The following is a 57,671-nucleotide window of genomic DNA, read 5'->3' on the forward strand; positions in this document are numbered from 1 at the left end:
TTACATTTCCCTTCCAGACCCTTCACACGAGGTTTGCTCTAAATCTTGCCACTTATATATCATTTTATATGAGGATTAGTCAGCCACTACAAAATGGTTCGACTATTTTTTGTATTATTAAAAAACTTCAACCCTAATTCTAAAACAAATCGGGTCTTCTTTGTGAAAAGTAATACGGATGCTTTTTTATAAAATCTAACGCTTCCGAATCACTTAATACTTCCGTTGTCCTGTCTTCAAATCGTTCGTTTTCCTTGCCATCAAAGAATTTACCTGTCGTAATTTTCGTTACCTCAATACTCCCGCAAGATACACTGATTTCTGTCTGATGACTATTATTTCCATATCCACTGTAAGGTTGATACGTATGACTTATTCCATCAAATTCTCCCGCCTTAAGGGCCGTTAATACTTCTTCTCTTTTCATTTGAGCCATCCTTTCTGCCGCCAATACGGCTAAAAACAATGATGAACACACCACTTTCTTCAGCGCTTTTTACAGTATATGAACGCTACCAGAATAGTAGGCCATTAAAAAACCTCCTCTGCCCAGATCCCCTTCCTGCTAATCTTTGCTCGTATCTGTGCATGTATACACCGTTGATAATGTTTATATGGCGGATGATAGGCATAGGCTACATAGGCGAATCCTTCTTCCAACAACAACTCATTTAACATGACACCATCCACCCATAAATAAGCTAGCAATCTACAAAATGATCATACCGTGGGTCATATTCCAACTGCACCTGTTTACCGATCAGTATCTGTCTCGATCTAGCAACCGCCTCTGCACCAAGGGGCTCGTCTGAAATATCCGGGTGCACGGTTTCTGGTGCATTAATTAACAGTAACCGTACATCAACAATGTTTCCGTTTAGAAACACTTTGTATAGGTGCCTGTCACTTCCCGAATAAGTTATTCTTTTGGTCAGGCTAGTAAACGGAGGATGGATCAATAAGAAAAATGCCAGGCACCACGTGTGGACATATGTCCACACACGGTACCTGACACTGAAATGGTTTATATTTTTAATGTTGGCGTCTGAACCAGTAATTTTAACTTCTTCATTACGAACAGCAATACAAAAATAAGAACCAGAGTCTATCGGGATTCTATAATTCCCTTTAAAATTTCTATCCCTTGCTGCATTTGTTTATATGTTGGATAAGCAAAGGAGAGGCGAATACTTTGACTTGTGATATCTTGATAGATTGAAGTTGGATTAATTAAAACCTTTTTCTTAAAAGACTCTGAAAATAAATGCTTCGTGTTAATCGGGTGTTTAAAATGAACCAAAATGAAGAATCCGCCTTTTGGAACTTCCCAATAAGCATCGTCTTGAAAATACCTATTTAAAAGTTGAATTAAATAATTCCTCTTCTTTAACAGTTCTTTTCGGGTTTGCTGCAAATGTAGTTCATACAAACCCGACGTTAACATATATTCAGCAACCGCTTGAGATACCATACTAGTACCATAATCTATTTGCATTCGTATATCGGCAAGTCGTCCTATTACTTTTTCCGGTCCTACCATCCATCCAATACGTAATCCGGGATCGATCGTCTTAGAAAAACTTCCCGTATAAAGTACATGCCCTTGCGTGTCTAAAGATTTAAGAGTTGAGGGTGGTTCTTCTTCAAGCCAAAGATCCCGATAGATATCATCTTCAATCAGAGGTAACTGATATTCTTCACATACACGCAGAAGCTCCTTCCTTCTTTCTAATGGCATTGTATTTCCGGTTGGATTGTGAAAAGTAGGGTTTGTATATACAATAGATTTATTTTTTACAATTGATTGTCTCCTAAAATAGGCAGTATCTAAGCCTTTATCATTAACTGGTATGCCTTTAAGTTTCATTCCCATAGAACGAAATACGTGAGTTGAGTATAAATAAGAAGGCTTCTCTAAAAAAACAGTTGATTCTGATTGAAGTACTCCTAAAGAAATCAATTGCAAAGCTTGTAGTGAACCAGAAACGATAAGAATGGATTCAGGATCCGCAAGCACACCTCTAGAAGCTAAGTGATGACTCAGTGCCCTCCTCAGTGAAAGACTTCCTTTCCCATCACCATAACCGTAATAGGATATGTTTTCACCTACCTTCTTAAAGGTTTGAGAAAGTTCTTTTCTTGGATATAAATCTGATCCAAGCTCTCCCTTACTTAAATGAATAAACCCTCTATCTATCTCTGTTTGGTTAATTTTTCGCACGATAGGATCATTCGGTGGGTGTAATGACCATTGTACAAAATCATTCCAATGTGGCGTACTGTTTGTTAATTGCTGCCATAAATTTTGTACGACTTTCGTTGAACTTCCCATTTTACCTTCTATTAATCCTTGTGCCTTTAATTCATCTAATGCAGCTATTATTGTGCTACGATTCACACCTAAAGTGGAGGCCAGTTCCCGTTGAGAAGGAAGGTTACTACCGGCTGGCCATTCACCATTTTTAATCTTTCTTTTTATATAATCCTGAATCATTATGTGTTTTGGTATAGCTGTATTTTTGTTTATCTCGCTCACCTCTAATTGGTTGGATCTGAAATTGTAGAATTGGTTGAAGTTAATTTAGTGCTGTTATTTTAACATAAAAGGACAAAAATTAGATGTTCTAGTTTTCAGGAGGGGTGTAGGTAAGTATGAATATGAAAGTATTTATTTCTTATATCTTAACAATTTTTCTGTGGGGGTCCGCATTTCCAGCGATTCGTGTCGCACTTGAATCTTACAATTCTTTTCATCTGGCTTTTTTACGAATGTTTATTGCATCATTAGCTTTGCTTGTTTTTGCTTTTATTATGAAAATGCGGATTCCGGACAAGAAAGATATCCCGATTATTTTATTGTTAGGCTTTCTCGGTTTCTCTGTATACCATACATTTTTAAATTTAGGTGAAAGGACCGTTGATGCAGGAACAGCAAGTTTATTGGTGTCTACTACTCCTATACTCTCTGCTTTACTTGCAGCAGTATTTTTGAAAGACAGATTCAATCGTTATGGTTGGGTCGGTTCTTCCATTGCTTTCTTCGGCGTAATCCTTATTACATTAGGAACTGGTGGAGGATTTAGTATCGAATGGGGGGTTTTTTTGATTTTGATTAGTGCTTTTGGAGAAAGTTTTTATTTTGTATTTCAATCTTTCTATTTAAAAAAGTATGGATTTTTACCTTTCACTACCTATACTATCTTAGCCGGTACTTTATTTATGTTTCCATTCTCAGGAGGATTATGGACAACAATCCAACAAGCTTCTGTAGAAAGTACACTTGTTGTAACTTATTTAGGGTTATTCCCAACGTTAATTCCTTATTTTGCTATTGCTTATGTGACAGCTAAACAGGGGGCTTCAGAAGCAACAAGTTCTCTGTATTTAACACCAGTTGTGGCTATTCTCATTTCTTGGTTATGGCTTGAAGAAATACCTACATTATTATCAATTTTTGGAGGCACTTTAGCACTTATTGGCGTATCACTTACTACAATTCATCCAAAAAAGAAAGAAAAAGAGATTTTTAAGCAAAGACAAAATTATGTGTAAATATTACTAGTCAGGTACTATGAACTGATCTCATATTAAAAATGTAACCAATTAAAGGGACGCCTTTCATATCAAGAATGGCGCCCGATTAAGGGAAATCAAACTTATCTTTTACAGTGTTAAAGCACCCCTTAATGCAATAAGAACAGTAAACATCTAAGAGAAGAACAACCAACACAACCATGAAGGAGTTTCTTTCGTGTTAATGAGAATTAGGTGTTGTTCATTTCATAGCCATTTACAAAAAGATTTATTGTTTCTAATTCTTCTTCATTTAACGGTCTATCTATAGCTTGCCTAAAAGCATCCTTAATTTTTCCAGCATCCCCTTTATACTTTTCGGTTAGGTTCCCTACTACTTTTTGTAATTCAATTTCTTTTAAAAATTCCATTCTATTCATATTCTCCGAATGTGAAAGGATGTATGTTTCTGCATCGAATGTTTCAAGCTCTTTTATTAAGTTAAATGCATGTTTCGATGTGTAGTTCTTTTTAGAGGAAAAGATATCTGGATAGATACTATCACCTAAAAAAAGTACCTTTTCTTCTTTTATGTAAACAACAACAGAGTCTTTTGAATGATCACCACCCACATGTTTTATCACACAAGTAACTCCTCCAAGGTCTATTTCAAGCTGATGTTCAAACGTTAATGTAGGTAGTACAATTTGAATGTTTCTTTCATGACCAAACTCTTTTTTAATACAATCAGCACAAAATTTAATTTCAGTTCCTTTTTGAACTCGTTCATCTAAAGCCTTATCTGTCCATTCATAAGCTATCAGTTTATTCATCTCTTTCTTCGTATCTGCAGATGAAATAGTCATTACATCCTTTAGTACCGACATACCAAAAATATGATCCCAATGCCAATGAGTTAATACAACAACATCAGGCTTGGAGATATTTTGCTTAGTTAATTTTTCTAAAAACAAACGTGCATGGGCTTCTGAATTGCCTGCATCAATCATCAAATTCCTATTATCCCCAACGACCATTCCTAATGTCGGTCTGTCAGTTTCTGAAACTGGTGTCATAAACCAAAACGATTTTCCAATTCTTTTTAATTCTTGCATGATTGTCACCTCCACATAAAATGATATATACATGACTTTTTCAAGCTCTTCTCACTCACTTTTGTTTATTATGAAATGATGAACTAAATATAAGTAAAACATAATTTGGCGGTGCAAATTAACCAAGTATTGTCGATAATAGTAATACTTCTATAATTAACAAGTAGTGCAATTCCTTATTCAACTCCTGCTACCCGTTAACGCAATAAGCACCACTGAAAGATTTATTATTATTTGGTACTCCTTATAACTTTGAAACACAAACTTGATAAAATAAATGAAGATGCTATTAGTAGTGGTGCTACTACAAAAATTCCTAATAGGTCAGTTTTATAATTCCAAGGGACAAAAGCGTCCCAAAATTTGCTCATTACTTTCCATAAAACAATAAAAATAATAAGCGTAAAAACAAAATATATTATTTTTTGTAATATTACTTTCACCATCATAATCTCCCCTATATTGTGTAAACATTTGTTATTGAAATAAAGTTCTTCTATTACAGAAAAGGAACAGCAGCCTGATCCCAAACCCTTGTTGCACATACGCACCCGTTAGCGAAATAAGGTGAACCTGATATAACTAGGTTTCTCTACTTACTTCAACTAAGAGGTTAACTATGATTCTATATTTAATATCTCAATTTCACCTTTGCCTTTTACAAGTTTATTCCAACTGTATCTAATATGATAACGTTTATCGGTTTCAACTTTTTTAAATTGTTCTTCTGTAATCCCAATTTTATGACCTTCTAAAAAGAGATAATAATTTTCGTTTTCCTCTAAAATGTTATTATCTTGGATTTTATAAGACCCTTCGGTCACAGCAAAATTTAGATAATAATAGCCAATTCCCAAACCGAAGAGTATCATTATTATTCCTATCAAACCTACTATCTTTTTCATTTATCCACCCCCAATAGTTATTTAACCAACGCTCCCGTTTGTTTAATTACTAGAAAAATAATAAATATGATATTACAAATAACAAAATTATGGAGATGATACCTCTAATCCACGTCATCTTTTTGCTTATTCCAGCTTTTTCTTCAAGGTAATTAACATAGTTCATAGTAAATATAAAACCAAATAATACTATTAGATATCCACCACTATTGAGTCCTTCTGCAATATGTCTCATTGCCGCTAAAGCAACCAATAACAATCCAACCGAACCAAAAATCATATTGAGGTATAATCTCCATTTCCTTTCCCTCATTTAACCCCTCCATTACACAATGTTGTTCAACATTCGCTACCCGTTAATTGAACAATTTCTGTACCTAAAAACTTATCTCTAACTTCTGTTTCATTTCATTTAATAAATCTTTATTCTTCTCCGTTGTAATAAGGGGAGTACCTGGATTGTCAACTCTATCGTAATTCAAAAGGATAGTTCCATCTTCTAAAATATTAAAAGCATATTTTCCCTTTTCAGTATTCTTTCCATCGCCTTGAAAGAAACCAAACATATAAGCACTTTGTGACTGCAGTTTTTCCATAAAGGTGTCTGTATTGATTTTTTCAACCTTTAGACCTTCTACCATAGATAATACTTCATTTATTTTATCTTTATCTGTAACCATTTTGTTCATTTCTTCAGATGAAGAATTGTTTTCCACTTTTTGTATATATAGTGTATTGGCAAAACTCTTATCTTCAAAATTTATAGTCTCTGCATTACTCGAACAAGCACTTAACAATAAGGCTATAAGTGCAAGGGGCATAATAAAATTTTTCATAATAATCCTCCTGTTCTTGTTCTACTAACCTGCCTCTTTAGTTTAGGTATGATTATTCACAAACTCTACATTTATTTTAACATAAAATAACAATTACCTATTTATTTTATTATAATAAGTAAGGCAAACAGCATACTAATTAACATAGATATTATTACGTTGACAGCTATTATCAAAATACTAGTTGAGATGAAATTTTCTATGTTACTTAAGATGAATATTTAAGTTGAAAGTTGATGTAACAATAAAAAATAGAGTGCTAAAACTATTGCGATTATGCACTCTACTTTGCTTGTTTAATTTTATTATGCTATCCAACTATTCTTCCATTTCATAATATCCGCGGTCTTCCCCATAATACTTGTTATATCGTTTCTTAAACTTATAGAAAATATAGGAGCCAATTACTTTTACGATCGCATAGCCTGGAATACCAAGAATCACACCGATAACGCCAAATAAATTACCTGCAATCAATAATACAAGAATAATTGTTAATGGGTGAATTTTCATCGTCTTCCCCATGATGTTTGGAGAGACAAAATTCCCCTCTAAAAATTGCACTGCAACCCATACAATTGCTAGCTTTAACAACATAAATGGGGAGCTAACAATTGCAATAATAGCAGCTGGAATAATGGCAATAGCTGGTCCTAAATAAGGAATAACACTTGTCACTGCTGCGACAATAGCTAATATGAATGCATAATCAAGTCCTATGATTAGGTAACCAATGAATAATAGAACACCAATTACGGATGCGACAATAATCTGACCTTGGATATAAGAACCAACTTGCGTATCGATATTAGTTAAGATTTGCTTGGTGTCATCTCTAAATTTTGGTGGAAATAATTTAATCGTATAATGTTGAAATCTTTTACCATCCTTTAGTAAGAAAAATAAAATAAATGGAAAGGTCACAATAGATACAATCGTACTTGTAATTGTACTAGCAATACTTTGTATCCCTTGAAAACCATTAGAAATATAAGTTCCAATTAATTGTGGTAATTCACCTAATCTCTCCATTATCCAGTTATAACCCTCATCATAATATGGACCTAAAAAAGAATTCTGCACCCAATTTGTCATGTTATCTCTAAGCTGTTTTAAGTAGTTTGGAAACGTTTGAACTAAATCTTTTATCTGCGCTTCGATAGCTGGAGCAGTTAACAAGATAATTCCAGTTAAGGCACCACTAATAACGAGAATAAGAATGATAACTCCCCAAATTCTTTTAATCTTCAATTTCTCAAGCAAGTCTACAATTGGGTTTAATAAATAGTAAGCTATAAATGCTAAAATTACTGGTGGTGCTATGGTAGATAATATGACCTTAAGTGGATAAAAGATAAAAGAAATTTGAGTATAAATATATATGGTAATGCCAACCAAAATGAGAAAAGCTAATATGTAAAAATATTCTTTCCACCAATTAATCTTAAAAATTTATTTTGTTCCTCCATTTAACATACCCCCTTTAAAGGTAATATACCATTTCTTTTTATGTACCCCTATTGTTGAATAAAAAAACCTGACATAAGGGATACGCTTATAGACCCTGGTTATGGAGGTCAGAATGGTAAATCTTCATCTTCTATCTCAATTACAGGTTTATTGTTGTTTGAAAAAGGACCCCTTTATTTCAAAAATTGTCCATTAGACTTGCTGTGAGCTAATTAATTCATATTCTTCTTTCAACTAAAAAAAGAAACCTAGTACTTTGAAAAGACAGTTGTCTATTTCACTACTAAGTTCCTGATCATTGATTCCGTACTTTTTAGAACGGACCAAAAGTTCTTCGTCTAAAACCTCGACGAAAGCCACGTGCATACCCTGGTATAAATCCAGTTCCAAATCCACGTCTAAATCCGCGTCGATACACTGGTGTTGGACGAACAAAACGGGGTCCAAAAAACGGCATTCCTATCCCCCCTTCCTTACTTGTCATAGTTTATGAGCTAAAAAATGATCGGTATAGGTTGGGGGCTAGGTTTTACGATATTTTATTTAAATGGTGTAACCACTAGTACATTCGTTCAAATTTTTACAAGCGCTCAGCCTAATATCTAATTGACTCGCTAGGCGATTACGCAAACACATCCAAAAGTTCATCAAACCGATCAATCACATGATCATACCTAGATACTTCACCAAACCCATATCGTGCATAAACGAACGGAATGCCGGCATATTCTGCTGCTTTTTGATCACCATTTGTGTCTCCAACATAAACTGGATGGTTCAGCTGATTTCTTTCTATGATTAATTTAATGTTGTCTCCTTTTGAAAGACCTGTTCTACCCGGGTTCTCATAATCAGAGAAATACTTCCCTAAATCATGATACTGATAAAAGGCTTCTATGTAACCATCTTGGCAATTACTTACGATGTAAAGCTTATACTTTTTTGCTAAAGCCTTCAAAACGTTCTCCACGCCATCATATAATTGCCCGCCTTGTTTACTTAAATAACTGTTTTCAACTTCACAACTTTCATTGAGTACTTTCTCCGCTACTTCCTTACCTATACTTGGTAATAATCTTTTGCCTAATTCTTGAAATGGTAACCCCATCGTCTGCTTTAAATCATCTTTTGTTATTTCTTTGTCAATTTCATATTGATTGAGTACGTGATTCCACGCAAAAACGACAGTATCTCTTGAGTCCCATAAGGTACCATCCAAGTCAAAAATTATACTATCCATTAACATTCTCCTTTATCCACATCCATTGGCTTTTTACCCGTGATAAGCATATTCATTTGGCTTAACAACGTTTATCCAACTATAGTTTACTATACAATGGCCAATTAAAGTGAACAAAAACGAAAAAAGGCCCCCTAATACTCCAACAAACCTTAGTCGATTGGAAGTACCGGGCACCTTATTTTTGGTTGATTTCATCATCTAATTTAAATATACTGTCCCTTTAAATTGAATATCTACCTCTGATGAATGGGTTTTCATTGTTTTTTTTAGAAATTCTTTTGCTTGTGTCAATGCATCAAGCATTCCTTCTGCTTCAAATTTAACCTCTATTGGATTAAGAGGCGTTTGTAATAAGAAGATGTATTGTTTCATGTTGTGATCCACCTAGCATTTATAATTTATGAATATATAATATCACAAAAGGAAAACGCTTTCAACAATAAAATAGTATCTCTTTTAAGATAACTGTCTGTTTTTAGCTAAAAAAGGAGACTGCCTATCAGCAACAAACAAAAAAAGCACCTGATATCGTCAAATGACCATTTAGTCTTATTGACGTACCAGATACCTTTTGACATCACGTTGTCTTACTGGGGATTACTGTTATAAGGCTTTTTGCCTTGCTCTATTAACTTCTCTTCCAAATAATTACGTAAGCGTGTTACGGCTTCTTCATCAGAGGTTGGACCTAATTTTATTGTCTCTTCGTACTGCTCATGACTGAAGGCTAGATCAGCCTGAATGACTTCTGGGGTTAGTCCAGCATGTTTAAAGTTCTCTCTTAGTTCTTTCGCCACATGCTTTTGTTGCGCGGGATCTACACTCATTTTTTCACCTCCAAATTAAGTTATTCTCATTTTTCCCAACTATTTATTTTTTACTAATGCGATCTAACATGATGAAAAGGATATTTATTCGGCGAGTCGAGCGTTTTTCGGCGATATGTTCAATTATTCGGCGAACTGGAGCACTTTTCCGGCGATATGTTCAATTATTCGGCGAACTGGAGCGCTTTTTCGGCGATATGTTCAATTATTCGGCGAACTGGAGCACTTTTCCGGCGATACGCTCAATTAATTCGGCGAACTGGAGCACTTTTTCGGCGATACGCTCAATTATTCGGCGAACTGGAGCTCTGTTCCGGCGATACGCTCATTTATTCGGCGAACTCAACAATTATTCAGCGAACGCCGAATTAATTTCCGATCCGATTATTCAAAGTTTGTTAATAAATTGTTTTACTAAATGATTGAATGCTACAGGATTTTTACTAGGAACTTGATGAAATGCATCTTCGACAAATGCGATATCCATATTAGCTTGCCTCTGATAAAATAATTTGTGATGATGAATCCAAGAGGTGCGTTCGCCGTATATTAGTAAGGTTGGGCACTGGATCGATGGAAGTTGGCTCACTTGATTATAATGATGCGTATCTAAGTAAAAACGCAGCCATATGACAGGATCCGTCTGAAGCATGTGTTCATATAACTTTTGCTCATCTTCTAGATTGTTTGCATTGCTAAACGCTAAAATTTCGGCTAATTTGTTTGGATTCTTAACTACGATTCCCTCAGCAATCCGGTACATCCACTCTAGTCCAACGGTATCGACCTTTGGATAAGCACCAGAAATAATTAAAGCTTTTACCATATTAGGATATTGCACGGTAAATGACTGTGCAATCACGCCACCTGCTGAATAGGCACACAGTATGACATCATCCAAATTTTCCTCTTCGATAATATGCTTAATCTCTTGCACATATTGCTCAATCATCGTACACGGATGATTCATTTTTGCATTCGATTGTCCATGTCCACTAAGATCTGGAATAATCAATTGATAATGGTTTGCTAAGTCTCTTTGGTATTGAAAAACAAGTCTTCCTAAACCAGGTGGATGAATAAATAAAATCGCTTCCCCGCTGCCAAATTTATCATAACATACATTCGTATTTTCAAAATGGACACATGGCATATTAATGATCCTCTAATTCCGAAGTATCATATTGTTCTAAAGGCTTGGTGGCAGGGCCTTCTAACACTTCTCCAACGATAGAAAAACGCGAACCATGACAAGGGCAATCCCATGTTTGTTCATTTTGATTCCATTTCACTTCACAGCCCATATGCGTACAGGTTGTATCAACCGCATGTAATTCTTTGTTTTCATCACGATATACGCCTACTTTGTTCATGCCTGCTAGTATAGTCGTAGCCTGTTCTTCACTTAGTTCTTCTACTTTGTTCATTGGTATAGCTAATTTACCACCAATCAGATGTTTTGCAGTTGTAGCATTCATCGCAATAAGCTTCTTGATGTCAGGATCACTATGGAAGCGTTGGGGTGAAAACAGATCCGTAAATGGATTTTGTTTATTTAAAATCGTATCCGTCATTACTTGTGCTGCAATAGTACCGTTTGTCATTCCCCATTTTCGATAACCAGTAGCAACATAGATATTCGGGGTTGATTTACATAGTTTACCGATAAAAGGGACTTTATCTGTTGTTGTAAGGTCTTGTGCTGCCCATTGATTGATAAATGTATCTATCGTAACGTGTTGATTTGCAAATGTCTCTAATTTTTGAAATGCTTCTTTTTGTTTACTTGCATGACCTGTACGATATCTCTCCCCACCAAAAAGCCAAAACTCTTGATCATTACTTTTAGTAACTCTAACGGATCGAATAGGTTGTTCTGCGCTAATATACATACCACCTGGATACTTTTGTTTCGCTTTTGCAGCGATTAAATGGGAACGTTCCGCATACATCCTAGCAAAATATAATCCATTAGTATCAAAGAAAGGAAAATGGGAAGCAATAACAACGTGCTTGGACTCAATCACGTGTCCTTGTTTTGTTACTACAGTTGGCTCACCTGAATTACTGTTTTTAATATCAACAGCAGGGCTTTGTTCAAATATGCGTATGTTGGTATTGTTAGATAATTCATGAATAAGCGCTGCTAGATACTTTATTGGATGGAATTGTGCTTGCTTGTCCATTTTTAATGCGATCTTCATGGGGATATCTAAAGGCATTTTCGTAACGATGGAACCAGGTATTCCTAATAGCTGATAAGCATCTCCCTCTTTTTTAACTTTGTTTACATACCCCTCATCATTTGTGTAGACATAGGCATCCTCTTCAGAAAAATCACAGGCAATCTGCTGTTCCGTTATGATTTCTTTTATGTGGTTTAATGCCTTATTTTGTGCGTTGTAATAGTCTTTTGCTTTGTCTTTTCCAAGATGTTGGATCAGTTCATCATAAATAAGTCCGTGTTGTGCGGTAATCTTTGCTGTTGTATGTCCTGTTGTGCCACTGATTAACTGATCAGCTTCCAGTAGTACCACATTGATATTTTCTTTTGCTAGCAGGTAGGCAGTCGTTATTCCAGTGATACCACCTCCAACAATCGTAACATCGGTTTCGATATCTTTTGATATAGGTGGAAATGATGCTACATTCGTGTTGTACCAATAGGACTCTTTTTTTATCGTCATGTTATAAAAACCTCCATCCTTTTTATTTATTATGAACGTACGGATACATAGGCATACAAAAAAACTCTTTTTACACGGTGGTATAAAAAGAGTTTTGATTAGTAACTATTTGCGTTTTCGCATCATATCATAATATTTTAATGGTTGATCGACTTTCACTTTCGTAATCATCATGGCATGTTTTGCTCGGTCAATGGACTCCCCGTTTTCATCCCAAATTTCCTCAATTGTCTGTTTGAAATGATAGAAATTAGGACCGAAAAATTCTACTTCATCTCCGACACCAAAACTGTTTCGTTGTTGGATCGTGGCAATCTGAGTCGTCTCATCATACTCTAATACAAGGCCTGAAAAATCATATTTAGGAATACGAGCTGGTTTACCGAATAATTGATCCTTTTCAGTAGGTTCATTATAGTAAAATGCAGTCGTCAATGAACGTTGTGCCGCTTTCCATATTTCATCCACCCATTCCGGATTTAACTCAAAATGATCTGGATCTTCAAAATACGTATCAATAATTTTACGATATACGTTTACTACGGTAGCAACATAATGAATACTTTTCATTCGACCTTCAATTTTCAGGCTATCGACACCTAATGCTAATAGATCTGGCATATGTTCTACCATACTCAGGTCCTGAGAGCTCATGGTATAGGACTCGTCCGATTCGGCAGAAATATTTTCTGAACCTTCTGTACCATCTTCAAATAAATCGTATTTCCAACGACAAGATTGCGCACAACCACCTCTGTTCGCATCACGTGCAGTCATATGATTCGATAATACACAACGCCCAGAATACGAAATACACATAGCACCGTGAATGAATGCTTCTAATTCGATGTCAACTTTTTCTTTCATTTCCTTGATTTCTTCTAAGGATACTTCTCTTGCTAATACCACACGAGGAATACCTTCATTTTTCCAAAACTCCACTGTGCGCCAATTGGCAATCGAAGCCTGGGTACTAATATGAATCTCTAAATTGGGAGCTGCTTCTTTACAAGCGGTAATTAATGCTGGATCAGCTACAATCACTGCATCGATCCCTATCTCGTATAACGCTTTGAAATATTCTTTTGCTCCATCTAAATTTTCATTGTGTGCGATGATGTTTGCTGCTACATAGACTTTCGCGCCATATTTTCTAGCAAATGCTACGCCTTCTTCCATATCTTCATATGAAAAATTACCAGCCTTTGAACGAAGTCCGAACTGTTTACCGCCAATATACACAGCGTCTGCACCGTAATGAATAGCAAATTTTAATTTTTCTAAATTCCCTGCTGGAGCAAGTAACTCAGGTTTTGTTTTTGAATGTATGTCAGTCATGATTATACTCCTCTAGCTAATAGATCTGTTCTTTAAAATAGAATCCTGTACTTAATTTTCTATCTTCTGGTTGTATCGCATAAATACGTTGTTTAAATCCCGCCTTTTTCAATTCAAATTGCGTAGGATCCGATAAATATGCGTCAATTGCTTCTTTGTATAATTGCGTGATTTCCACATGATAATCCATGGATTTCAAGATACCGTTAATACGAAGACCATGAATGTTAGCATCTAATATTAAAGGTAAATGATCAATCATACACAAGTCACCATCACTCATAATGTGTGTACCATTCACGTCTTCAAAAATCGGATAATGTGTATCCTCTTCTTTACCTTGTGTGATATGCATGGCTTGCTGTTGATCATATGACTTATCAATGTGACGATAATAATTCGTAACTAATTTACGCTTAGATTGGAAGATACACGTCATTCCATGTACTTGAATATCTACTGGAAACGATACATTATCATTGATTTCTTTAATGGCATCAATAGCTAACTCATTGGAAAGAATCGCACGACTAATTCCTTTTTGGTGCCAGTAATTCAATGTCACATAGTTCGTTGCTAATGTCTCAGGATTCCAAATAATTGGTATGTCAATTGAATAGGAGGCTATAATCGTGAAAATGGAGGGATCTCCACAAATAATCCCGTCTACTTTTACAGATTCTAATTCCTTTAAATACGTTGGTAACGTTTCTAATACATCATTATGAAAAATAGCATTGGTCAAAATATATACTTTTGTTTCATTTTGATGGCAGTACACAGTTGCTGTTTTTATTTCTTCTAATGAAAAATCACCAGTGACCCGTAAGCCGTAGTTCTGATGACCAATCGTAATCGCATCCACTCCAACATCAATCAATTTCTCTACTTCTTTCATGTCTCTTGCAGTGGCGATTAACTCTGGTTGATAAGGTCTTTCCATACTTTCACCTCAAAATTGCAGTCTACTGTTTATTATGGATAAAAATAAAAAATAATCAGTGACAAAAATCACAATTAAACATACTTTTTTATTTGTTTTTCATCATTTCTCGATAACTAGGTTGTCCTAATACAGTATGTGCTTGTTTGATTCCATTAATAACTGCTTGCTCTATTGCTTGTACTGCAAGCATACCAACAATAGTTAAATCAACCGATACTTTATTCGATGTCATTGCGAAAATCGTATCGCCATCTATTAGTGTGTGGGAAGGACGCATGGTTCTAGCGAATCCATCATGAGCAATACTTGCAATTTTGTTCATTTCAGCCTTTGTTGCATTTGCATTTGTAATAATCGTACCAATGGACGTATTTTCTGAAAATCGATTCGTTTGTTTATCTAATTGTGACAATAATTGTTTTTCTGTATGCAAAAATTGTTTATTCTCTCGATCATAGGCTCCTGCAATGATTTGATTTTCTTGTGGATCAAGAATGTCTCCAAAGCTGTTTACAGCAACAACTGCACCGACTTGAAGCTCACCAATTTGTATGGCAAATGTGCCTAAGCCACCTTTCATGGAAAAAGATGTCCCTAAACACTTCCCTACTGTTGCTCCTGTACCTGCACCAATAGAACCGTTTGTTATTTCCTTAGTTGTTTCCGCATCCAAACATGCTTGATAGCCTAATGTGGCATCTGGTCGAACGGACGCATCCCCTAAAGCTAAATCAAAAAGAATAGCACCAGGTACAATTGGAACACGTGCAACACCTACATCAAATCCTATTTTCTTTTCTTCTAAATAGTCCATGATACCATCAGCAACACCTAAACCATACGCGCTGCCACCACTTAAAAAGACAGCATGTGTTTCCTGCACAAGATTTTCGGACTTTAGTAAATCTGTTTCACGCGTACCTGGGGACCCTCCTCGTACATCTACCCCAGTTACTGCTCCATTTTTATTAATGATTACTGTACAACCAGTTGCTGCATCGTTATACTGGGCATGTCCGATAGAAAAACCTTTCATATTTCCTATTGAAATTTCTTGTAACATCTTTTCCTCTACTCCTTTCTATTTAGTAATCGTTTACTTAAAACGTAAATAATACATAAAATAATGTTTAAATCACTAGTTTGATTTTATGATATATGGTAAATAGAATAATAACAATAATTTTGAGGTGATAACATGAGTAAAATTCGCACACATTTGATTGTTTCTGGCATGGTTCAAGGCGTTGGATTTCGTTATACGACACAAATGAAAGCAAAAGAAATGGGACTAACCGGTTGGGTAAGAAACTTAGCTGACGGAACAGTTGAAATAGAAGTAGAAGGCGATGATAAAGTTGTTTATCCATTTGTTGATCTCATGAAAAAAGGGCCAAGACGTTTTATTCACGTGGATCATGTCGATATAGAAACGTACGATGATCTGAAAGGATATACAGCGTTTGAAATTCGATAAAAACCATTAATCAAACATGGGAAAACAAAAAGAGAAAACAAACCTTTTTTGATATTTCCGATGCATATTTTTTTCTTTTTTTCACAAAGTATCCTATAAATAACTGTGAAGTGAGGATATATCAAAATGAAAAAGATGATCGGAATGTTACTTCTGTTTATTACATTAATAGCTAGCCCACAAATGGTTGATGCTGCTTATTATGTTAAACCAGGCGATTCATTATGGAAGATTTCACAACAACATAAGATGGATTATCGTGATTTGCTTCAATTAAATCCACAGTTGAGCAACCCAAGTAGAATCTATGTAGGGCAAAAAATTAATGTTCGTTCAGCACATCTGGCTGAAGATATTGTGGATTATGCTGTTAGTTTGCAGGACGTTACGGACTATAGACTAGGGGCTGATTACGCTTTAAGCCCGCGTACTGCTGATTGTTCGAGTTGGACAAAACACATTTATGAGAAATTTGGTATTTGGCTTCCACGTGTTAGTTGGAAACAAGCATCACACGTTGGCACTCCTGTTCCCTTTTATGATGAAAACAGAAATGTTGCCCTAAAAAAAGGAGATCTTATGTTTTTTGGAGATAATGGCAGAGTCTCTCATGTAGGTATATATATAGGGGATGGTTACTGGATTTCCAATTTAAATGCTGAAAAAGATGTTGTTATTTTATCAATCTGGGGTTCGTGGAGTTACGATCGTTTCCTTTGGGCACAAAGAGTCATTTAGGTTCTCTGTCAAATGTGGTGGTGTAATTGTCACTCCACCCTAAATCCTAGAAGAAATACATTTAACAAGAATATCCTATCAAGTAGACTTAAAAAGTATGCTACTTGATAGGGTATTTTTTGTTAAGGTATAAAAGTTATATTAATCAATCTAGTTTCAATACATAGGTATGGAAGCTTTTCTTCTTTATGATAAATCACCTTGAGGACCGAAAAATTCAAAATGAATATCTTCTTCTTTTACATTCCAATCGCGAAGTGCTTTATTCATTGCTTTCATAAATGGTGCAGGACCACAGAAGTAGAATGATGCATGATTAGTCGGTAAAATAGACTGTAGCCAAGGTAAATCTACAAATCCCACTTTATCACAATTAGTTGCTTCTCCTTTTTCATAAACGGTATATGCATGCACATTATCTTTAGTCTCTACTATTTGTTTTACTTCTTCTTTTAATGCGTGCATATCGCTATTTTGAGCAGCATGAATGTAGTACACGTCACGTTGTGGCTGTTGATGTACAGCAGTATGTAACATACTTGTTAATGGTGTAAGTCCAACACCACCGCTAAGCAATACAAGTGGCTTTTCCTCATTGTTAAGCACAAAGTCACCTGCTGGAGCACTTATTTCAATTGTATCTCCCTCGTGAACAGATTCATGCAAGAAAGTAGACACGACGCCATTTGGATTATCATTTACACCATCTTCACGCTTTACGCTAATGCGGAAATAGTCACTGTTTGGCTTACAAGATAAACTATATTGACGTTGGCATGTGTATGGTATAGATGGAATATCTACCTTTACTGTAATAAATTGACCTGGCTCAAAATCAGGTATTTGTCCACCATCTGTTGGTTTTAAGTAAAAAGAAGTAATCACATCACTTTCTTTTACTTTTTGAATCACATGAAAAGAACGGTAACCAACCCATCCTCCAGTTTTGTTAGCTGCTTCTTCGTACATTTCCTTTTCAACAGAAATAAAGGCATCTGCAATAACACCATAGGCATTCGCCCATGCATTAATAATTTCCTCTGTTGCTGCCTCTTTTAATACATCTTGCATCGCTTTAAGCAGATTTTCACCTACAATAGGGTAATGTTCTGGTTTAATATTTAAACTACGATGTTTATAACCAATTTGTTTAACAACAGGTAAGATGTTTTCCAATTGATCAATATTCGCTGCCGCTGCATACACAGCATTAGCTAATGCTTGAGGTTGGTCACCTTTTCTTTGGTTTGTTTGATTAAATATATTTTTTAGTTCTGGGTGATTCGTAAATAGTAATTCATAAAATCGAGATGTAATTGCTGTACCATGCTCTTCTAAAACTGGTACAGTAGCTTTTACCAAATCAATTGTTTGTTGATCAAGTGGCGCTGTTGTTGTTGCCATTATATAACACACTCCTAAAGATATACTTTTTACACATCCTTAATTGTATAAAAAGTTTAGAAAGTATCGCAATAGCTCGATGCAAGAATATATGACAATTCTGTTAAGGTTCATGGCTATTTTAATTTAATTCAGATAAAGGAAGACACCCACTAATTGAGTGTGCATTTATGCTCTGCTTAGAATCTCAGCTAACATGAGATAAAAAAAAATATATCGGACATAAAAACTCCCCTTAAGGTAAAACAGATTTTTGTTTTTTAATCTGTCTACCTTAAGGGGAGCCTATCAAAGAGAAAGATGACTTTGCCTTATTACGTAACTTCTATTTTATAAAATTATTTCTCTTCAAAGAATTTACGATTAAGCGCAATGTATTCATGCTCATCTTCTGGAACTTCATCTTCCATAAAGATCGCTTCTACTGGGCATACAGCTTCACATGCCCCACAATCGATACAAATATCTGGATCGATATAAAACATGTCTTTTCCTTCTTCTATACAATCTACAGGACAAACTTCTACACATTCGCCTGCTTTTTCTTCTATACAAGGTGATGTAATTACAAAAGCCAAGAAAAACTCCTCCTTAAAAAAATTACTATTCTTTATCCTATCATAGATAAGTATATCTACCCAAATTAATTCTGGTTCATTTGATAGCCCGCGCTACCAGATATGACGCACATGACAGGTATCCTCATTAAATGTAAGTGTGAAAACATCAGGGTTTGTTAATGTTTTCCATCTTTCGAATCCAAAGTCATCTAAATAATGGGATAATATAATGCTTAATAAATTTCTATGTGTAACAAGAACAGCACAGTTATTCGACTCGTCTTGTAAACATTCATCTATTACTGCTAAACCTCTTTTTAACGCATCATTTGATGATTCGCCACCTGATAAGGAAAAATCAAAATTTTGGAAAGATTGCTCTAAAACATCCAACCAATCATCTATCGGTTCATTACTTAAGACTCTTTCTTCTAAACGAACATCTTGCTCAATAGGAATATGTTGTGTTGCGGCATACGGTTTTATCGTTTCAATTGCACGCATAAAAGGACTAGAGATTATGCGATCGACTCTCCAATCATTGTCTTTTAAATATAATGCTAAACGATGCGCTTGATTAACGCCATGCTGGGTTAATGGGGAATCCATATGTTGTCCTTCTGCTTGGCAATGTTGAATCAAAATTAGTTGCTTCACTAAATCATCTCCTATGTAAAGAGGATATCGTTATTCAATCTTTTCCCTATCATTTTTCTATTATCTATTGTTCTACAAAATAGTCTTTCTTAAATCCACCGATGCGATTGGTATTATCTATAATAAAATAGAATTCATCTGTTTCATTTTTTACATCATATACTTTCCCTGGTGTTAGTACATGATGAACGACAAACTTTTTTGCATCCGCATGTACACACTTAATTTTTTTGATGGTTTCAGACTTCTCCCAAGTTTGGTGTATCACCATTATGCACCCTCTTTCTCTCTATCATACTTGTACATTTCCATTTTAGCACGAAAAACTCAAAAAAATAAGTCAAACTCTAATTATTCATATGATTTTATAGTTTAAACTACTCTTCTTTCAGATAATGCAAAAAAGCTGCCTCTTTGGGCAGCTTTTTTTTTATTAATCAAATAAGGATAAATACTGTTCGTACCCTTCTTCTTTTAACTTGTCTTTTGGAATAAAGCGTAATGCTGCTGAATTCATACAATATCGCATACCACCTTGATCGGTTGGACCATCATCAAATACGTGTCCAAGATGTGAATCAGCATCTTTACTACGAATCTCAATCCGTCTCATACCATGGGATGTATCTAAATTTTCTTTTAATTGCATACGATTAATTGGTTTAGTAAAGCTTGGCCAACCACAACCCGCATCATATTTTTCATTTGATGAAAATAAAGGCTCCCCACTAACAATATCAACATATATACCATCTTCATCTAAGTTATAATACTCGTTTTGAAAAGGTGCCTCTGTTCCGTTTTCTTGGGTAACTTTATATTGAATGGGAGAGAGAATTTGCTTAAGTTCTTCTTTTGTATATTTCTTTTTCCAATGTTGCTGAATGAAAGCTTCTCTACCTGACCCTTTTTTATATAATCGATAATGAAATGTATTTTTCTTATAGTAATCTTGGTGTTTCTGTTCTGCTGGATAAAATGTTGTTGCTGGTAAGATCTTTGTGACAATGGGTTGATTAAATTTACCAGATTGTTCTAATGCCGATTTGGAAGCTTCAGCTAATTGCTTTTGCTGTTCATTGTGATAAAAAATAGCTGTTTGATATGATTCACCACGATCATTAAATTGTCCACCTGGATCAGTCGGATCAATCTGTTGCCAAAAGATCTCTAACAAGCGTTCATAAGGAAAGATTTCTGGTTGGTACATAATTTGAACAGCCTCGACGTGTCCAGTTGTATTTGAGCATACTTCTTCATAAGATGGATGATCTACATGTCCACCAGTATATCCAGATACAACTTTTTCAATTCCAGGCTGTTCATCAAATGGTTCAACCATACACCAAAAGCAGCCCCCTGCAAATGTTGCTAAAGCAAATCCTTGATCCAAAATAGATTCCTCCTAACAAAAAGTAATGACTAACTTGTATTTCTATTCTAGTTAGATTAGGAAGGAATATCAAATATAGAGCTTAGGCTTTGATCCACTTGGTTGATTCGTGTAGGATTGATCTGTTTCAATTAAATATATATTTTCATTTTCCGTTTCAATTTTTGCTTCAACAGACTGTTCATCATCAATATCGTCGTCTACATCGTCTACAGGATCTTCCTTACTTTCTTCTATTTCCTCTGCACTATTTTCTTCGTTTGCTTCTTCTCCATCTGCTTCTTGGAAGGCTTTTAAAAGTGTTAACATGCTTGGGAGGTTTTTTACAAGCGGACCATATTGTTGAATAATAGGAGTAACGGATTGTGTCATTTTTAAAATTTGTTGTAAATTCGATAATGTCTGTGTCACACCTCCACCAGTAGCGCCCGATACTTGACTGCCTAATTGAGATGGCAATAATTTTTGTATCATACCTTGCAACCCGCTTTTAGGGACGGCTGTAGTTGGTTGATAAGCTGCAGGCATTCCTCCCCAATGTTGTAATGGCTGCATATTCATTGGTGGCATATTCATTGGTGGCATATTCGGCTGTATTGGTGGTCTTCCTTGCATTGGTGGAAACATATTGCTCCCTCATTTCATAAAAATACTTCTATGTTAGTGTACGTAAGACCTATGAAAAAGTGTAGGCTACTTAAATATTCTATCGTACATAAGGTAATAAAGGTTGTACAATAAATGACGTTGATGAGTAAAAATTCACTAACGTCGTCATTTTTAATTTATGTTTCAAGTGATTGTGTAATTTTCGTTTTCACACCTCTAAGGTATGAGAGAATAATCTTGTACCGCGGAGGAAATAGACTCGCTTTCCGCAGGCACGGCTTCAGCTAACTTGGTAAAGAAGATCACTTTACCAAGTGGATCTTCAGCTCGTGCTGTTCCTGCAGGAGTCTCGCCAATTTCCTCCGCTCAGCTACAAACAAGCATTAAAACACTTAGAAAGCACTCGCCTTACATAAAAAATAGCTTTTATCACACATATAATAATGGTCGTATCGAAGGGATAAACAATAAAATCAAAGTATTAAATCACGTCGCATACGGATATCGTAATTTCACGCATTACAAAAACCGAATACTTTTACACTTTAAGTTGAAACCAGTGGAACGAACAGCAAATAAACGCATTAAAAATAAAACACGCCCTAAAGTAGCTTAAGCTACTTTAGGACGTGAACACATGATAATTTAGTTGACTACAAGGACTCACCAACGTCATTTGACGTAGAACCTTAAACAAACTATTCCGGTCGCATGCAGTGAAATATTTAGTTTGGAAATGGACAACTATTTCCCGGGTAAGCGCAGGAAAAGCCATACTTCGCCTTCTTCCTTGTTGCTAATTGACACTATATAACGAAAGAAGTTGATACGTACAAATCGTTTGGTTGTCTTTCCAAGTTAATTCGACAACCTTTCCAAATCCAATCTGATCTGAAGATTGATGGCGTCGAATTTCTATTCGTTCATCCATAGGAAATAATTGATATCCTTCTAATACAATCGAGAAAAAGTTTTCTCTATTTTTTTCACGTTTTTCTTTTCCTTCTGTCACAAGTTTCCATTCGATTGAAAAAGGTACTGTCATTGTTTTCCCTCCAAAACATATATAGTTTTAGTATATCACTTTTTATGTGTATATGAAGTTAGTGCTTAAAAAAGACTCCAGTTAAAACTAGAGTCTACGCAGTATCATTTTGGTACTGTTCCCATAATTGATCAAATACTTGCAATGCTTCAGTAAACGGAATATTCCATTCTAGGTAACTACTAATTTCATCATATGATGTACTATGTTTAGGGAAATTGTGATCACGAAACATCCACTCTGCTAACTTACTTTCATTGGTCACATGTTTTGCACCACGATGACGCATCATATATTGGTAAAATGAATGCATTTACTCTCTCCTTCTATTTATTCATTAACTCGATCATATTGCAAAAAATAATATTCATGTGGATTATCTTCGTCTTGAACTCCTTGTTCTTTTTTAGTTAATGTCCAGTTTGTTTCGCTATAGCTAGGAAAATAGGTGTCACCTTCAAATGTGTCATTGATAAAAGTCATGTACATTCGATCTGCATAGGGTAACAATTGTTTAAATATTTCCCCACCACCGATGACAAAATACTCTTCATCAGGGTTGGCTTTATTCCATTCTAATAAGGTTTCAATCGAATGAATAACCGTGCATCCTTCTTTTTGATAAGTTTTATCACGCGTAATAATGACATTTTCTCTTTTGGGTAAAGGTTTGTTAAATGATTCAAATGTTTTTCTACCCATAATAATTGTATGATGTAATGTTACTTGCTTAAAAAATTGCAAATCACGTGGTAAATTCCAGGGCATCCATTGATTATGACCTATGACTTTGTTTTTATCCATTGCAAAAATAAATGAAATCAATTTTACTTCCTCCTCCTTTTATACAGCTACTGGTGCTTTAATTGGTGGATGAGACCGATAATTTTCGATTGTGATATCATCCATCTCAATATCAAAGATAGAAGAAAGTGATTCACTAATTTTTAATGTAGGAAATTCATATGGCTCTCTTTCTAATTGTGTTTTAATTTGTGTTATATGATTGGAATATAGGTGTGCATCCCCTAATGTATGAATAAAATCCCCAACCTCTAGATTGCATTCATGTGCAACTAAATGCGTAAGTAAGGCATAACTAGCAATATTAAAAGGTACTCCTAAAAAGACATCACCACTACGTTGATATAGTTGACAAGAAAGCTTACCATCTGCTACATAAAATTGAAACATCGTGTGACATGGAGGCAGAGCCATATTACTTGGAACATCTTCAGGATTCCAGGCTGTAACAATATGCCTTCTTGAATCAGGATTTGTTTTGATTGCTTCAATCACTTGCTTTAGTTGATCAATTGTCTCACCTTGAGAGGTTTTCCACTGACGCCACTGTTTCCCATATACAGAACCTAAGTCACCATAGTTTTCAGCAAACACATCATCTTCAAGTATTCTTTGCTTAAAATACGCCATTTCTTTTTGATACTGTTCATTAAATACTTGATCTGTTTGTGATCGATTACCAAAATCGGTCATGTCCGGTCCTTGGTATTCATCACTTTCCACCCATTTTTTAAAAGCCCATTCGTTCCATATATTATTATTGTTACGAAGTAAGTAGCGAATATTTGTATCCCCTTTGATAAACCAAATTAATTCACTAGCAATTAAACGAAATGGCACACGCTTTGTTGTTAATAATGGAAACCCTTCTTGTAATGAAAATCGCATCTGTTGTCCAAATACAGAATATGTACCTGTGTTTGTACGATCTGATTTTACATTCCCATTTTTTAAAATATGTTCACACATCTCTAAATAGCCTTTTTCACCGAACATCTATTTCCACCTCAGTTTTCTTTTACTACAATACTCATTGTTCCATATTACAAAAATATTTCGTTTGATTCAATAGATCATGTTTTTTTCCGTTTAATCATAAGCTTAAATACAGAATAACTTTGAAAGGAGGCATAGCTATGCTTGCATCGGGACAAATACAACATGTTGTAAAGCATTCAATGGCCTATGGCTATATACTTAGCCACCCATTCTCCTTTTACGTTGATGCCTATCCATTATTACAAAATGAGATATTTCAGCAAACTGAAATGCAATTATCTTACGGTCAACATAATGAATCTATCCGTGTGTTACAACAAAAGTTAAATCTTTTATCCTATTACGAAAAAGATTTAGACGGCGAGTTTGGTATCTTTACCGAATATGCTTTAAAAAGATACCAAGCAGAACATCATTTAACTGTATCAGGAGAAGCAAACAAAGAAACAATTGCTGCCATCATACGTTCAGAACGTGATAAATATTTAACCCCGTTACAATCGATTGATCGCACCTATTATATTGGAGAAACTGGAGAGGATATCAAATCGATTCAAAAGGCATTATATTATTTTGGATATTATAAAGATGAAGCGGATGGGATTTTTGGACCAAAGACCAACCAAGCCTTGCACTATTTCCAAGTTGATAATGGATTAGAAGTAAAACAAGAAATTAATCCTCAAGTAATCACAGCCTTATCAGAGAATAGTTCACATCAATCCCAGTTCAATTCAAACGAAAAGAAAGAAACGAATATTGCAGTCGCAAAAGATATTACAAATGAATCCGTCAATTCCTCCGAATTAGCCAAAACTGCAAAACAATATATTGGCGTATCTTATACATGGGGAGGATCATCCCCATCAGGTTTTGATTGTAGTGGTTATATCAATTATGTGTTTAATCAATTACATGTTACCATTCCACGAACTGTTTCAGATATTTGGAATATGGCACAACCAGTCAAAAGTCTTTCCATTGGTGATCTTGTCTTTTTTGAAACGTATAAAAAAGGCCCATCACATATGGGGATCTATTTAGGAAATAAACAATTTATACATGCCAGTGAATCACAAGGCGTTCAAATTTCAGCAATGAATATGGATTATTGGCAACAAAGATACTTAGGAGCAAAACGTATCAAAATTAAATAATAAAGCTAAACAACCTCCAGTGTAAATGCATTTGGGGGTTGTTTACATATCAACCAATTGCCAGTAAGTATCACTAGTGTATTGTAGGGTTTCTGTTTTTTTTAAATTAAATTCCATTCTTTGAAAAATTGATTTAGATACTGTTCCATAAACGCATGTCTCTCACTGGCTATCTGTTTAGCTGTATCTGTGTGAAGCTTGTCCTTTATAAGCAATAATTTATCATAAAAATGTTGGATCGTACTTAATTCCTTTTCTTTAGGAATTTCACTATAAATAGGTCTATTTTTATTCCCTCCAAAACTGAACGCTCGAGCAATCCCAATGGCACCAATGGCATCTAAACGATCAGCATCTTGTACCACTTGACCAATAATAGAATTTGGTTTTTTTCCCTTTCGAAAAGACACGGTATCAATGGCATCGATAATCGTATTTATTTGAATTGGAGTTAAGGATTGCGTATGTAAAAATTCAAGCAATTCTTTCTCTGCATTATTCGGATGATCGGTTAATTTAGCATCAGTCACATCATGTAACCAGCCAGCCATTTCTGCTAAGAAACAATCTACATTTTCTTTCCTCGCTAAATAGTTTGACATTTTTGCAACGCGCTCCATATGGGCAAAGTCATGTCCGGTTGCATCATATTGAAACCGTTTAAGAATAAATGCTTTTGTTTGTTTAAGTATTAAGTCATCCAAAACGAGCCCTCCCTCTGTTTATATCTGTAATAAAGTCCTCTTGTATCATTCAAATAAATCTAATTGTTTAGGATTTAAGTTATCATAAGTAATGCCTAATAACTGAATTAACTGTTTGGCATTCTCACTAGCATCGCCACCGGAATTATTATTAAATACAATACTTACATGATTAACTTTGGATTGTAAGCGTTGGATATTTTCACACCATTCCAGTAATTCTTTTTCATTATAGCGATACAAAAAGCGGACTTTCCTCCATTCTTCTCCTCTGCCGTTTCTATTCCACCCATGTAAGTTTCGTCCGTGCATTCTTATAAATGCGTGCGTTTTATTCGTTGTTTCTACTATAGTAGGTATCGAAGTGTCACCTGCCTGTGGTTCATCACAAATCGTATTAATCCATTGATATGTCCTTAGTAAAGCTAACGTATCGTCTTTATTCTTGGGATGAAACCAGGACTGATGACGAAATTCTATCGCAATGGGGAGAGAAGGAAGTAATTGTTTTATTTTTTTTAATTTAGTGATATGTTGTTCACGAACATCAAACCACGGTGGAAACTGAAATAATATATAAAGTAGTTTATTCTGTTGCCTAACAGGTTCAATTGATTCAATAAAAGATTGAAAAACTTGCTTGGCCTGATAATTTGTTAATTTTTTGCGATCATGACCAGTCATTGATTGATGTGCTTTAAAAATAAATTTAAAATTAGCAGGTGTTTCTGCACACCATTTTTCAACGTTTTGTATAGGTTGAATGGCATAAAATGAGGAATCAACTTCTACAATTGGAAAATGCGCGCTGTAAGTTGCTAATTTTTCTTTCGCTTTTATTCCATGATGATATAATAGGTCGTGATCCCCCCACCCAGTTAATCCAACAAAAATACTCATTATTTATCCACTCCACACGTATAATTTCTCGTTTCTATCTTATCATAAATCCAATTAAGAATTACTACTTCTAGCTCCTTGACTGAATGTTCAAAATAAGCTATATTGAAAATAAGCAAAGAAGATGTATGGATTCATGAATGACAGGTAGCTTCAATAGAAGTGGATGCAAGAATGATCCTTCCCTTCTATAAGCTACCTTTTTTGTTTCCATCCGCTTGTTTGTAATTACCACGTTGTGTTACGTGAAAGTTTTTTTAGGAGGTTTATTTACATGCAAACTGGTGTCGTAAAATGGTTTAATGCAGAAAAAGGGTATGGTTTTATTCAACTAGAAGAGGGTAATGATGTATTTGTACATTACTCTGCAATCCAACAAGAAGGATTTAAAACATTAGAAGAAGGTCAAACAGTTACTTTTGAAATTGTTGAAGGTGAACGTGGACCTCAAGCTGCTAACGTAGAAAAACAATAATACATTTATTAGCGGTGATCACTTCAGATGATCATCGCTTTTTACACATTTTAACCAGCTATTATTTGTATCTATAGAGGAGAAATTATACTATGCTAGAGGTTTATGTAGATGGTGCCACCATAGGAAATCCAGGCCCAAGCGGGGTTGGAGTTGTATTAAAAAAGAAAAATGTGTTGATAGAGAAAAGTTATTACATTGGTACCTATTCTAATCATGAAGCAGAATTGATTGCTGTCATTAAAGGATTACAATTATGTAAAGAATTGTATCCAGATGAGATTTTATCTATTCGTTCTGATTCCAAACTTGTAGTAGATATGATTGAAAAAGCATATACGAAAAATAAAGCCTTCTCTTCTTTTTTAAATGAGATCTTAGTATTAATGCCACAATTTCCTTATTGCTTTATTAAATGGATACCAGATTCTAAAAACAATCATGCTGATCGCTTAGCGAGAAATGCCATCAGATCAAACAGATAATACCTTTTTACAAGATTCCTTTTTGTTGAAATAATGTCCTTGCTTGTTTTTCATTTTTTATTTTATGCTCCATTAACAATTCTAATAAACTAATATAGAAACTCCTATCAAAATGAAGTTGTATTTGAATGGTATATTTCAAAGCGATAATATTTAGTTGATCGCTTGCTTCAGTATATCGTTTACCGAAATAAATAAAATGAACTTCTTCATCACTTAATTTAAAACCTTTCTCCCATAATACTTCTATAAAATCTGCTAAGGAAGAAGCTTTTGGCATTTAAACACCTCTAACTAATGCTTTCTTGCTTTAAAATGAATAGCTGTAATTACTGTAAGTATAATATAATTTTTATAATTTTGCTAGGAAATTATTTGAATACTATTTATATGAATTTTGAATATTATCAAAATTTAAACATTTTTAAGACATCTTTACTTTTTCAACTATAAGAAGTAAACTACTTACTATTCTATGTGTAAAGGGGATATAAAAATGAAAAAGTTATTGGTTTCACTAGGTTTACTAGTAGCATTAATCCTTACTGGATGCTCCCAAGATGAAACAAACACGGATGGTAATAATGAGGAAACAGATGACACAGAACAAACAACAGATTCACAGGATGTAAAAGTAGCCTTATTAGATGTACAACTTAATTTAACAAAAGCAGTTTCTACATATCAACAGGAAATAAACGCCTATCTCACGGTGTCACAAGACGAAACTTCTACAGAAGAAGCTATCCAAACTGCTAAAGATGAAGCAAAAACGGCAGCTAAAGAGGCAACAAATGTATTAAATAGCTATGACATTCAAGTAGAATTACCAGAACAAGAAAAAGAACAGTATGAAAATGCAATTACTACACTAAATACGTATTATCAACAAGTAGAATCTAGTATGAATAATGAAGAACTTGACCTTTCAGAAGCAGACGCTACTTGGGATAAATTCCAAGAACAAATTACCGAAATTTACGAACAAGCCGATTTAATGGTTCCAGATATGGCAGAAGCATTAAGCTAAATAAGCGCTTGGGACAAAACTAAATAGTAGTTATCAAAAAACGAACCTTAATTGTGCAGACGCGAATTAAGGTTCGTTAATTTATGTGGAATTAATGATTGGCTGTGGAAATATGCGACACTCCTCGAAAATAAAGAACAATTTTCTTCATGCGATGCATTGCTGCCGAAATGTTCCTTGTCCTGCAGAAACAGCACGTAAAATGATGAAAAAACGGAAGTGAAAGACGACGACTCCTGCGGGAACAGCACGAGTCCGAAGATCCACTTGGTAAAGTGTTTTTCTTTACCAAGTTAGCTGAGGCCGTGCCCGCGGAAAGCGATCGTCTGTAACTGGAGTGGATGTGTAAATAATACACAAAACTTAATTATCATACTTCATTATACTTAGTGCTAGAAAATATACCATCTGGGGTTAGTTTTTCAACACCTTCGAACGAGCTGAAGATTCAATCCTTTTAAATAAACGTTCGATTTTTTTCTTGAGGAGTGTTGTTTTGCCCCAAGTTTGTTTATTTTACCTCTTGCAAGGTATTTTGTTTGTCCAGCATATTAATCTGCTGAAAACTATAAATCATATATCTTTGTATATTTATCAGTTAAATAATCAACTAGATAATTGGCATCTAATGTCTCACCGGTAACTTCCTTTATCAAATCCAGTGGCTTTTTCATCTTCCCATGTTGATGGATGTTTTCAGTTAACCATTTCTTTATTGACGTAAAATCTCCAGATGCAATCATATCATCTATATTTTGTTCTTGGTTCAATTTATTGTGCAGTTGTGCTGCATACATGTATCCTAATGCGTAAGATGGAAAATAACCAAAATCACCTGCAGACCAATGAATATCTTGTAATACCCCTTCTTTATTTGAAGTTGGACGAATACCAAGATAAGCTTCCATTTTGTCGTTCCAAGCCTCAGGTAAATCCTTCACTTCTAAATCTCCATCAATAAGCGCTTTTTCTAACTCATAGCGAACCATAATATGTAAACAATACGTTAACTCATCTGCTTCAATTCGAATATATGATGGTTTCACTTCATTAATTGCACGATAAAACGTATTAAAATCTATTGCTTGAAATCCAGCTGGCGCATATTCTTTAAATAATTCAAAATGTTTCTCCCAAAAAGCTTCACTTCTACCAATGAAATTTTCCCAAAACAAAGATTGTGATTCATGAATACCCATAGATGTCCCTGTTGCCAATGGTGTTTGCGCTAAATCTAATGAAATATTCTGTTCGTATAATGCGTGTCCACCCTCATGAATGGTACCAAAAACAGCCATTCGAAAATCTTGTTCATCATAACGGGTTGTGACCCTAACGTCATTTTGATTAATGCCTGTCGCAAATGGATGCACGGTTTCATCTAAACGCCCAGCATTAAAATCATAACCCATACGTTTTAAAATCTCCAAACTAAAGGAATGTTGATCTTTCTTTGGAAAATGATGTGTTAATACATTACTATCTGGTTGTAGATCTGATTGTCTAATCTGCTTCACAAGCTCTGTTAATTGTTTTCTTACTTGAGAAAACAGTTGATCTAATACCTCTGTAGTCATACCTGGCTCATACAGATTCAATAAAGCATCATATTTATTCGTAGTTGCTCCCCAATAGGTTGCAAACTTTTTATTGTATGCCACTAATTCTTCAAGATAAGGCTGTAACAATTCGAAATCATCTTCTTCTCTTGCTTGCTCCCATACCGATTCAGATTTTGAGCGAATGGTAATATATGCTTTATACTCATCGTCAGGAATTTTGCTACTACGCAAATATTCATCTTCGCATTCTTCTACCGCGCGTTGTATGATTGGATCTTGTGTTTGGTTTTTTAATGCATCTATGCATGTTTTCATTTCGTTTGAAGTAGTTAGTTGATGTAATTTTTGAGATAGTAGTCCGATGACTTCTGCACGTTGTTCAGCACCTTTCTTCGGTATTTTTGTACGCAGATCCCATTGAACAAGTGATAAAGCCTCGCGATAACTGTCCTGTTCTTTCAATAGCGCTCTAAATCGATTTTCAACCGCTGATATTTCTGACAATGGAAATACCTCCTTTTATTCGTGTTTACCAAAGTATTGATAGTAATCCACTTTAATGAAGCCATTAAATAACTTTCTTCTTTTTGTAGCTTTCTCTCCATAGAGCGACTCGAATTTTTCATTAGACGTTAATACATACGAACTCCAAGAGGGATGTTGTTTCATTATTTTTCCTAAAGCCTGATAAATTGCTTCTACTTCTTTTTTATCCCCTATTCGCTCCCCGTATGGTGGGTTACTTATTAAATAGCCATTCGTTTCTCTTGGATAAAAATCTGTAGCTTGCATTTGCTTCCATTCAATTAAATCTGCTAGACCCGCTTCCAATGCGTTGTTTTTAGCAATTTCAATCATTTTAGGATCAATATCTGAACCCGTTATGGATAGCGGTTGATCATAGTTAGCTAACCCCTCTGCCTCATCAAAAGCTTCTGTCCATTTACTGTCATTAATCCAAGACCACTCTTCAGAGGCAAAAGATCGATTAAAGCCAGGAGCAATATTTTGACCGATCAATGCTGCTTCAATTAAAATCGTACCGGAACCACAAAAGAGATCTACTAATGGAAAATCAGGTTTCCAGTTAGTAAGTTGAACAAGTGCTGCAGCAAGAGTTTCTTTAAGTGGCGCCTCCCCCTGTGCTGTACGATACCCGCGTTTATGTAAACCAGACCCTGAAGTATCAATTGTTAATGTAGCTTTATCTTTTAATAAAGCAACTTCTACTCGATATAACGCACCGGATTCGGGCATTCGAGTTGCAATACCATATCTTTGTTTTAGCTTTTCTACAATGGCCTTTTTTACAATCGCTTGGCAATCTGGCACACTGTATAGCTTAGATTTTACCGATTTTCCAATCACAGGAAAAACGCCATCCTCAGTGATAAATTGTTCCCATGGTAATGCTTTTGTTTGTTCAAATAGATCATCAAAGGTTGTTGCTGTAAATTCTCCTACAATCAACTTCAATCGATCTGCGGTTCGTAACCATAAATTACAACGTGGAATGGCTCCTACATCTGCTTCAAAGATCACCTTTCCATTCTCTACTTGTACATCCGTATAACCTAATGCTTTTATTTCATTTGCAACAACTGACTCTAATCCCATTGCAGCAGTTGCTAATAAAGTTACCTTATTTGACATCATTCATATCCTTTCTTATAAAAAAATAACACCCTTCTGATAACACAATGTTATTAGAAGGGTGTTTTTGCTTGTGTAATAGACCAATGAATGTTTGGTAAGCCATGTTCTGTTACTGTTGCACTACTAACGGTGGTCAGCCTTGTACGTAAGTTGTAATCATCTATCTACAAGCTAATTGCTTGTCCTTGTTTCGGTTCAATTCCCTAATCCAAGATGCCCCTACCTAAATTTGGGTTGCTCACTCGTGGGGTTTACCGCGTTCCACTCAAATTGTTTCCAATCTGACTACGTCACTGTGGCACTTTCAAGCGTATCACACCATATCCAAAGACGTAGGTGCTTACACTGCCGTTAACCCTTACAGGTTACCTTGATTTATGATTTCATCAAGCACGAACACTACAAGCATCTCAGCTTGTGTGAGCATGGACTTTCCTCTACATATGAATCATACGTAGCGATTACAGCAAACATTCATTTATATTATATGCATCATTCATTTTAAATGGATCTTTTCAAACGGTCAACATTAATACTATATCATATTAGGCTTCAAAATAATAGTAGTAATATTTAGTAGGAATACCAATTATGAATCCGCATATTTTTTTCCAAACACAGCCTTCTCTAAATTCGATAAACGCTTTAATATATCATAATTGACTTGATGGTTCGATGTAGCCGGACGGTTTCTTGTTTGCTCGGATTGTTTTCTTAAGCGATTATTTTCCTGTTGTAATTTATCAATTTGGTTCATAAATCTTTCATAATCTTGAATGATTATATCTAAAAAGGCATCAACTTCTTCTTGATTATAGCCTCTCATCGATGTTTTAAAATTTTTATCAAGAATTTCTTTTGCGCTTAATTGATTTAATTCTCCACTCATTCTATTCACCTCAAGTTTCACATACTTGTACTTTATTTTTTCAAATTTATCGTCAAATGTCAATCGCTGACGTCATTAATTCCTTCTTCTTCACTCATTTCCTGCACGGTATCTTCTAGATCAAAAGGAGTGATATAATAAATTGGATAATTCATACGTTTATGCTTAAGCATAGCTTCGTCTAAAAAAAAGCGATTAGATCCAAGATTTTCTTCATTATTTAGTATTAAGCATGCATCACTTTTGTTAACCATGAATTTGTTTTTCGCTTGAAATTGATATACTCCTTTATATGTCGATTGATATAGTAGTTCTACAAAATCAGCTTCCATGAGAATCGATTGATACAATTCTTGCAAGGCTTCAGGCCATCTACTTTCTTGTTCATCAAAAGGTGGAATTACAGCTAATTTAATCGGATAATCTGTTCGTAATTCTATAACTACCTCACAAGTCCATAATTCTACACCTAGTTGACCAGAGACAAGCACCCATTCTAATCCTTCATCTATGAAAGTAAGCAGTCGTTTTTTTATTGTTTCTTTTATATAACGAATTCTACGATCTTTTACTGACGAAATATTTATCTCGTGCGGCTTATACCCAGTAACAGCTAATACCTTCAATCTACTCATCCTTTATTATGTAAAAAAAGCTGGCATACACCAGCTTTATATAATTCTTACCTCAAACAGTGTTTAGCGAAAAAACGGTGATTGTTGTTGTTGATTTGGGACTTGTGATGAACCTCCATATACATTTACCATATCTACTGTATTTTGATACGATGTGGTGTGTGGGTAAAAATGCGTATTTTTAACTAGATGATGATTAACTACATTTGTATGTGAAGGATGGATATAGTTCACATTGGATTGACTACAAGTATGCATTTGATTATATTTCGTAGGGCAAACCACCGTCTTGGTTGGTCCTTGCATACAACAATGACGACGAGGCCGCATCATTCATTCTCCTTTCTTCATTAACCTATAGATTTGGCTACACTATAACCTATGTAAGAAAGAAAAACTTGTCTTGGCATTCGTCCTATATATCATAATTTTATTGAAATTTATTTTAGGTCATCTAAAATGATATCTAACACATACATAACAGAATTATACAGATTCATATACCTGTTCTCTTTAACATCTATATAATAGCTATGCATTAATAATAGTTCAACATTTTCTCTTGTAGAGACTACTTGTTGAGGATGAATACGTAGTGTACGTTTTTTTACCTCTTCAGCTGTATGAACCTCCCACTGTTCAACTAGTTGAAAAACAGGACCAGTAGCCTCTTTTACATAAGTGAAAAATGTTAGATCTCTTTTATTTTCGGGTTTATCCTGATGAAAATAATTATCTTTTAATTGATTTAATGTTTCTTTTAATTCTATGGTTAGTTCTTTTACTGTCATGATCAATGCCTCCTGCTCTTCTTACTTTATCATGATTTTTGGACAAATGGCAGGAATTTAATACGTTTTTTTGTATTTTTCATTGGTTTAATGGTATAACTTTTCGAATTATTTACTACATTTGTTTGTTCTACTTCTGATTTTAAATGTGTAATCTCTTTTTCTAGCCTTTCAATATCCTGTCGATGATTTAATGCCATGGTTAATACAACATCATCTGCCTTTGTAGCTAGTCGTTGTTCTATTACTTCTATTTTATTATATAATTTTTCAAACTTGGCATTCATATGCTCTAATGAAATGGACTTATTTATTTCCATAGTAACACTCCCTAATTGATTGTTAATATGGTATTCTCTAATCGCATGTATTTACCTGCACGTCTGACAAAACTAGAAATAATCTAACAATAAAAGTGAAAATGGCCTATGTTTATTGTTTTTCACCCACATACATACAAAAATAACTCGAATGGTTTAACTGTGCATTTAGACGCTATTTTTTTGTAAAAATTCGCTGTTCGTCGTATACTATATGAACATATCTTTTTCATTCCTTTTGGTAAACAGCCTTCATATAGGAATTTATCATTAAATATATATATAATTGTTCTCAAACTTGCACATTATTTGATATGATACTGTCAAGTGGGAGGGAAATGTAATGAACTATCCTAATGGCAAAAAAGCCATTGCTCAAGTGCAACAACGCACGAAGAAAAATACAACAACCTTCAGTAATCGAGGAATGACATTAGAAGATGATATTAATAATACAAACATTTACTATCGAACAGCAAATCTAGCTATTATTCACAAGAAACCAACACCAGTACAAATAGTAAATGTAAATTATCCTAAGCGAAGTGCAGCAGTGATTACAGAAGGATACTTTAAACAAGCTTCAACAACAGATTTTAATGGAATTTATCGTGGCACATATGTAGACTTTGAAGCAAAGGAAACGAAAAATAAAACATCCTTTCCCTTAAATAACGTGCATGAACATCAAATCAATCATATGCGTACCATCGTGGAGCATAATGGAATTTGTTTTATTTTGATTCGATTTGCTACATATAACCAAACATTTTTTCTCCCTGCAGTGAAACTTTTCCCGTATTGGGATAGTCAATTTACAGGAGGAAGAAAATCTATTCCTTATCAAGATATAAAGGAAATAGGCATGGAAGTGCCCATGAACTATCCGGCACAAGTGGATTATTTAAAAATAATTGATCAGTTATATTTCTAGAACGGAGGAAGATGAGTTATGGCAAATGAAAGCCAATCTCGTACAGCAAGAAGACAACAAGAAAAGAGTAAAAAGCAATCAAAAAAGAAAAATAAATCTATCTGGAAAAAGATTCTTCTAACGATCGGCATCATCTTTTTAATTGCTACCATAAGCGTGGGTGGTTTGTTTGGCTATTATGTTACGACAGCACCAGATTTAGATAGTTCCTTACTCTCTGATCCTGCATCAACCAAGGTATATGATATGGATGGAGAACTATATGCAGACTTAGGTACAGAAAAACGGACAAAAATCGCTTATAATGAATTACCAGATTTGCTAATTGATGCAGTATTAGCCACTGAAGATGTGCGTTTTTTTGATCACTCTGGTATTGACTTGCGTCGTATTGGTGGTGCAGTAATTGCAAACTTCACCGATGGATTTGGATCTGAAGGTGCAAGTACGATTACCCAACAGGTAGTAAAGGATTCATTTTTATCTACAGATAAAACCATTAAACGTAAAGTACAGGAGCAATGGTTAGCGATTCAATTAGATAGAAAGTACGCAAAAGAAGAAATTTTAGAAATGTACTTAAACAAAATTTATTACGGCTCAGGCGCATACGGTGTTGCTACTGCAGCAGAAACATACTTTGGTAAAAAAGAGCTAAACGAGTTAACACTCCCAGAAGCGGCATTACTGGCTGGATTACCTCAACGACCATCTGCGTATGATCCAACGGTTAATCCTGAACTAGCAAAAGAAAGAATGGATACCGTACTTAGTCTAATGGTACGACACGAGAAAATTTCTGAAGCAGAAGCAGAAGAAGCGAGCCAGGTAAAAATTGAAGATATGTTAAACCCAAGTTCCAATCAGGAGGTCAAATACCAAGCTTTTATTCAGAAAGTGGCTGATGAAGTAGAACAGAACACAGGAGCAAACATTTACACCGATGGCCTTGAAGTGTATACAACACTTGATCCAAATGCGCAAGAAGAAGTAGAATTTGTTTTATCAAATGCCGAAGACAACCCGATCCAATACCCTGATGATGAACTACAATCAGGTATTGCTGTTGTAGATACAACATCGGGTGCAATTCGAGCAATTGGTGGTGGAAGAAACAGAGAAAACAATAACGGGTGGAATTTTGCCTTTCACGGAGATGGAAGACAAACTGGATCTACCATCAAACCTATTCTCGACTATGGCCCAGCAATTGAACATTTGAATTGGTCAACTTATCATCAAATTAACGATGATGCACCATATGCATTGAAAGGCACTGGTGGAGATACAGTTAAAAACTGGAATAATAAATATCAAGGCTGGATGAGTATTCGCCATGCACTAAAATGGTCTTTAAACGTTCCAGCATTAAAAACATTAGAAGCAGTTGGCTTAAGTAAAGCTGAAGCATTCGCTAATGGATTAGGTATTCAAATTAGTGAAACTCCAGTAATTACTGATGGAATTGGTGGAGGAGGTTCAGAAGCTACTCCACTAGAAATAGCTGGTGCTTATAGTGCCTTTGGTAATGGCGGTATTTATAGTGAGCCTTATGCAGTAACCAAAGTTGTATTTAATGATGGGCATTCTGAAGAATTAAAGTCTGATCCAGAAGCAGCCATGTCTGATGCTACTGCTTATATGATTACAGATATGCTAAAGGATGTTGTAGAAGGTGGAACAGGAACCAGAGCAAAAGTAGCTGGACTACCTATGGCTGGTAAAACAGGTACAACAAATTTAACAAATGGTAAAACAGGTAGCCCTGATGCATGGTTTGCAGGCTATACACGCAACTATTCTATTGCTATTTGGTCTGGTTATCCGAAGGGCAATGATCGCGCAATACCAAACACAAAAATTTCTCAACAATTATTTAAAGAGATTATGAGTCATATCTCTGAAGGAATCGATACACCAGACTTTGAAATGCCAAGTTCTGTGGTCAAAGTTCAGGTAGAGAAAGGTTCAAATCCGGCAAAACTACCAAGTGAATATACGCCAGATTCAAAAGTTGTAACGGAGTTATTCAAAAAAGGACATGTACCGTCAGAAACCTCTGAAAAATACGATCAATTAGATCCTGTTAAAGACTTAAAAGCAAAATATGATAAAAAATCGAATAGTATTTCTGTTTCATGGAAATACGACAGTGAACAAGATGTTCGATTTGAAGTTAATGCTGGAACTGGTAATAGTACAACTACTGAAGATACTTCATTAGAAATTACCAATATAGAGCAAGGGAAAACCTATTCTATTTCCGTAACTGCGATAGATGCAAATAATGAGAGTAATGTAAGTGAAGCCAAAACAGTTGAGGTTGAAGTACCAAAGGAAAAAGATGAAGAAGAAAAACCAGAAGAAGATTCAAAGCCATCTGATCCAGATAACCCTAACGAAGGTGATTCGGACACTGGTGAAAATGAAGATACGGATGATTCAGATGAAACGAGTGATGACGACAGTGATCCAAGTGATCAGGATGATGGACAACAGGATGGGAACGGGAATGGGAATGAAACGGACTTACCAATCCCCAGTGTTAATTAAACGATTCCATTTTACTGCTAGATAAAAAACAACTCATAAATATATACAAAAAAAACAAGAAGCCATAATTACTGGTTTCTTGTTTTTTTCTGTAATATTTCAACTTTTGCATACAATTTTTCTGTTTCTTTGTATAATTCGTTTAACTGTATATAGGAATAATATTGTTCTGGTTGCTGTAAGATGAACGGAATTCGTTCTTGACTGTTAAAAGGGGCATACTTTAATGACAGGAGCATTTTGCTTACATGTTGATCCTCAGGTGGCTCTTGATTATTGAGCACAGCTAATGCATTTATTAATTCATTTGTGTAATATACCACTGGTTCTTTTGCATCTTGATACTTGCGTGCATGAAATAAATCTGCAATATGTTTATGATTCGCTTTCCAGTTATCAATTATTTGCTTTCCATTATTCAATGACATTTTATTCACGCTCCTTTTTTCTTAATCTTTTTTGACCTTCTCGACAAATGGATAGTAATAAACACGAATCACAATTTGGATTTCTTGCTTTACAATGATACCTACCAAAAAATATCATTCGATGATGGGTATCACTCCACTCTTCTCTAGGTATTTTCTTCATTAACGTCTTCTCTACTTCTAATGTAGAATCTTTCCATTTGCAAATTCCTAATCGTTTAGAGACACGTTCAACATGTGTATCAACGGCAATTGCTGGTTCATGATACGCAACAGATGCTACGACATTAGCCGTCTTTCTCCCCACTCCTGCTAATGTTACTAACTCTTCTTTTGTTTTCGGAACTTCTCCTCCAAAGTCATCTAACAAGGATTGACATAACTTCCGAATATTTTTAGATTTATTTCGATACAAACCAATCGATCGTATGTCATGTTGTAATTCCTCAATTGGAACGGATAGATAATCTTCTGGTGTTTTATATTTAGTAAATAAATCTTTGGTCACCTTATTTACTAAAGCATCCGTACATTGAGCAGACAACACGACAGCTATCAATAATTCAAATGGATTTCTGTGCGTTAGTTCACAGGCGGCATTTGGAAACATATCTGCCATTGTATCCAATGTAAAACGAATTTCCTTTTTTGTAAGCATAGTTAAACTCCTCTTAATTAATCCTCTTCTAACCAATTATAATAAAGCGATGTATCTCGATTGTTATTTTGTTGTTTTCTCTCTACTTGTGCATGTTCACTGTGAAATGCTTTGCTGTGTGCTCTGGCTTCATCAACGGATTGGATACCTTTACGTTTCCATTCTCTTAATATGCGATCGATGTATTTAAAATTAAGTTTACTCATTAAAACAGCTTCTCTTAATGCTGCCTTAATTAATGATGGTTGCTGATTCTCATCATCAATCCAAATATTGATCGTTTCAATCTCAATTGGTGATAGTGCTCTACCAAACTCTTGTTCAAATAAGACAAAAATGTTCATTTGATCTTGGCTTAATTGTTGTTCCTCGTCACTATCCACTTGATTATACAGTCTATCCCATAATGGTTCTAATGCGTATTGCTCATTTCTCAGCGCACTATCTTCAGTCGACTCTTCAATCGATAATAAACCTTTTTGAATTAATTGTCGAAGTAGCATGGCACATACCTGTTGATCAAAAGTTGTTTCTAAGGCAATTTCTTCAGGGGTGGGGAAAAATACACCAATCGATTGGTAATGATATATTTTAAAAATAATAACTAATTCCTTTTCGTCTATGCCCATACTATGATAATTTGACAATAGCTTTGATGGGATTGTTAACTGATCTTGCAATACAGATTGAATTGTATAGTTTTTTTTCATCGGGTCACCTCAAACGTATTGTAGCATAAACCTTCTCTTCTGTTCGAACCTTTAGCAACTATCAAATAAGGTATTTTATTTAGCCAAAAACGAGAATTCCTAGCTTCTCCTATATTACGTTCCTTTAATTTCAACTACGTTAATTATTTACCGTTTTCATTCCTATCCTTTCTCATCAGTGCAATAAAACCTTTGACATGTTTGTCAAAGGTTTTATTAATCAAGGATATAAACGATTCAAAAGACGTGGGAATGGAATCGTTTCTCTAACATGTTCAACACCTGCAAGCCAAGCGACCGTTCTTTCTAGACCAAGTCCAAAGCCTGCGTGTGGTACACTACCATATTGGCGTAATTCCAAATACCATTGATAAGCATCACCTGTTAATTGGTGCTCCTCATAGCGTTGTTTCATTAGCTCTAAATCATCAATTCGTTGGGAGCCTCCAATAATTTCTCCATAGCCTTCTGGTGCAATTAAATCTGCACACAACACTACTTCCGGGCGATCTGGATCAGGTTTCATATAAAAAGCTTTAATTTCAGTAGGGTAGTTAGTGATGAATACTGGTTTATCAAAACTTTCAGCAATTGCAGTTTCGTGTGGAGCACCGAAGTCCTCTCCCCATTCAATATCATCAAATCCTTTTTCCTTTAGCAAATCAATTGCTTCATCGTAACTAATTCGTGGGAATGGCGCTTGTATTTTTTTCAATTTATCAATATCTCGTTCAAGCGTCTTTAATTCTAATGCACAGTTATCTATAACTGATTGCGCTAAGTAAGATACATATTGTTCTTGTACTTCCAGACTTTCTTCATGATCCATGAATGCCATCTCTGGTTCGATCATCCAAAATTCGATTAAATGTCTTCTTGTCTTTGATTTTTCAGCACGAAATGTGGGACCAAAAGAAAATACTTTTCCAAGTGCCATTGCTGCCGCTTCCATGTACAATTGTCCACTTTGAGATAAATAAGCTTCCTCATCAAAATATTGGGTGTGAAATAATTCTGTCGTTCCTTCTGCTGCAGAGCCAGTTAGAATAGGCGGATCTACTTTGATATAACCATTTTCATTAAAGAAAGTATAGGTTGCTCGAATAATTTCATTTCTTATTTTCATAATAGCGTGTTGCTTTTTAGATCTAAGCCATAAATGACGGTGATCCATCAAAAATTCTGTACCATGTTCTTTCGGTGTAATAGGATAATCAACCGCCTCGTGAATAATTTCCAGTGATGAAACTTGTAATTCATAACCAAATGGAGACCGACTATCTTCAACAACTGTACCAGTTACATATAATGATGATTCTTGTGTCATATTCTTTGCCAACTTAAATATATCTTCACTTACATCAGCTTTCACAACTACACCTTGTATAAATCCCGTACCGTCTCTTAGCTGTAAAAAAGCGATTTTTCCACTTGATCGTTTATTTGCTAACCAGCTGCCAATTGTTACTTCTTTTCCTACATAATTTTTTACTTGATCTATTGTTGTTTTCACTACTTATTCCTCCAAAGCTAAATTCTCTTTATTGATGATTCTTCACAAAACGGTGAAGTCGTTTCATTGCTTCTTCTAATTGATCTAAACTAATTGCATAAGAAAGTCTAACATTTTCTGGTGATCCAAAACCACTACCCGGAACTAATGCTACCTTTTCTTCTTCTAATATTGCTTTTACCCACTTATCGACGGAATCAAAGCCATTCATCTCAACAGCTTCTTGCACATTAGGGAATAAATAAAAGGCTCCCTTTGGTTTCACACAGGTTACTCCCGGTATTGCTGTTAACCATTGATAAGTTTTTTCTAATCGTTCTGAAAATGCTTGTTTCATTTTATCTAATTCATCATCCGCTTTGCTATATGCACTCCATGCAGCAATTTGCGCAATAGATGTCGGATTAGACGTAGAATGAGAAGCTAGATTCGTCATGGCTTGTATAATTTTTTTCTCACCTAATGCATAGCCAATTCGCCAGCCTGTCATGGAATGAGATTTTGAAACACCATTAATGATAATTGTATGCTTTTTTAATGCAGGCGAAATTTCTGCAATAGATACATGTTGATCTTCTGTATAAATTAACTTTTCATATATTTCGTCAGAAACAATAAACAAATTATGTTTTAAACAAATTTCTCCCAACGCTTGTAATTCTTGTTTAGAATACGTTACACCAGTTGGATTACTTGGAGAATTTATAATTACTGCTTTTGTTTTAGAAGTAATTACATTTTCTAATTGATCAGGTGTTAATTTAAATTGATTTGCTTCCTGTGCTTTGACGAAAACCGGCTTTCCTTCAGCTAATTTTATTTGCTCTGGGTAACTAACCCAATAAGGCGACGGGACAACTACTTCATCTCCAGGATTTAATAATACTTGAAATAAGGTATATAATGCATGTTTTGCTCCAGTTGTAACAATAACTTCCTCTCGATCATAGTTTAAACCTTGGTCATTTTTCATTTTATCAATAATAGCATCTTTTAACTCGACAATTCCGCCGGACGGAGTATATTTAGTAAATCCTTCTTGCATAGCTTCTGTTGCCGCATCTAATATGTATGATGGTGTATTGAAATCTGGTTCACCAGCTCCTAATCCGATTACATCATGACCTGATTTTTTCAGTTCTTTCGCTTTTGCTGTAATGGCTAATGTTGCTGATGGTGTCAATGCTTGTACACGAGATGCTAATTCCATAGTAATCACCCTTCTAGTTTTTATAGTCATTAGACAAAGTTACTCCACTTTCATATTCTCCGTTGTCTAAACGATAATAGCGATAGCTCAAACGATCTTTATTATCAAAATAAGATAGTTCCAATAAAGGAACATTATCTCGAATTCCATAATTCATCTGTAGCAGTTGACAACTTTCACACGCTGTTTGCCAACTCTCTTCGATACGTTCTTTATTCACTAATCTTTTTAACGAAAAAACAGAAATCGCCTTGTCTGAGTTGGACTGGTTAACGTAGGCAAGTAACTGTTCACCTTCCTCGTTTTTTCCAGTGATCACATGATAATACTGTCTGCCATGAAAGCGTGAAATTTCATCAACGGTAATCATATCTGTTTCAGTTAAAACACGTTCTTCTGACTCTGTAAAACCTTCTATCTTATTTTCTTGAATCAGTTGATAAACGTTTGATCCGTAAACAATTAAAGAAAATAAGAAAAGGAATAGGATAACAAGAAACCATTTCACCCAATTAGGTACGGTAAATTGTAAAGATCGCTGTCTCATCGTCATCCTCGTCTAATGCTAAACCAAACATTAAGTTATCTTCTTTTAATGTTCGATTTAAGCTATCTACAATTTTATATAAATCATTTGTATAACCCAGTCGAACGGTTGATAATGTTTCCATTTTATCTGCCATTTTATTCAAACTCCCATAACTTGTTTTTACTATTATTGTATTTTTTACTAAACATAACTTTATTGATATGATATATACTAATACTGTGTTGAAAAAGAAATATGTTTCCATTATAACAGTTTTTTTGATGGATTTTGATGGACATTTTAATTTTTTTCAACTAAATTTAATCCTTACCCATTTTTTGCTGTGTACAGTTACTGTACACAGCTTTTTTAATACTTGGATTATATGGATTTAATTTGTTATGAGATGATCTCATAATCATGTAGTGTCATTTGAATAATTGTGGTGCCTACTTGTTTTAATTGGTATACATCTATCCATGATTCATTTAGTCTTTCGATTAACGATTTATTTAGCTTTCCAGATCTGACATTAAAGATGATGCTTATATGCGGATCTAATGCTTTTAAAAGTTTTTCACTCGGAGAATTACCTTGAGCAAAATCAGGAATCTTAATAATATCTGGTTTATGCATTGTATGTTCTACGATTGATTTCACTTTTGACCGTTCAGAAAAACCCATGTATAAAATGCTGTTATTTCCATATTCAATCGTTACTGTCATTTCTCCTTGGTCAGAAGTATCATGCACATAAAAAGTTAAATGGTTCGATAAGGAATAATCTTCATTTTTCTTCCATATCTTTGTTTTATCATCATCGATTAATGGTATTAAGTTCTCTGTTTTAGCGGATGTAATCACCGTTTCTACTTGAAACTTGTCCATGAGATAACTGATATTTCCATTGTAACGATCGGTATGCTTCGTAAGAATAATACTATTAATTTTTTTGACATGTAATTCCTTTAGCTGTTTTACTAAATCATTGGTACTATAAACAGACCCTGTATTAATTAAGAAGTTGTCTCCTTCTTCTGTTTGAATTAACGTTGCTTCCCCATCAGGTATGTTTAAAAACGATATCAGTAATTGTTCTTTTTCCAACATAGATATACCAGATTGAGCAGTTAATCCTATTGGTATGAAAATTCCAATACAAATTAAAGCAAAGCTAATTTTTTTCATTGTATCCACTTTAGACCCACCTACTTATTATTTGTACATAAGTTTAGGATACGTAAGATTACAATGTTCATAACCATTTCTCTGCAGTTTCCAATAATTCTTTCGTTGCTGTATGATGCAGATTAATTGGTGGTATCGAATCAATAAAATACTTGCCATATTTTGCAGTAATGATTCGTTCATCACAAACAAAGACGATACCACGATCATTACTAGCGCGTATTAATCGACCAAATCCTTGTTTAAAACGTATAACAGCATTTGGGATCGCTACAGACATAAATGAATTCTTTCCTGCTTTTTCATAATAGAATGCTTTTGCTTGGTAAACAGGATGATTAGGAGGCTGAAAGGGCAAACGCGCAATAACCACACACGATAGATCACTCCCAGGGATATCAATACCTTCCCAAAAAGAGTTTGTGCCTAACAATATTGCTCGATCAAACGTTTGAAAGTTCTTTTTTAAACGTGTTCGACTGCCACTTGAGATACCTTGTGCAATAAGCATGAAATCTTCTTGGTCCATTAAAGTTCGTAATAATTGATACGATTTTTTTAGCATATCATAGGAAGTAAACAGTACCAACATTCTTCCCTTGGTAACTTGAGCAAGAGATATAATCGCTTCACACATCGCATAAATAAAATCATCCATTTGATTATAACGAGCAGCCGGAAAATCACTTGGAACGAATAATTGCACTTGATCATGATAGGAGTATGGTGAATCTATTTTATATTCTAATACATCCTTATTTTTAAATCCTAATCGTTCTTTAAAAATGTGGAACGAGTTTTTCACTGTTATGGTTGCACTAGTCAACACACTACTTTCTAATTCATTAAATAATTCATTTTGTAGAATATCACCAATGTCAATTGGCTCTTGATATAAATATACTGCATTCTGCGCACCAGTCATTTCTATTTCAATCCATTTCACTTCTGTATCATGAAAAGGTTGTAAAAAGTAGGACCTTAGTTGATTCATTGTATCTTGTATTTGCTCTGAATGATACTTTAACGTTTCTATTAGATCGATTGAATAATTATATTGAATGAATACCTCTTTTACCTTCGACAAGATGTGAATTAAATCCTGGAAAAAGAAAATTAACCGTTCTGTCATATCTAAGATGACTTCCCACTTTGTTTCATTTTCATCAGAAAGGATATATTGACGCCTTCCAATATCGCTCATGCCTATTTGGTCCTCTTGCTTATTCTTTACATATTGAAATAACTGTCTAAATAGTAAGTCCAATTCTTCTTTTGTTGCTTGCCATGTTGTCTCCCATTTCAAACGATACAAAAGATCCGCTATATAATCATTTTTACTAGCTAACATTTTGATAAATCCTTCATTTATAGAGCCTACATTTTTTAATAACTGTTGAATCGATATATAATTAAGACGCAAACCAAAATGCTTTGAGGCAATTTCCTCCAGATGATGTGCCTCATCAATTATCAATTTTTTAAAAGGTGGTAATATCGATGTTTCATTGGTTACATTTGCACATACCAGGGCATGATTTGTAATAATAATATCAGCTTTTTGAGCATTTACCTTAGCCTTTAAAAAGAAAGAACGCGTAAACCAAGGAGAGCTAGCATCCAATGCACCTTCTGCTTCAGAAGAGACTGTTTTTGCAAACTGTTCTCCACTTGATGGCAAACTAAGTTCATCAAAATCACCAGCGTCTGTTTCTGTTAACCAAACTAAAAGGATGGCTTTTGTTAACGTAATATCATAGTTATCAAAGCCATTGGATTGCATGGATTGTTCAAATTTAGAAAGACTCAAATAATGCTGTTTTCCTTTAAGCATTACTGTTTGAAATGAAAAAGGCAAGGCTTGTTCCAGAAGTGGAATTTCTTTTTCAATCAATTGTCTTTGCAATTGTGTTAAATGTGTACTGATAACCACTCTTTCTTGATGCTTAACTGCTTGGTAAATCGTTGGTATTAGATAAGCTAATGACTTTCCGGTACCAGTCTCCGCTTCAAAAATGGCATGTTGTTTGGATTGTAAAGCATCATAAACAAGTGTTGCCATTTCATATTGACCGTTTCGTTTTTCATAATCCTTAATGAAGCTTTTAAAACCTAAAGGATGTTCAAATAATTGGTCAACTACTTCACCAAACGAAGGGATCTCTGGATTTGTAACAGAATGAATCATAGGTTGCTTTCTCAAGGCAAAGCCACGAAATATTTCTACTTTTTCCTGTTCTGTTGTCATCGTTGTTGAATAAAAGGTTAATTTATCTAATAACGTATATAGATCACTTTTTAATTTTGGCTCCAACTTTTTGAGTTGCGTGATTAATTCATAAGGTTGTTGAGCTAATTTTTCTAATAAAAAATGTAACAGATCAGTAGTAACAAGTGCATCAGATAAGGCTCGATGAGGTGCATCGTGTGTAAACATTAAATGTTTTGCTAAATGTTCCAATTTATAACTAGGAGCTTGAGGTAATAAAATACGCGACAATTCCACAGTATCTAAAATGGGAAGTTGTATTGGTCTTAAACCAACACGTTCAAACTCTGCATTTAAGAATCCTAAATCAAACGGAACGTTATGCGCCACAAAATAAGCATCTTCAAAAAATGGATAGATATCTTCTGCTACTTCATCAAAAAGCGGTGCATCTTCTACATCATCATTAGTGATGCCAGTTAATTTTGTAATAAACGGTTCAATGTCTATGTTAGGATTAATTAATGTTGCATATTGATCTGTAATTTTATTATTTTCTAATACAACCAAACCAATTTCAATCATTCTGTCACCATTACGAGGTGTATGACCTGTGGTTTCTAAGTCTACAATTACAAATTTGTTCAATCTACTCATCCTTAATTTGTATCTATACTATAAGTAAAACTCCTACCAAACAACTAGTTGATAAGAGTTTCACAATTTACATGGCTGTTAATGGCGGTTCTTGCTCAATCACTTCTACCACATCATTATCTTCATTCATAATAGCAACTTTAGGCTTGAAATTTTTTAATTCATCGTCAGAAAGGGAAGCGTAAGAAACAATAATGACAATATCATTCGGTTGTACCAGTCGAGCAGCAGCCCCATTTAAACATACGACCTTACTACCTCTTTCTCCTGGAATAACATAGGTCTCTAACCTTGCACCATTATTATTGTTTACAATTTGTACTTTTTCGTGCGGCAAAATCCCCACTTGATCAATAATATCTTGATCAAGTGTAATACTTCCTACATAATTCAAGTTTGCTTCTGTTACCCGAGCCCGATGGATTTTTGCTCTCATCATGGTACGGTACATAAAATAACCCCCTACAATGTTATGTGATCAATCTTACCATCCGCAGACATAATAAGATTATCAATTAACCTTGCCTTATCAAATTGTACAGCAATGGCAATAATAAATTGTTGATTTATTAAATCCATAGGCTGTAACGTTGGAAAAGTAAGGATTTCAACATAATCTATTGCCCCGCTTGTATTTGATTGAATATATTTTTTTACTTCATTCACTATAATAGCAGGATTATTTTCACCGTCAAATATTTTCTTTTGAGCCAAGTGCAAACTATGATAAAGTTGTACTGCTTCTTCTCGCTCACTTTCAGTTAAATAAACATTTCTACTACTCTTAGCTAACCCGTCTTTTTCTCTTACCGTTGGAACCATATGTAAAGTCAATGGAAAATTTAGATCTTTAATCATTTGATCTATTACAGCAACTTGTTGTGCATCTTTCCTACCAAAGTAGACATGATCGGGTTGCGTAACATGAAATAACTTGGTTAATACTGTGACAACACCCGAGAAGTGCCCAGGTCTAGATTTACCACAAAGTACGTCTACGCGATCAATTACAGTCATATTTACACCCAGTTTGTTGGGATACATCTCATCAACTGTTGGTAAGAATAAGTAATCCACACCATGTTCTTCCGCAATTTTCATATCACGCATCTCATCACGTGGATATTTATCAAAATCTTCATTCGGACCAAATTGTAACGGATTAACAAAAATACTCATAATAACAATACTATTTTGCTTTCTAGCTTGATCTACGAGTGCTGTATGTCCCTCATGTAAATAGCCCATTGTTGGAACAAATCCTATGGTGGATTGTTTTTGTTTTATTTTTTTCACTGTTTGTTGCATTTCTTGAATCGTTTTAATGACTTGCACTAGAATTCCTCCATCCCTAATGCTTGTCGCATCTCTGGCGAAAGAAAATAACTTTGTGCATCATTTGGAAATGTTGCTTGTTTCACTTCTGAGATGTATTGACTAATAGCAGTTGGTATATTTTCGTTTAGATTATCATATGTTTTAACAAACTTTGGCAAGCGATCCACACCATATTGTAAAATGTCATGGAAAACAAGTACTTGTCCATCACAATGTGAACCAGCGCCAATCCCGATGGTAGGTATATTTAATTGTTGTGTAATTCGACTTGCTACTTCTTTTGGAATACACTCTAATACAATACCGATTGCTCCACTAGCTTCTAAGGCCTTCGCATCTTGGATTAACCGCTCCACACTTTCCTTATCTTTTCCTTGAACACGAAACCCTCCTAATACATTAACCGACTGCGGTGTCAAGCCAATATGAGCAACAACTGGTACACCTGCGTGTGTTAATTTAGAAATGAGCTCTAAGGTTTCTGGTGTGGCACCCTCAACTTTTACTGCTTGTGCGTTTGTTTCTTGAAAGATCCTTCTGGCGTTTTTCATCGATTCTTCCACTGAAATGTGATAAGACATAAATGGCATATCGACCACTACAAATGTATTTGAAGCTCCTCTGGTTACTGCTTTTCCATGATGAATCATATCATCGACAGTAACTTGAATAGTAGAGTCGTATCCAAGTACCACCATACCTAAAGAATCGCCGACTAATATCATATCTACATCTGCCTTCTCAGCCATTTTAGCTGAAGGATAGTCATAGGCGGTAATCATCGTAATTTTATCATTGTTGTCTTTCATTTGTTGTAATGTTATTCTATTTTTCATTGTTTATCCTCCTTTTTACCAATCGATCTCAGCAGAATACAAAGAATGAACCTCACCATCTTTATCTTGCAATAATAAGGCACCGTCCTGGCCTATTCCTCTAATTATTCCTTCGCTTCTCGTATTTCCGCTTTGATAAGTAACGTGTTGATTCATTTTATATCCACGCTTTTCCCAACGCTTTTTAATCTCTGAAAAACCTGTTTCATTATACTGTTCATACTGTATTTCGAATGCGTGTAAAATGGATTGTATTAAATCCCGCTTAGAAAAAGATTGTGCAGCCGCTTCTCGTAAGGATGTCGCTTTTTGCCTAATCGCTGTATCAAATTGTTGTGTGGTCTGATTTACATTGATACCAATTCCAATAACAAGGTAATGAATCTGATCTTGTTCCGCTTGCATCTCGGTTAAGATACCAGCTATTTTTTTGTCATTTATAAATAGATCATTGGGCCATTTTATTTTTATGGAAAGGCCGGTTTTTTCCGTTAGAACATCAGCTAAAACGGTTCCCATTAAAAGTGTAAACTGGGCTGCCTGAGATGGTAATACAGTAGGTCGCAAAACAATACTCATCCATATACCATCATTGTGATCAGAATACCATGTTCGATTCATACGTCCTCTACCAGCTTCTTGCCTATCCGCTAACACTACCGTACCATGTTCACAACCACTTTGGGCTAATTGATTGGCCTTTGTTTGTGTTGAATCAATTTTTTCATGAAAATAAATCGATTTACCTAACCAGTTTGTCTCTAGACCCCAGCGTAATGTGTTTTCACTCAATTTGTCTGGCGTAGAAAGAATGCGATATCCCTTATTTGGGATTGCCTCAATTAGATAACCATCTTGCTTTAATACCTTCATCTGTTTCCAAACCGCTGTTCTTGATATGTTTAATTGATCAGAAATAGCTTGGCCTGATAAATAGGAATTACAATGATCTGATAATAATGCAATTATTCTATCTCGGGTGGATGCCATTTCATAACCCACTCCTTTATTTCCGTATAATTGTTTGCTAACTCATTGGCCACAATAGCGTATTCTATTTCATTTAGATATGTTTGTAGCCAAGGTCCCTTGGATCGGTTCGGATAGATATGAATTAAATCATTCCCAGAAAAATCAATCATTTGTCGATTTTTAATTGGCAGACTTGTCTCTACTTGGTTTAACTGATGGATGCTTATTTGTTCAGCTAACAAAACCTTTACCAATCGTATAAATGAATCATAGCGTTCGCTAGGTAGCTGGTACACTAACCAATTTGTCAGTCCAGCTTTTTTATATACATCCATAGCTTCAACCAGTTGGCTTGTTGCATGATAGGTTTGATTCGATTGTTTCCACTTTTTTATCATATCTTTTATACTAATAGCCGGATGAGTTAGCTTTATGTATGTAAAAACCTCATATAACCGGTTAAAAGGTGCTGATATGTTTCCTAAAATGGCTGAAACATCGGCTATTTCATTAAATACAGGAAGGTATCCCCATAAGTTCACTTCCGAGCATAATCCAATAGCCTCCATATAATAACCGCCCGCAAATAGTTTCTCTAATTCTTTTGCTAATCTTTCTACTGCAAGCGAATCAATCCAATCGATAGATGATTTTACGGCCATTAATGTGTCCGCTTCTATCGTGAAACCAAGTTGACTGACAAAACGAAAAGCTCGCATCATTCGCAAGGGGTCTTCCATAAATCGATCGGTTGGATTACCAACTGTTCGTATTTTTTTGTTGTGAATGTCTGTTTGCCCGTCAAATGGATCACGAATATCCCCATGTCTATCCATTGCTAATGCATTCATTGTAAAATCTCTTCTACTTAAATCCATATCTATATCAGTAATAAATGTCACTTGATCAGGATGGCGTTTATCTGAATAGCTTCCCTCTGAACGAAACGTAGTTACTTCAAAAGATTGACGGTCTTGCCTTACGATTACTGTCCCATGTTCGATTCCAACGGGAATAACTTTGGGAAAGAGTTCTTGAATAACCGCTGGTGACGCAGATGTAGCTATATCAACATCCGTTATTGATATAGCTAATATACAGTTCCGTACAGATCCACCAACAAAAAAAGCTTGGTACCCAGCCGATTCAATTTTTTCTAAGATTGGGAGTGCTTGTTTAAATTTAGAATCCCACATTCCCTTCCTCCTACAATAGTTCTTGATAAATAGATTCATACTGCTTAACAATGTGTTCTGCACTAAAATGCTGATTTACATGTTGTAATGCACCATTAGAAAAGCTCTTCCATTTTTCTTCATCGCTTAAGAGTGAAATTGCTTTATCAACAAGGCTTTTTATATCGCCAATTTCCATGATATAACCATTTTTTCCTTCTTCAATCACTTCTGGTATGCCACCAACATTTGTGCCGATACAAGGAACACCACATGCCATCGCTTCAATCATTACAAGTCCAAAGCTCTCTTTTTCAGATAATAGCAATTTAAGATCAGAAATAGATAATAATTCGGCAATATTATTTTGCTTACCCAAGAAAAGTACATTATTCTCTAATCCTAATTTATGTACTAATTGATACATTTCCGAATATTCAGGACCATCTCCAATTAACAATAGTTTAGATGGCAGGTGTTGATTTATCCTTTGAAAAGCATAAATCACGTCTTGGATTCGTTTCACCTTCCTAAAGTTAGAAATATGAATGATTACTTTTTCATTTGATTGAATATTGTATTGTTTGCGCAAATCATTATTTGGATGACGATAATATTCCTCTGTATCGATAAAATTATAGACAACATTTATTGGCTTTTCAACTGCCAACATATCTTTTGTTTGTTTCACAAGACTATGAGATACCGCTGTTACTGCATCTGATTTTTCTATCCCATATTTTATCATTTTTTTTAAACTATTATCGATACCTAGCACTGTAATATCGGTACCATGTAATGTAGTCACAATCTTCACTTCTCTATTTGCCATTTCCTTCGCCAGAATTGCACAGATTGCATGCGGTATTGCATAATGCACATGTAAAATATCCAACTCCTCGGTATCAATTACTTCTGCCATCTTATTAGCCAAGGCTAAGTCATATGGTGGATATTGGAATACAGGGTAATGATTCACTTCCACTTCATGAAAATATATATTAGAGTATAGATTATTTAACCGAAAAGGAACACTTGATGTGATAAAATGAATTTCATGTCCTTGTTTAGCTAGGAATTTGCCTAGTTCTGTAGCTACAATACCTGAACCCCCAACAGAGGGATAGCAAGTAATACCTATTTTTTTCATATAATACTCATCCTTCAATATCATTACGATTAATTAGATTTCTCCATTCAAAAAAACCAGCTTCTAATGCCCTAATTAAAATTTCTGCACCTGCTAAATTTGTTACTAGCGGTATTTGATGCACATCACACAAACGCATTAAAGCACTAATGTCTGGTTCATGTGGTTGAGCAGTTAACGGATCCCTAAAAAAGATAACTAAATCCATCTCATTATCAGCAATTTTTGCACCAATTTGCTGGTCACCACCTAATGGTCCAGATTGAAAACGAAAAACATCTAATCCTGTAGACTCACTAATTTTTTTTCCAGTTGTACCGGTTGCAAATAGTTGGTGTTTCGTCAAAATATGTTTATACGATAAAGCGAATTTAATAATCGCTTCTTTTTTCTTATCATGAGCAACAAGCGCGATATTCATAACAATTGCTCTCCTTCACTAATAAATTTTGTTAGCATTGTATTTTTACGATGGCTTATATATTATTCTAGAAGATTTTCAAGGCCATATACTAATAAATCTAATTTCATTACGTGGTCAATGGAAAACTTAATCCCTGACATAAAGGACTGCCGATGGAATGAATCATGCTTGATTGTAAGGTTCTCCCCTGGACCACCAAATATCACCTCTTGATGGGCGACCAAACCTGGCAAGCGGAGGCTATGTATATGCATTCCATCAACATCTGCTCCTCTTGCTCCTTTTATTGTTTCTTTTTCATCTGGATGACCTTGCACTTTACTTGTTCTTTCTTGTTGAATCAATTCTGCGGTTTTTACTGCTGTACCTGATGGCGCATCTAGCTTTTGATCATGGTGTTTTTCAATAATTTCAACGTCTGGAAAATATTTTGCTGCCCATTTGGAAAATTCCATCATCAATACTGCGCCAATTGCAAAGTTCGGCGCTATTACTGCCCCAACCTTTTTCTCATCAGCTAGATCTGTCAGTTCATTAAGTTGTTCTTTGGTAAACCCTGTTGTACCTACTACTGGACGAATACCATATTCAATCGCTGTCTTCGTATGGTTAAAACCAACCTCTGGCGTAGTTAAATCAATTAAGACATCTGCTTGAACCGCTTGAAAGCACGTATCAATATCTGTGTATATGGTTGCATCAAAGTTAGGCAGTCCCGCAATTTGGTTCACTTTTAACCCGTCGTTCTCCATGTCCAAGCACGCAACTAATGTAAGGTCATCATGCTTTTCAATCATTCTCAACGCTTCACTACCCATTCGTCCTCTTGGTCCCGCTACAATTACTTTTATGTCTTTCATTCCTTCACACTCCTACTCTTTTTTTGTCCATCTATTTTTATCTCTTGTTTCAATCTTATCCATAGATTTATTAAATGCTTCAGCTAAATCTATGTCTAACGAATTTGCAAAAGAAAGCATAACAAAGAATAAATCCCCAAGCTCTGCTTCAATTGAATTCTCGTCTTCACTTGATTTCTTTGGCTTTTCTCCGTATGTATGATTGACTTCTCTAGCTAGTTCCCCAATTTCTTCTGTAAATCGAGCAAGCATACTAAGTGGACTAAAGTACCCTTCTTTAAACTGGGAGATATAATTATCTACTCTTTGTTGCATTGCAACCACATCATTGTTAATATTTTTATTTTCAGCACACATGTTACTTACTCCTTTTATCATACCGTAGTGGATCATTTGCTACTTTAATGTTAGCGAAAACTACTGCTTTTGACAAATTTTTTAACCAATTTATTTTATAAAACTTTTTTTGAATCTTTAATTATATTGTTTCTAAACAAATGATTGTCTATAATAGTATGGATGTTTGTTAATTGGAGGGTAGTATAAATGAATTTATTCGGTTTAAAAATCAAGAACATTATTTTCATTTTATTTGGAGCAGCAATTTTTTCTTTCGGTATTGTTCACTTTAATATGCAGAACAATTTAGGTGAAGGTGGTTTTACTGGAATCACGCTGTTATTTTATTTTTTATGGGAATGGGACCCAGCAATATTAAATATCATACTTAATATTCCAACGTTTATTTTAGGTTGGAAATATCTAGGTAGGAATACATTTCTTTATACGATTATTGGAACATTTGCTGTTTCAATATTTTTATATCTGTTTCAGATAAATCCGTATCAGCTCCATTTAGAATCTGATATGACATTAGTTGCTTTATACGCTGGAGTGACTATTGGAGTTGGACTTGGTATTATTTTTCGTTATGGTGGCACAACTGGTGGAGTTGATATCATCGCACGCATTGTTTTTAAATATGTTGGCTGGAGTATGGGTAAAACGATGTTTTTATTTGATGCAGTTGTTATAGTGACTTCTATTTTAGCTTATTTGGAATTAAAGGAAGGAATGTACACATTAGTAGCAGTATACTTGGCTGCTCGAGTCATTGATTTTATTCAAGAAGGCGCATATTCCGCTAGAGGAACAACCATTATATCAAATGATAGTCATGCCATATCAGATAAGATAATACAAGAAATGGATCGTGGTGTGACAGTTTTACAAGGTAAAGGGCATTTTTCTGGAGAAAATAAGGAAGTCCTTTATTGTGTGGTTGGTCGGAATGAAATTGTTCGATTAAAAGCAATTGTTCACCAAATTGATCCACATGCATTTGTAGCTGTAACCGCAGTGCATGATGTTCTCGGTGAAGGCTTTACATTAGATGAGAACAAAAATCCGTATCCTGATTAAGTAGAAAAGGGACTGCAACAAAACGAACACCGCTGTGGAAATAAGCTCCCTTTCCGCAGGCACGGCTTCGGGCCCACAAGACGTGGGTCAGTTAGACGTTGTCACAGGACGTGACGGTTTTAGTCTAACATCTACGCTTTAAAGAGTGGATCTTCAGCTCGTGCTGTTCCTGCAGGACAAGGAACGCTTCGGCAGCGATGCATCGCACGAAGAAAATTGCTTTTTATTTTCGAGGAGTGTCGCATATTTCCACAGCTAATCATTAATTCCACTTAAATTAACAGGTTCTACGTCAAATGACGTTAGTGAGTTTTTTTACTCACCACCGTCATTTATTGTACAACCAAAAACCAAACCTTAATTCGCGTTCTCGAATTAAGGTTTGGTTTTTGATAATCACTATTTAGTTTTGTCCCAAGCTCTTTATATTTATTAATCATCACTTGCAACAAACATTAAGACAAATCGGATTAATTCGGCTACAGCTACCATTGCTGCTGCTACATAGGTTAATGCTGCTGCATTTAGAACTTTCTTTGTATCCCGTTCTTCGTTATTTCGAATCACGCCAGATGATACTAATTGTGCCATCGCGCGGTTAGATGCATCAAATTCTACAGGTAAGGTAACTAATTGGAATAATACAGCAAATCCCATAAATACGATACCTGCCATAATTAGACCACTAGCACCAAGTATAAAACCAGCTATAATTAAGAAAATGGACATCTTATCCCCTAAGCTAGCAATTGGAAATAAACTATGTCGAAAGCGTAAGAACGCATACGCTTGTTCATCTTGAATAGCGTGTCCTACTTCGTGTGCTGCAATAGCTGATGCTGCCATTGAATGACCATGGTAATTATCACGAGAGAGTCGAACTACTTTTTTACGAGGATCATAGTGATCAGAAAGCATCCCTCTCGTTTCTTCTATCTTCACGTGATATAGCCCATTATCATCTAAAATTTGTCTAGCAACTTGTGCACCAGTCATAAATGATGATGTTGCTTTTTTTGCATATTTTTTGTACGTATTTTTCACTTTAGATTGCGCCCATAATGGAACGATCATTAATAACGCAATATAAATTAGGTAAGAACCTAATCCCATCTCCATACCTCCATAAGTAACTTACTTTCTGTGCTTAAGGTCAATTTTAGTCAAAAACAAGCGCTTAGTCAACTAATAAGGTTGTTTTTGTTTTCGCTTTTTTTCCCCTTTATATTTTTTCCATGCAACATAAGACAATGTAATAATTATTATTCCTCCGACCATCAAAATAATCCAATAAAAAGAAAGCGGATCACCTTGTGCTGTCGTTGTATGAATATCAATTAATTGAGAATATTTAAAGACACTTTCTGTATCCTCTTTTATATTTAATGTTTCTTTGCCCAGGTTCGAAAATAAAAGGTCTAGCTGCTGAAATTCATCCTTATCTAAAGCAACCTGAAGCGCAGGTTTCAGCATTTCCCAATGCGTTAGGATATTATTTATTTTTTGTTGTGAGAAATCACCTGATGCCAAAACGGATTCCAGACTTTTGTCTAATGCTTGTTTACTTTTTACCAATAATGGATGATTGGGCTTCTCGATTGCATCTATAGCAATAACAAGTGATCTGGCATTATTTAGTTTGTAATTATGTGCAATATCACTTCGATTAATTATTTCTAAATTGTGACGAATTAATTCCTTTAAGACAGTTTGTTTCTCTCCATTTGCCGACTGC

At 35.0% G+C, this 57,671-nt stretch carries 69 protein-coding genes and 1 other RNA gene (1 of these 70 only partly in view); 11 read left to right on the plus strand and 59 right to left on the minus strand.

The window, feature by feature from the left end; genetic code table 11:
- Positions 1-139 precede the first annotated feature (139 nt).
- From BN1058_RS04180 to BN1058_RS04190, 4 genes are all read right to left on the minus strand, one after another.
- Positions 140-427 carry a hypothetical protein gene (locus tag BN1058_RS04180; RefSeq protein ID WP_090855976.1) on the minus strand — a complete coding sequence of 96 codons (288 nt, stop codon included), beginning with the start codon at positions 425-427 and terminating at the stop codon, positions 140-142.
- Between the two features lie 104 nt (positions 428-531).
- Positions 532-678, minus strand: a complete 147-nt coding sequence (locus tag BN1058_RS04185; RefSeq protein WP_090853221.1) for a thermonuclease family protein — start codon at positions 676-678, stop codon at positions 532-534.
- Between the two features lie 23 nt (positions 679-701).
- Positions 702-887, minus strand: coding sequence for a thermonuclease family protein (locus BN1058_RS14155; protein WP_141652118.1), 186 nt, complete (start codon positions 885-887; stop codon positions 702-704).
- 218 nt (positions 888-1,105) lie between these two features.
- On the minus strand, positions 1,106-2,494 hold the full coding sequence (locus BN1058_RS04190) for an aminotransferase-like domain-containing protein (protein ID WP_090853293.1): 1,389 nt from the start codon (positions 2,492-2,494) through the stop codon (positions 1,106-1,108).
- A 158-nt stretch (positions 2,495-2,652) separates the two neighbouring features.
- Between BN1058_RS04190 and BN1058_RS04195 the strand changes: the two genes are divergently transcribed.
- Positions 2,653-3,552 (plus strand): DMT family transporter, encoded by a 900-nt coding sequence (locus BN1058_RS04195; RefSeq protein WP_090853296.1) that lies wholly within the window; start codon positions 2,653-2,655, stop codon positions 3,550-3,552.
- A gap of 212 nt (positions 3,553-3,764) precedes the next feature.
- Here the strand turns inward: BN1058_RS04195 and BN1058_RS04200 are convergent, their stop codons facing one another.
- From BN1058_RS04200 to BN1058_RS04260, 14 genes are all read right to left on the minus strand, one after another.
- Positions 3,765-4,628: an MBL fold metallo-hydrolase gene (locus BN1058_RS04200; protein WP_090853299.1), complete on the minus strand. Its 864-nt coding sequence runs from the start codon at positions 4,626-4,628 to the stop codon at positions 3,765-3,767.
- Between the two features lie 617 nt (positions 4,629-5,245).
- Positions 5,246-5,533, minus strand: a complete 288-nt coding sequence (locus tag BN1058_RS04210; protein WP_090853303.1) for a hypothetical protein — start codon at positions 5,531-5,533, stop codon at positions 5,246-5,248.
- A 49-nt stretch (positions 5,534-5,582) separates the two neighbouring features.
- A complete protein-coding gene (locus BN1058_RS04215) occupies positions 5,583-5,846 on the minus strand; it encodes a hypothetical protein (RefSeq protein ID WP_090853306.1) in 264 nt (87 codons plus the stop codon).
- Between the two features lie 64 nt (positions 5,847-5,910).
- Positions 5,911-6,369 carry a hypothetical protein gene (locus BN1058_RS04220; protein WP_090853309.1) on the minus strand — a complete coding sequence of 153 codons (459 nt, stop codon included), beginning with the start codon at positions 6,367-6,369 and terminating at the stop codon, positions 5,911-5,913.
- Positions 6,370-6,687: 318 nt separating this feature from the next.
- Positions 6,688-7,767 (minus strand): AI-2E family transporter, encoded by a 1,080-nt coding sequence (locus tag BN1058_RS04225; protein WP_255306987.1) that lies wholly within the window; start codon positions 7,765-7,767, stop codon positions 6,688-6,690.
- Between the two features lie 385 nt (positions 7,768-8,152).
- Positions 8,153-8,296 carry a hypothetical protein gene (locus tag BN1058_RS14285; protein WP_176694443.1) on the minus strand — a complete coding sequence of 48 codons (144 nt, stop codon included), beginning with the start codon at positions 8,294-8,296 and terminating at the stop codon, positions 8,153-8,155.
- Between the two features lie 165 nt (positions 8,297-8,461).
- On the minus strand, positions 8,462-9,079 hold the full coding sequence (locus BN1058_RS04230; RefSeq protein ID WP_090853312.1) for an HAD family hydrolase: 618 nt from the start codon (positions 9,077-9,079) through the stop codon (positions 8,462-8,464).
- A gap of 201 nt (positions 9,080-9,280) precedes the next feature.
- A complete protein-coding gene (locus BN1058_RS14290) occupies positions 9,281-9,454 on the minus strand; it encodes a hypothetical protein (protein ID WP_176694444.1) in 174 nt (57 codons plus the stop codon).
- Between the two features lie 215 nt (positions 9,455-9,669).
- Entirely contained in the window at positions 9,670-9,909 is a 240-nt protein-coding gene (locus BN1058_RS04235) for a DUF2316 family protein (protein ID WP_090853315.1), read from the minus strand.
- A gap of 388 nt (positions 9,910-10,297) precedes the next feature.
- On the minus strand, positions 10,298-11,062 hold the full coding sequence (locus tag BN1058_RS04240; RefSeq protein WP_090853318.1) for an alpha/beta fold hydrolase: 765 nt from the start codon (positions 11,060-11,062) through the stop codon (positions 10,298-10,300).
- A gap of 1 nt (position 11,063) precedes the next feature.
- Complete coding sequence (locus tag BN1058_RS04245; RefSeq protein ID WP_090853321.1) at positions 11,064-12,596, minus strand: FAD-dependent oxidoreductase; 1,533 nt, start codon at positions 12,594-12,596, stop codon at positions 11,064-11,066.
- A 105-nt stretch (positions 12,597-12,701) separates the two neighbouring features.
- A complete protein-coding gene (locus BN1058_RS04250; protein WP_090853326.1) occupies positions 12,702-13,934 on the minus strand; it encodes a peptidase U32 family protein in 1,233 nt (410 codons plus the stop codon).
- 16 nt (positions 13,935-13,950) lie between these two features.
- Complete coding sequence (locus tag BN1058_RS04255) at positions 13,951-14,877, minus strand: peptidase U32 family protein (RefSeq protein ID WP_090853328.1); 927 nt, start codon at positions 14,875-14,877, stop codon at positions 13,951-13,953.
- An 88-nt stretch (positions 14,878-14,965) separates the two neighbouring features.
- Positions 14,966-15,943 (minus strand): P1 family peptidase, encoded by a 978-nt coding sequence (locus BN1058_RS04260; RefSeq protein WP_090853331.1) that lies wholly within the window; start codon positions 15,941-15,943, stop codon positions 14,966-14,968.
- 135 nt (positions 15,944-16,078) lie between these two features.
- Here BN1058_RS04260 and BN1058_RS04265 point away from each other — a divergent pair, with 135 nt between their 5' ends.
- Positions 16,079-16,357, plus strand: coding sequence for an acylphosphatase (locus BN1058_RS04265; protein ID WP_090853334.1), 279 nt, complete (start codon positions 16,079-16,081; stop codon positions 16,355-16,357).
- Between the two features lie 126 nt (positions 16,358-16,483).
- Complete coding sequence (locus BN1058_RS04270) at positions 16,484-17,095, plus strand: C40 family peptidase (RefSeq protein WP_090853338.1); 612 nt, start codon at positions 16,484-16,486, stop codon at positions 17,093-17,095.
- Between the two features lie 186 nt (positions 17,096-17,281).
- Here the strand turns inward: BN1058_RS04270 and hmpA are convergent, their stop codons facing one another.
- From hmpA to vrrA, 6 genes are all read right to left on the minus strand, one after another.
- Positions 17,282-18,499 carry an NO-inducible flavohemoprotein gene (gene hmpA, locus BN1058_RS04275; RefSeq protein WP_090853341.1) on the minus strand — a complete coding sequence of 406 codons (1,218 nt, stop codon included), beginning with the start codon at positions 18,497-18,499 and terminating at the stop codon, positions 17,282-17,284.
- Positions 18,500-18,837: 338 nt separating this feature from the next.
- Positions 18,838-19,077: an indolepyruvate ferredoxin oxidoreductase subunit alpha gene (locus BN1058_RS04280; RefSeq protein WP_090853344.1), complete on the minus strand. Its 240-nt coding sequence runs from the start codon at positions 19,075-19,077 to the stop codon at positions 18,838-18,840.
- Positions 19,078-19,170: 93 nt separating this feature from the next.
- A complete protein-coding gene (locus tag BN1058_RS04285) occupies positions 19,171-19,716 on the minus strand; it encodes a histidine phosphatase family protein (RefSeq protein ID WP_090853346.1) in 546 nt (181 codons plus the stop codon).
- A gap of 64 nt (positions 19,717-19,780) precedes the next feature.
- Complete coding sequence (locus tag BN1058_RS04290; RefSeq protein WP_090855979.1) at positions 19,781-19,984, minus strand: DUF6501 family protein; 204 nt, start codon at positions 19,982-19,984, stop codon at positions 19,781-19,783.
- A 165-nt stretch (positions 19,985-20,149) separates the two neighbouring features.
- Complete coding sequence (gene msrB, locus BN1058_RS04295) at positions 20,150-21,109, minus strand: peptide-methionine (R)-S-oxide reductase MsrB (RefSeq protein WP_090853350.1); 960 nt, start codon at positions 21,107-21,109, stop codon at positions 20,150-20,152.
- Positions 21,110-21,178: 69 nt separating this feature from the next.
- The gene (gene vrrA, locus BN1058_RS04300; protein ID WP_090853353.1) at positions 21,179-21,736 is read right to left on the minus strand and encodes a VrrA/YqfQ family protein; all 558 of its coding nucleotides are present in this window, start codon (positions 21,734-21,736) and stop codon (positions 21,179-21,181) included.
- Positions 21,737-22,007: 271 nt separating this feature from the next.
- On the opposite strand from vrrA, the gene BN1058_RS04305 reads away from it, so the two are divergent.
- Entirely contained in the window at positions 22,008-22,334 is a 327-nt protein-coding gene (locus tag BN1058_RS04305) for a transposase (protein ID WP_255306988.1), read from the plus strand.
- 180 nt (positions 22,335-22,514) lie between these two features.
- Here BN1058_RS04305 and BN1058_RS04310 read toward each other — a convergent pair whose 3' ends face one another.
- The 4 genes from BN1058_RS04310 to BN1058_RS04325 form a co-directional block, all read right to left on the minus strand.
- The gene (locus BN1058_RS04310; protein ID WP_090853356.1) at positions 22,515-22,763 is read right to left on the minus strand and encodes a DUF2584 family protein; all 249 of its coding nucleotides are present in this window, start codon (positions 22,761-22,763) and stop codon (positions 22,515-22,517) included.
- Between the two features lie 94 nt (positions 22,764-22,857).
- On the minus strand, positions 22,858-23,076 hold the full coding sequence (locus BN1058_RS04315; protein WP_090853358.1) for a YozE family protein: 219 nt from the start codon (positions 23,074-23,076) through the stop codon (positions 22,858-22,860).
- A gap of 17 nt (positions 23,077-23,093) precedes the next feature.
- Entirely contained in the window at positions 23,094-23,588 is a 495-nt protein-coding gene (locus tag BN1058_RS04320) for a dihydrofolate reductase (protein ID WP_090853361.1), read from the minus strand.
- An 18-nt stretch (positions 23,589-23,606) separates the two neighbouring features.
- Complete coding sequence (locus BN1058_RS04325) at positions 23,607-24,563, minus strand: thymidylate synthase (RefSeq protein ID WP_090853364.1); 957 nt, start codon at positions 24,561-24,563, stop codon at positions 23,607-23,609.
- A gap of 140 nt (positions 24,564-24,703) precedes the next feature.
- On the opposite strand from BN1058_RS04325, the gene BN1058_RS04330 reads away from it, so the two are divergent.
- Positions 24,704-25,723 (plus strand): C40 family peptidase, encoded by a 1,020-nt coding sequence (locus BN1058_RS04330; protein ID WP_090853367.1) that lies wholly within the window; start codon positions 24,704-24,706, stop codon positions 25,721-25,723.
- A 101-nt stretch (positions 25,724-25,824) separates the two neighbouring features.
- Here the strand turns inward: BN1058_RS04330 and BN1058_RS04335 are convergent, their stop codons facing one another.
- Together BN1058_RS04335 and BN1058_RS04340 are read right to left on the minus strand one after the other, a co-directional pair.
- On the minus strand, positions 25,825-26,427 hold the full coding sequence (locus tag BN1058_RS04335) for an HD domain-containing protein (protein ID WP_255306989.1): 603 nt from the start codon (positions 26,425-26,427) through the stop codon (positions 25,825-25,827).
- Between the two features lie 45 nt (positions 26,428-26,472).
- Positions 26,473-27,327, minus strand: a complete 855-nt coding sequence (locus tag BN1058_RS04340) for a DUF72 domain-containing protein (RefSeq protein WP_090853370.1) — start codon at positions 27,325-27,327, stop codon at positions 26,473-26,475.
- 274 nt (positions 27,328-27,601) lie between these two features.
- On the opposite strand from BN1058_RS04340, the gene BN1058_RS04345 reads away from it, so the two are divergent.
- A complete protein-coding gene (locus BN1058_RS04345; RefSeq protein WP_090853372.1) occupies positions 27,602-27,802 on the plus strand; it encodes a cold-shock protein in 201 nt (66 codons plus the stop codon).
- Between the two features lie 92 nt (positions 27,803-27,894).
- Positions 27,895-28,287, plus strand: a complete 393-nt coding sequence (locus BN1058_RS04350) for a ribonuclease HI family protein (RefSeq protein WP_090853375.1) — start codon at positions 27,895-27,897, stop codon at positions 28,285-28,287.
- 7 nt (positions 28,288-28,294) lie between these two features.
- Here the strand turns inward: BN1058_RS04350 and BN1058_RS04355 are convergent, their stop codons facing one another.
- Positions 28,295-28,567 carry a DUF6123 family protein gene (locus tag BN1058_RS04355; RefSeq protein ID WP_090853378.1) on the minus strand — a complete coding sequence of 91 codons (273 nt, stop codon included), beginning with the start codon at positions 28,565-28,567 and terminating at the stop codon, positions 28,295-28,297.
- Positions 28,568-28,783: 216 nt separating this feature from the next.
- Here BN1058_RS04355 and BN1058_RS04360 point away from each other — a divergent pair, with 216 nt between their 5' ends.
- Complete coding sequence (locus BN1058_RS04360; RefSeq protein ID WP_090853382.1) at positions 28,784-29,317, plus strand: hypothetical protein; 534 nt, start codon at positions 28,784-28,786, stop codon at positions 29,315-29,317.
- 566 nt (positions 29,318-29,883) lie between these two features.
- On the opposite strand, the gene BN1058_RS04365 is transcribed toward BN1058_RS04360, so the two are convergent.
- The 8 genes from BN1058_RS04365 to BN1058_RS04400 all read right to left on the minus strand — a co-directional run bounded on the left by BN1058_RS04365 (position 29,884) and on the right by BN1058_RS04400 (position 35,170).
- Complete coding sequence (locus BN1058_RS04365; protein WP_090855984.1) at positions 29,884-31,374, minus strand: carboxypeptidase M32; 1,491 nt, start codon at positions 31,372-31,374, stop codon at positions 29,884-29,886.
- A 24-nt stretch (positions 31,375-31,398) separates the two neighbouring features.
- Positions 31,399-32,532: a THUMP domain-containing class I SAM-dependent RNA methyltransferase gene (locus BN1058_RS04370; RefSeq protein WP_090853385.1), complete on the minus strand. Its 1,134-nt coding sequence runs from the start codon at positions 32,530-32,532 to the stop codon at positions 31,399-31,401.
- A 93-nt stretch (positions 32,533-32,625) separates the two neighbouring features.
- Positions 32,626-33,009, minus strand: an RNA gene (rnpB, locus tag BN1058_RS04375) — RNase P RNA component class B.
- Between the two features lie 115 nt (positions 33,010-33,124).
- Positions 33,125-33,424, minus strand: coding sequence for a cell division regulator GpsB (gene gpsB, locus BN1058_RS04380; protein ID WP_090853388.1), 300 nt, complete (start codon positions 33,422-33,424; stop codon positions 33,125-33,127).
- Positions 33,425-33,483: 59 nt separating this feature from the next.
- A complete protein-coding gene (locus tag BN1058_RS04385; RefSeq protein ID WP_090853391.1) occupies positions 33,484-34,050 on the minus strand; it encodes an SLOG family protein in 567 nt (188 codons plus the stop codon).
- A 72-nt stretch (positions 34,051-34,122) separates the two neighbouring features.
- On the minus strand, positions 34,123-34,389 hold the full coding sequence (locus BN1058_RS04390) for a CotD family spore coat protein (protein WP_090853394.1): 267 nt from the start codon (positions 34,387-34,389) through the stop codon (positions 34,123-34,125).
- 110 nt (positions 34,390-34,499) lie between these two features.
- On the minus strand, positions 34,500-34,850 hold the full coding sequence (locus BN1058_RS04395) for a DUF1798 family protein (RefSeq protein WP_090853396.1): 351 nt from the start codon (positions 34,848-34,850) through the stop codon (positions 34,500-34,502).
- A 29-nt stretch (positions 34,851-34,879) separates the two neighbouring features.
- Complete coding sequence (locus tag BN1058_RS04400) at positions 34,880-35,170, minus strand: hypothetical protein (RefSeq protein ID WP_090853399.1); 291 nt, start codon at positions 35,168-35,170, stop codon at positions 34,880-34,882.
- A 343-nt stretch (positions 35,171-35,513) separates the two neighbouring features.
- Between BN1058_RS04400 and recU the strand changes: the two genes are divergently transcribed.
- Both recU and BN1058_RS04410 read left to right on the plus strand, forming a co-directional pair.
- Positions 35,514-36,104: a Holliday junction resolvase RecU gene (gene recU / locus BN1058_RS04405; RefSeq protein ID WP_090853402.1), complete on the plus strand. Its 591-nt coding sequence runs from the start codon at positions 35,514-35,516 to the stop codon at positions 36,102-36,104.
- 18 nt (positions 36,105-36,122) lie between these two features.
- A complete protein-coding gene (locus BN1058_RS04410) occupies positions 36,123-38,657 on the plus strand; it encodes a penicillin-binding protein 1A (RefSeq protein WP_090853405.1) in 2,535 nt (844 codons plus the stop codon).
- Positions 38,658-38,725: 68 nt separating this feature from the next.
- Here BN1058_RS04410 and BN1058_RS04415 read toward each other — a convergent pair whose 3' ends face one another.
- The 18 genes from BN1058_RS04415 to BN1058_RS04500 form a co-directional block, all read right to left on the minus strand.
- The gene (locus tag BN1058_RS04415) at positions 38,726-39,085 is read right to left on the minus strand and encodes a YpoC family protein (protein WP_090853408.1); all 360 of its coding nucleotides are present in this window, start codon (positions 39,083-39,085) and stop codon (positions 38,726-38,728) included.
- Position 39,086: 1 nt separating this feature from the next.
- Positions 39,087-39,743 (minus strand): endonuclease III, encoded by a 657-nt coding sequence (gene nth / locus BN1058_RS04420; RefSeq protein ID WP_090853411.1) that lies wholly within the window; start codon positions 39,741-39,743, stop codon positions 39,087-39,089.
- Between the two features lie 17 nt (positions 39,744-39,760).
- Positions 39,761-40,453 (minus strand): DnaD domain-containing protein, encoded by a 693-nt coding sequence (locus BN1058_RS04425; protein WP_090853414.1) that lies wholly within the window; start codon positions 40,451-40,453, stop codon positions 39,761-39,763.
- Between the two features lie 220 nt (positions 40,454-40,673).
- The gene (gene asnS, locus BN1058_RS04430; RefSeq protein WP_090853417.1) at positions 40,674-41,966 is read right to left on the minus strand and encodes an asparagine--tRNA ligase; all 1,293 of its coding nucleotides are present in this window, start codon (positions 41,964-41,966) and stop codon (positions 40,674-40,676) included.
- 28 nt (positions 41,967-41,994) lie between these two features.
- Positions 41,995-43,176, minus strand: coding sequence for a pyridoxal phosphate-dependent aminotransferase (locus tag BN1058_RS04435; protein WP_090853420.1), 1,182 nt, complete (start codon positions 43,174-43,176; stop codon positions 41,995-41,997).
- 13 nt (positions 43,177-43,189) lie between these two features.
- Positions 43,190-43,723, minus strand: a complete 534-nt coding sequence (locus tag BN1058_RS04440) for a cell wall elongation regulator TseB-like domain-containing protein (RefSeq protein WP_090853422.1) — start codon at positions 43,721-43,723, stop codon at positions 43,190-43,192.
- Entirely contained in the window at positions 43,689-43,859 is a 171-nt protein-coding gene (locus BN1058_RS04445) for a YpmA family protein (protein WP_090853425.1), read from the minus strand. The genes BN1058_RS04440 and BN1058_RS04445 overlap by 35 nt, the downstream gene beginning before the upstream one ends.
- 245 nt (positions 43,860-44,104) lie before the next feature.
- The gene (locus BN1058_RS04450) at positions 44,105-44,902 is read right to left on the minus strand and encodes a ComEC/Rec2 family competence protein (RefSeq protein WP_090853428.1); all 798 of its coding nucleotides are present in this window, start codon (positions 44,900-44,902) and stop codon (positions 44,105-44,107) included.
- Positions 44,903-44,960: 58 nt separating this feature from the next.
- A complete protein-coding gene (gene dinG, locus BN1058_RS04455; RefSeq protein ID WP_090853434.1) occupies positions 44,961-47,750 on the minus strand; it encodes an ATP-dependent DNA helicase DinG in 2,790 nt (929 codons plus the stop codon).
- Between the two features lie 76 nt (positions 47,751-47,826).
- A complete protein-coding gene (panD, locus tag BN1058_RS04460; RefSeq protein WP_090853437.1) occupies positions 47,827-48,210 on the minus strand; it encodes an aspartate 1-decarboxylase in 384 nt (127 codons plus the stop codon).
- Between the two features lie 11 nt (positions 48,211-48,221).
- Positions 48,222-49,094, minus strand: a complete 873-nt coding sequence (panC, locus tag BN1058_RS04465; RefSeq protein ID WP_090853440.1) for a pantoate--beta-alanine ligase — start codon at positions 49,092-49,094, stop codon at positions 48,222-48,224.
- The gene (panB, locus tag BN1058_RS04470; protein WP_090853443.1) at positions 49,094-49,933 is read right to left on the minus strand and encodes a 3-methyl-2-oxobutanoate hydroxymethyltransferase; all 840 of its coding nucleotides are present in this window, start codon (positions 49,931-49,933) and stop codon (positions 49,094-49,096) included. The genes panC and panB overlap by 1 nt, the downstream gene beginning before the upstream one ends.
- Before the next feature lie 15 nt (positions 49,934-49,948).
- Complete coding sequence (locus BN1058_RS04475) at positions 49,949-50,923, minus strand: biotin--[acetyl-CoA-carboxylase] ligase (protein WP_090853446.1); 975 nt, start codon at positions 50,921-50,923, stop codon at positions 49,949-49,951.
- Entirely contained in the window at positions 50,899-52,101 is a 1,203-nt protein-coding gene (locus tag BN1058_RS04480; protein WP_176694445.1) for a CCA tRNA nucleotidyltransferase, read from the minus strand. The genes BN1058_RS04475 and BN1058_RS04480 overlap by 25 nt, the downstream gene beginning before the upstream one ends.
- A 10-nt stretch (positions 52,102-52,111) precedes the next feature.
- Complete coding sequence (bshA, locus tag BN1058_RS04485) at positions 52,112-53,230, minus strand: N-acetyl-alpha-D-glucosaminyl L-malate synthase BshA (RefSeq protein WP_090853451.1); 1,119 nt, start codon at positions 53,228-53,230, stop codon at positions 52,112-52,114.
- A gap of 7 nt (positions 53,231-53,237) precedes the next feature.
- On the minus strand, positions 53,238-53,651 hold the full coding sequence (gene mgsA / locus BN1058_RS04490) for a methylglyoxal synthase (RefSeq protein ID WP_090853454.1): 414 nt from the start codon (positions 53,649-53,651) through the stop codon (positions 53,238-53,240).
- A gap of 62 nt (positions 53,652-53,713) precedes the next feature.
- The gene (gene dapB, locus BN1058_RS04495) at positions 53,714-54,514 is read right to left on the minus strand and encodes a 4-hydroxy-tetrahydrodipicolinate reductase (RefSeq protein ID WP_090853457.1); all 801 of its coding nucleotides are present in this window, start codon (positions 54,512-54,514) and stop codon (positions 53,714-53,716) included.
- Between the two features lie 12 nt (positions 54,515-54,526).
- Positions 54,527-54,871, minus strand: a complete 345-nt coding sequence (locus tag BN1058_RS04500) for a nucleotide pyrophosphohydrolase (RefSeq protein ID WP_090853459.1) — start codon at positions 54,869-54,871, stop codon at positions 54,527-54,529.
- 189 nt (positions 54,872-55,060) lie between these two features.
- Here BN1058_RS04500 and BN1058_RS04505 point away from each other — a divergent pair, with 189 nt between their 5' ends.
- Positions 55,061-55,936, plus strand: coding sequence for a YitT family protein (locus tag BN1058_RS04505; RefSeq protein ID WP_090853462.1), 876 nt, complete (start codon positions 55,061-55,063; stop codon positions 55,934-55,936).
- A 432-nt stretch (positions 55,937-56,368) separates the two neighbouring features.
- Here BN1058_RS04505 and BN1058_RS04510 read toward each other — a convergent pair whose 3' ends face one another.
- Both BN1058_RS04510 and BN1058_RS04515 read right to left on the minus strand, forming a co-directional pair.
- Positions 56,369-57,049 (minus strand): zinc metallopeptidase, encoded by a 681-nt coding sequence (locus BN1058_RS04510; protein WP_090853465.1) that lies wholly within the window; start codon positions 57,047-57,049, stop codon positions 56,369-56,371.
- A gap of 72 nt (positions 57,050-57,121) precedes the next feature.
- Positions 57,122-57,671 carry the 3' portion of a sporulation protein YpjB gene (locus BN1058_RS04515; protein ID WP_090853468.1) on the minus strand. 206 nt of this gene lie beyond the right edge of the window, so only the last 550 of its 756 coding nucleotides appear in the window; the start codon falls outside the window, past its right edge — the gene reads right to left on this strand; its stop codon occupies positions 57,122-57,124.

This window comes from Paraliobacillus sp. PM-2 (assembly GCF_001368815.1).
Lineage (GTDB): Bacteria > Bacillota > Bacilli > Bacillales > Amphibacillaceae > Paraliobacillus.

Bases quoted from the DNA above. Each gene is read 5' to 3' on its own strand.
- BN1058_RS04180 (WP_090855976.1), bottom strand. From the start codon at position 427: ATGAAAAGAGAAGAAGTATTAACGGCCCTTAAGGCGGGAGAATTTGAT.
- BN1058_RS04185 (WP_090853221.1), bottom strand. From the start codon at position 678: ATGTTAAATGAGTTGTTGTTGGAAGAAGGATTCGCCTATGTAGCCTAT.
- BN1058_RS04190 (WP_090853293.1), bottom strand. From the start codon at position 2,494: ATGATTCAGGATTATATAAAAAGAAAGATTAAAAATGGTGAATGGCCA.
- BN1058_RS04195 (WP_090853296.1), top strand. From the start codon at position 2,653: ATGAATATGAAAGTATTTATTTCTTATATCTTAACAATTTTTCTGTGG.
- BN1058_RS04200 (WP_090853299.1), bottom strand. From the start codon at position 4,628: ATGCAAGAATTAAAAAGAATTGGAAAATCGTTTTGGTTTATGACACCA.
- BN1058_RS04210 (WP_090853303.1), bottom strand. From the start codon at position 5,533: ATGAAAAAGATAGTAGGTTTGATAGGAATAATAATGATACTCTTCGGT.
- BN1058_RS04215 (WP_090853306.1), bottom strand. From the start codon at position 5,846: ATGAGGGAAAGGAAATGGAGATTATACCTCAATATGATTTTTGGTTCG.
- BN1058_RS04220 (WP_090853309.1), bottom strand. From the start codon at position 6,369: ATGAAAAATTTTATTATGCCCCTTGCACTTATAGCCTTATTGTTAAGT.
- BN1058_RS14285 (WP_176694443.1), bottom strand. From the start codon at position 8,296: ATGCCGTTTTTTGGACCCCGTTTTGTTCGTCCAACACCAGTGTATCGA.
- BN1058_RS04230 (WP_090853312.1), bottom strand. From the start codon at position 9,079: ATGGATAGTATAATTTTTGACTTGGATGGTACCTTATGGGACTCAAGA.
- BN1058_RS14290 (WP_176694444.1), bottom strand. From the start codon at position 9,454: ATGAAACAATACATCTTCTTATTACAAACGCCTCTTAATCCAATAGAG.
- BN1058_RS04235 (WP_090853315.1), bottom strand. From the start codon at position 9,909: ATGAGTGTAGATCCCGCGCAACAAAAGCATGTGGCGAAAGAACTAAGA.
- BN1058_RS04240 (WP_090853318.1), bottom strand. From the start codon at position 11,062: ATGCCATGTGTCCATTTTGAAAATACGAATGTATGTTATGATAAATTT.
- BN1058_RS04245 (WP_090853321.1), bottom strand. From the start codon at position 12,596: ATGACGATAAAAAAAGAGTCCTATTGGTACAACACGAATGTAGCATCA.
- BN1058_RS04250 (WP_090853326.1), bottom strand. From the start codon at position 13,934: ATGACTGACATACATTCAAAAACAAAACCTGAGTTACTTGCTCCAGCA.
- BN1058_RS04255 (WP_090853328.1), bottom strand. From the start codon at position 14,877: ATGGAAAGACCTTATCAACCAGAGTTAATCGCCACTGCAAGAGACATG.
- BN1058_RS04260 (WP_090853331.1), bottom strand. From the start codon at position 15,943: ATGTTACAAGAAATTTCAATAGGAAATATGAAAGGTTTTTCTATCGGA.
- BN1058_RS04265 (WP_090853334.1), top strand. From the start codon at position 16,079: ATGAGTAAAATTCGCACACATTTGATTGTTTCTGGCATGGTTCAAGGC.
- BN1058_RS04270 (WP_090853338.1), top strand. From the start codon at position 16,484: ATGAAAAAGATGATCGGAATGTTACTTCTGTTTATTACATTAATAGCT.
- hmpA (WP_090853341.1), bottom strand. From the start codon at position 18,499: ATGGCAACAACAACAGCGCCACTTGATCAACAAACAATTGATTTGGTA.
- vrrA (WP_090853353.1), bottom strand. From the start codon at position 21,736: ATGTTTCCACCAATGCAAGGAAGACCACCAATACAGCCGAATATGCCA.
- BN1058_RS04310 (WP_090853356.1), bottom strand. From the start codon at position 22,763: ATGACAGTACCTTTTTCAATCGAATGGAAACTTGTGACAGAAGGAAAA.
- BN1058_RS04315 (WP_090853358.1), bottom strand. From the start codon at position 23,076: ATGCATTCATTTTACCAATATATGATGCGTCATCGTGGTGCAAAACAT.
- BN1058_RS04325 (WP_090853364.1), bottom strand. From the start codon at position 24,563: ATGTTCGGTGAAAAAGGCTATTTAGAGATGTGTGAACATATTTTAAAA.
- BN1058_RS04330 (WP_090853367.1), top strand. From the start codon at position 24,704: ATGCTTGCATCGGGACAAATACAACATGTTGTAAAGCATTCAATGGCC.
- BN1058_RS04340 (WP_090853370.1), bottom strand. From the start codon at position 27,327: ATGAGTATTTTTGTTGGATTAACTGGGTGGGGGGATCACGACCTATTA.
- BN1058_RS04345 (WP_090853372.1), top strand. From the start codon at position 27,602: ATGCAAACTGGTGTCGTAAAATGGTTTAATGCAGAAAAAGGGTATGGT.
- BN1058_RS04350 (WP_090853375.1), top strand. From the start codon at position 27,895: ATGCTAGAGGTTTATGTAGATGGTGCCACCATAGGAAATCCAGGCCCA.
- BN1058_RS04355 (WP_090853378.1), bottom strand. From the start codon at position 28,567: ATGCCAAAAGCTTCTTCCTTAGCAGATTTTATAGAAGTATTATGGGAG.
- BN1058_RS04360 (WP_090853382.1), top strand. From the start codon at position 28,784: ATGAAAAAGTTATTGGTTTCACTAGGTTTACTAGTAGCATTAATCCTT.
- BN1058_RS04370 (WP_090853385.1), bottom strand. From the start codon at position 32,532: ATGTCAAATAAGGTAACTTTATTAGCAACTGCTGCAATGGGATTAGAG.
- gpsB (WP_090853388.1), bottom strand. From the start codon at position 33,424: ATGAGTGGAGAATTAAATCAATTAAGCGCAAAAGAAATTCTTGATAAA.
- BN1058_RS04390 (WP_090853394.1), bottom strand. From the start codon at position 34,389: ATGCGGCCTCGTCGTCATTGTTGTATGCAAGGACCAACCAAGACGGTG.
- BN1058_RS04395 (WP_090853396.1), bottom strand. From the start codon at position 34,850: ATGACAGTAAAAGAACTAACCATAGAATTAAAAGAAACATTAAATCAA.
- BN1058_RS04400 (WP_090853399.1), bottom strand. From the start codon at position 35,170: ATGGAAATAAATAAGTCCATTTCATTAGAGCATATGAATGCCAAGTTT.
- recU (WP_090853402.1), top strand. From the start codon at position 35,514: ATGAACTATCCTAATGGCAAAAAAGCCATTGCTCAAGTGCAACAACGC.
- BN1058_RS04410 (WP_090853405.1), top strand. From the start codon at position 36,123: ATGGCAAATGAAAGCCAATCTCGTACAGCAAGAAGACAACAAGAAAAG.
- BN1058_RS04415 (WP_090853408.1), bottom strand. From the start codon at position 39,085: ATGTCATTGAATAATGGAAAGCAAATAATTGATAACTGGAAAGCGAAT.
- nth (WP_090853411.1), bottom strand. From the start codon at position 39,743: ATGCTTACAAAAAAGGAAATTCGTTTTACATTGGATACAATGGCAGAT.
- BN1058_RS04425 (WP_090853414.1), bottom strand. From the start codon at position 40,453: ATGAAAAAAAACTATACAATTCAATCTGTATTGCAAGATCAGTTAACA.
- BN1058_RS04435 (WP_090853420.1), bottom strand. From the start codon at position 43,176: ATGGAATTAGCATCTCGTGTACAAGCATTGACACCATCAGCAACATTA.
- BN1058_RS04440 (WP_090853422.1), bottom strand. From the start codon at position 43,723: ATGAGACAGCGATCTTTACAATTTACCGTACCTAATTGGGTGAAATGG.
- BN1058_RS04445 (WP_090853425.1), bottom strand. From the start codon at position 43,859: ATGGCAGATAAAATGGAAACATTATCAACCGTTCGACTGGGTTATACA.
- panD (WP_090853437.1), bottom strand. From the start codon at position 48,210: ATGTACCGTACCATGATGAGAGCAAAAATCCATCGGGCTCGGGTAACA.
- panB (WP_090853443.1), bottom strand. From the start codon at position 49,933: ATGAAAAATAGAATAACATTACAACAAATGAAAGACAACAATGATAAA.
- BN1058_RS04475 (WP_090853446.1), bottom strand. From the start codon at position 50,923: ATGGCATCCACCCGAGATAGAATAATTGCATTATTATCAGATCATTGT.
- BN1058_RS04480 (WP_176694445.1), bottom strand. From the start codon at position 52,101: ATGTGGGATTCTAAATTTAAACAAGCACTCCCAATCTTAGAAAAAATT.
- bshA (WP_090853451.1), bottom strand. From the start codon at position 53,230: ATGAAAAAAATAGGTATTACTTGCTATCCCTCTGTTGGGGGTTCAGGT.
- mgsA (WP_090853454.1), bottom strand. From the start codon at position 53,651: ATGAATATCGCGCTTGTTGCTCATGATAAGAAAAAAGAAGCGATTATT.
- dapB (WP_090853457.1), bottom strand. From the start codon at position 54,514: ATGAAAGACATAAAAGTAATTGTAGCGGGACCAAGAGGACGAATGGGT.
- BN1058_RS04500 (WP_090853459.1), bottom strand. From the start codon at position 54,871: ATGTGTGCTGAAAATAAAAATATTAACAATGATGTGGTTGCAATGCAA.
- BN1058_RS04505 (WP_090853462.1), top strand. From the start codon at position 55,061: ATGAATTTATTCGGTTTAAAAATCAAGAACATTATTTTCATTTTATTT.
- BN1058_RS04510 (WP_090853465.1), bottom strand. From the start codon at position 57,049: ATGGGATTAGGTTCTTACCTAATTTATATTGCGTTATTAATGATCGTT.